The organism is Dyella sp. 01N36 (assembly GCF_056399745.1).
On the sequence record NZ_JBFTRY010000022.1, the window covers coordinates 1 to 40,872 of the forward strand.

General features: G+C 61.7%; 31 protein-coding genes and 1 pseudogene. 25 read left to right on the forward strand and 7 right to left on the reverse strand.

Annotation, left to right across the window (positions count from 1 at the left end; genetic code table 11):
* The first annotated feature begins 462 nt into the window (after positions 1-462).
* From AC1DMG_RS07260 to AC1DMG_RS07270, 3 genes are all read left to right on the forward strand, one after another.
* Positions 463-2,880, forward strand: a complete 2,418-nt coding sequence (locus AC1DMG_RS07260) for a GH92 family glycosyl hydrolase (RefSeq protein ID WP_477180351.1) — start codon at positions 463-465, stop codon at positions 2,878-2,880.
* A gap of 55 nt (positions 2,881-2,935) precedes the next feature.
* On the forward strand, positions 2,936-6,355 hold the full coding sequence (locus AC1DMG_RS07265; RefSeq protein WP_477180352.1) for a GH92 family glycosyl hydrolase: 3,420 nt from the start codon (positions 2,936-2,938) through the stop codon (positions 6,353-6,355).
* Between the two features lie 162 nt (positions 6,356-6,517).
* A complete protein-coding gene (locus AC1DMG_RS07270) occupies positions 6,518-9,340 on the forward strand; it encodes a TonB-dependent receptor domain-containing protein (protein WP_477180353.1) in 2,823 nt (940 codons plus the stop codon).
* A 46-nt stretch (positions 9,341-9,386) separates the two neighbouring features.
* Here the strand turns inward: AC1DMG_RS07270 and AC1DMG_RS07275 are convergent, their stop codons facing one another.
* A complete protein-coding gene (locus AC1DMG_RS07275) occupies positions 9,387-10,025 on the reverse strand; it encodes a response regulator (protein ID WP_441603332.1) in 639 nt (212 codons plus the stop codon).
* Positions 10,026-10,532: 507 nt separating this feature from the next.
* Between AC1DMG_RS07275 and AC1DMG_RS07280 the strand changes: the two genes are divergently transcribed.
* The 12 genes from AC1DMG_RS07280 to AC1DMG_RS07335 all read left to right on the forward strand — a co-directional run bounded on the left by AC1DMG_RS07280 (position 10,533) and on the right by AC1DMG_RS07335 (position 25,267).
* Positions 10,533-10,835, forward strand: coding sequence for a BON domain-containing protein (locus AC1DMG_RS07280; protein WP_477180354.1), 303 nt, complete (start codon positions 10,533-10,535; stop codon positions 10,833-10,835).
* An 88-nt stretch (positions 10,836-10,923) separates the two neighbouring features.
* A complete protein-coding gene (locus AC1DMG_RS07285) occupies positions 10,924-13,284 on the forward strand; it encodes a phosphoketolase family protein (RefSeq protein ID WP_477177831.1) in 2,361 nt (786 codons plus the stop codon).
* The gene (locus tag AC1DMG_RS07290) at positions 13,281-14,360 is read left to right on the forward strand and encodes an acetate/propionate family kinase (RefSeq protein ID WP_477177830.1); all 1,080 of its coding nucleotides are present in this window, start codon (positions 13,281-13,283) and stop codon (positions 14,358-14,360) included. The genes AC1DMG_RS07285 and AC1DMG_RS07290 overlap by 4 nt, the downstream gene beginning before the upstream one ends.
* Positions 14,361-14,480: 120 nt before the next feature.
* The gene (locus AC1DMG_RS07295; protein WP_477180355.1) at positions 14,481-15,881 is read left to right on the forward strand and encodes an FAD-containing oxidoreductase; all 1,401 of its coding nucleotides are present in this window, start codon (positions 14,481-14,483) and stop codon (positions 15,879-15,881) included.
* 115 nt (positions 15,882-15,996) lie between these two features.
* The gene (locus AC1DMG_RS07300) at positions 15,997-16,863 is read left to right on the forward strand and encodes a GAF domain-containing protein (RefSeq protein ID WP_477177828.1); all 867 of its coding nucleotides are present in this window, start codon (positions 15,997-15,999) and stop codon (positions 16,861-16,863) included.
* Positions 16,864-17,528: 665 nt separating this feature from the next.
* On the forward strand, positions 17,529-18,122 hold the full coding sequence (locus AC1DMG_RS07305) for a fimbrial protein (RefSeq protein ID WP_477177827.1): 594 nt from the start codon (positions 17,529-17,531) through the stop codon (positions 18,120-18,122).
* 95 nt (positions 18,123-18,217) lie between these two features.
* Entirely contained in the window at positions 18,218-18,955 is a 738-nt protein-coding gene (locus tag AC1DMG_RS07310; RefSeq protein ID WP_477177826.1) for a fimbrial biogenesis chaperone, read from the forward strand.
* Positions 18,956-19,340: 385 nt separating this feature from the next.
* The gene (locus tag AC1DMG_RS07315; protein ID WP_477177825.1) at positions 19,341-22,208 is read left to right on the forward strand and encodes a fimbria/pilus outer membrane usher protein; all 2,868 of its coding nucleotides are present in this window, start codon (positions 19,341-19,343) and stop codon (positions 22,206-22,208) included.
* Between the two features lie 26 nt (positions 22,209-22,234).
* The gene (locus AC1DMG_RS07320) at positions 22,235-23,278 is read left to right on the forward strand and encodes a fimbrial protein (RefSeq protein WP_477177824.1); all 1,044 of its coding nucleotides are present in this window, start codon (positions 22,235-22,237) and stop codon (positions 23,276-23,278) included.
* A gap of 302 nt (positions 23,279-23,580) precedes the next feature.
* Positions 23,581-23,871 carry a hypothetical protein gene (locus AC1DMG_RS07325; protein ID WP_477177823.1) on the forward strand — a complete coding sequence of 97 codons (291 nt, stop codon included), beginning with the start codon at positions 23,581-23,583 and terminating at the stop codon, positions 23,869-23,871.
* A 130-nt stretch (positions 23,872-24,001) separates the two neighbouring features.
* A complete protein-coding gene (locus AC1DMG_RS07330; protein ID WP_121879940.1) occupies positions 24,002-24,247 on the forward strand; it encodes a hypothetical protein in 246 nt (81 codons plus the stop codon).
* Positions 24,248-24,349: 102 nt separating this feature from the next.
* Complete coding sequence (locus AC1DMG_RS07335) at positions 24,350-25,267, forward strand: DUF5996 family protein (protein ID WP_477177822.1); 918 nt, start codon at positions 24,350-24,352, stop codon at positions 25,265-25,267.
* 70 nt (positions 25,268-25,337) lie between these two features.
* On the opposite strand, the gene AC1DMG_RS07340 is transcribed toward AC1DMG_RS07335, so the two are convergent.
* Positions 25,338-25,604 carry a metal/formaldehyde-sensitive transcriptional repressor gene (locus AC1DMG_RS07340; protein ID WP_441603346.1) on the reverse strand — a complete coding sequence of 89 codons (267 nt, stop codon included), beginning with the start codon at positions 25,602-25,604 and terminating at the stop codon, positions 25,338-25,340.
* 167 nt (positions 25,605-25,771) lie between these two features.
* Here AC1DMG_RS07340 and dmeF point away from each other — a divergent pair.
* From dmeF to AC1DMG_RS07375, 7 genes and pseudogenes are all read left to right on the forward strand, one after another.
* Positions 25,772-26,646: pseudogene (gene dmeF / locus AC1DMG_RS07345) on the forward strand (CDF family Co(II)/Ni(II) efflux transporter DmeF).
* A 361-nt stretch (positions 26,647-27,007) separates the two neighbouring features.
* On the forward strand, positions 27,008-29,266 hold the full coding sequence (gene speC / locus AC1DMG_RS07350) for an ornithine decarboxylase (RefSeq protein WP_477177821.1): 2,259 nt from the start codon (positions 27,008-27,010) through the stop codon (positions 29,264-29,266).
* A gap of 289 nt (positions 29,267-29,555) precedes the next feature.
* A complete protein-coding gene (locus AC1DMG_RS07355; RefSeq protein WP_477177820.1) occupies positions 29,556-29,900 on the forward strand; it encodes a hypothetical protein in 345 nt (114 codons plus the stop codon).
* A gap of 140 nt (positions 29,901-30,040) precedes the next feature.
* Positions 30,041-30,355, forward strand: coding sequence for a HigA family addiction module antitoxin (locus tag AC1DMG_RS07360; protein WP_441603350.1), 315 nt, complete (start codon positions 30,041-30,043; stop codon positions 30,353-30,355).
* A gap of 767 nt (positions 30,356-31,122) precedes the next feature.
* Positions 31,123-31,806 (forward strand): Type 1 glutamine amidotransferase-like domain-containing protein, encoded by a 684-nt coding sequence (locus tag AC1DMG_RS07365; RefSeq protein ID WP_477178563.1) that lies wholly within the window; start codon positions 31,123-31,125, stop codon positions 31,804-31,806.
* A gap of 83 nt (positions 31,807-31,889) precedes the next feature.
* Positions 31,890-32,246, forward strand: a complete 357-nt coding sequence (locus tag AC1DMG_RS07370; protein WP_477178564.1) for a DUF1428 domain-containing protein — start codon at positions 31,890-31,892, stop codon at positions 32,244-32,246.
* 1,172 nt (positions 32,247-33,418) lie between these two features.
* Positions 33,419-33,826 carry an MAPEG family protein gene (locus AC1DMG_RS07375; protein ID WP_477178565.1) on the forward strand — a complete coding sequence of 136 codons (408 nt, stop codon included), beginning with the start codon at positions 33,419-33,421 and terminating at the stop codon, positions 33,824-33,826.
* Here AC1DMG_RS07375 and AC1DMG_RS07380 read toward each other — a convergent pair whose 3' ends face one another.
* The 3 genes from AC1DMG_RS07380 to AC1DMG_RS07390 form a co-directional block, all read right to left on the reverse strand.
* Complete coding sequence (locus AC1DMG_RS07380) at positions 33,827-34,048, reverse strand: TonB-dependent receptor (RefSeq protein ID WP_441603354.1); 222 nt, start codon at positions 34,046-34,048, stop codon at positions 33,827-33,829.
* A 17-nt stretch (positions 34,049-34,065) separates the two neighbouring features.
* Positions 34,066-34,401 (reverse strand): hypothetical protein, encoded by a 336-nt coding sequence (locus AC1DMG_RS07385; RefSeq protein ID WP_477178566.1) that lies wholly within the window; start codon positions 34,399-34,401, stop codon positions 34,066-34,068.
* Between the two features lie 278 nt (positions 34,402-34,679).
* Complete coding sequence (locus AC1DMG_RS07390) at positions 34,680-36,023, reverse strand: glycoside hydrolase family 2 (protein ID WP_477180356.1); 1,344 nt, start codon at positions 36,021-36,023, stop codon at positions 34,680-34,682.
* Positions 36,024-36,220: 197 nt separating this feature from the next.
* Between AC1DMG_RS07390 and AC1DMG_RS07395 the strand changes: the two genes are divergently transcribed.
* Positions 36,221-36,832 carry a hypothetical protein gene (locus tag AC1DMG_RS07395; RefSeq protein WP_477180357.1) on the forward strand — a complete coding sequence of 204 codons (612 nt, stop codon included), beginning with the start codon at positions 36,221-36,223 and terminating at the stop codon, positions 36,830-36,832.
* An 83-nt stretch (positions 36,833-36,915) separates the two neighbouring features.
* The gene (locus AC1DMG_RS07400; RefSeq protein ID WP_477178569.1) at positions 36,916-37,587 is read left to right on the forward strand and encodes an ankyrin repeat domain-containing protein; all 672 of its coding nucleotides are present in this window, start codon (positions 36,916-36,918) and stop codon (positions 37,585-37,587) included.
* A 301-nt stretch (positions 37,588-37,888) separates the two neighbouring features.
* On the opposite strand, the gene AC1DMG_RS07405 is transcribed toward AC1DMG_RS07400, so the two are convergent.
* On the reverse strand, positions 37,889-38,455 hold the full coding sequence (locus AC1DMG_RS07405; protein WP_477178570.1) for a pilin: 567 nt from the start codon (positions 38,453-38,455) through the stop codon (positions 37,889-37,891).
* 1,682 nt (positions 38,456-40,137) lie between these two features.
* Between AC1DMG_RS07405 and AC1DMG_RS07410 the strand changes: the two genes are divergently transcribed.
* Positions 40,138-40,554: a hypothetical protein gene (locus tag AC1DMG_RS07410; RefSeq protein ID WP_477178571.1), complete on the forward strand. Its 417-nt coding sequence runs from the start codon at positions 40,138-40,140 to the stop codon at positions 40,552-40,554.
* Positions 40,555-40,665: 111 nt separating this feature from the next.
* On the opposite strand, the gene AC1DMG_RS07415 is transcribed toward AC1DMG_RS07410, so the two are convergent.
* Positions 40,666-40,872: IS3 family transposase (locus AC1DMG_RS07415; protein ID WP_477180358.1), on the reverse strand; the 207-nt coding region annotated here is incomplete at its 5' end.

Here is a 40,872-nt window from a genome sequence, read left to right on the forward strand (position 1 = left end):
CACCCTGTGCGCGACAGTGCGCGACAAACCTACGGAGCGGTACACCCCGGCGTGGCTGTCGCGCACAAGGTGCGCTCCCACAAGGGAGGACGCAGGTCCGGGGATGGTGGATCAACATTGCCGGTCGGCTTCTTTGTGGGAGCGCACCCTGTGCGCGACAAACCTACGAAGCGGTACACCCCGGCGTCGCTGTCGCGCACAGGGTGCGCTCCCACAGACAAGCGGGCGCGGCGATGGCTGAAGGGATAAAGCCAATGCGAATTGAGGCGATGGGTGCGACCCCTGGGCCTCTTTTGCATTGCAGCAAGCATCCCGGCTGCAAAGCAGGTTAGAGTTGGGGACAGGCACAAGTCGCTGTCATCCGGGAACCGGGTCCATCACTTCGTGGCCTTTTTTTAGATGCTCAATTTAGATCGATCTAAATATGTGAAGACGGCTAAACGTCCGTCGGGGAGAGGTGGCATGGGGCAGGGCTTGTCGGGTAGGCAGGGGCTTCGTCGCGCGTGGATCGCGGCGCTGGCGTGTGGCGTGTCGATGGCGGCCGCGTCGCCCTTGTTGGCGCAGGGTGCGAGTCAGCCGGCGGACGACGTCAATCCGCTGATTGGCAGCCGCCATGGCGGCAACACCTATCCGGGCGCGGTGGTTCCGTTCGGCATGTTGCAGTGGAGCCCGGAGAACACGCGCGGCAAGCACACCCGTACCGCCTCGCCCAGCGGCTATCTGTACGACGCGCCGCGCATCCGCGGTTTGAGCCTCACGCATATCTCCGGCGCCGGTTGTGCTGGCGCGAGCGGCGATGTGCCCTTCATGCCGGTGACCACCGCCGTGCAGGCCTCGCCTTCGGCTGATCTCACCGATGCCACCTACGCCAGCGACTACACCCACGCCAACGAGCAGGCCACGGCTGGCGCGTATCACGTGCGCCTGGCCAATGACGTGCAGGTGGAACTGGCGGCAGCAACGCGCAGCGGCATCGGCAGCTTTGCGTTTCCCGCCAACAAGCCGGCCAATCTGCTGATCCGCACGTCCGATTCCGAAGTGGGCAGCAGCGATGCGAACGTCAGCATCGATCGCGCCACGCACACGGTCACCGGTTCGGTCACCAGCGGCAATTTCTGCGGCTACCTGGCCAAGGCCGATCAGCGCAGCTACTACACGCTGTATTTCGTGGCGCAATTCGACCAGCCGTTCGCCTCCACCGGCGCCTGGCATGACGGCGACGTGCAGCCGGGTAAGACGGCGGCGCAGGGCGGCACGGGTTACGACGCAAAGGGCTTCCCCACCGCGGGCAAGGGCTCGGGCGTGTGGCTGGGTTTTGATCCGGCCAAGGGCGCCGTGAACGTTCGCGTGGGCATCTCGTATGTGAGCCTCGACAACGCCAAGGCCAACCTCGCGGCGGAGATTCCCGCGGGGCAGACGGTGGCGCAGGTACAGGCCAAGGCCCGCCAGGCATGGAACGATGCGCTCGGCAAGGTCACCGTCACCGGCGGCAGCGCCGATGAGCGCACCACCTTCTACACCGCGCTCTACCACTCGCTGCTGCACCCCAACGTATTCAGCGACGTCAACGGCGAATACCGCGGTTTCGACCAGCAGGTGCATCGCGTCGAAGGCAAGCAGCGCGTGCAGTACGCCAACTTCTCCGGCTGGGATATATACCGCTCGCAGTTGCAGCTGGTCACCTGGCTGTATCCGGACGTGGGCAGCGATATCGCGCAGTCGCTGTTCAACCAGGCCAATCAGAACCACGGTGAGTGGGATCGCTGGACGCACAACAACGGCGGCACCCACGTGATGAGCGGCGACCCGGCCGTGCCCGCGTTGGCTGCCATCGATGCCTTCGGCGGCCACGAGTTCGACCTGAAGGGCGCGTATGCCTCGCTGCTGACGGCGGCGACTGTGACGACTGCCAACGATCTCTCCGACGACGGCTGCAACGTGGAGTGCGTGGGCCAGCGTCCGTCGCTCGACCAGTGGCTGAAGTTGCATTACATCGCCACCACCTCGCACGCCTGGGGCGGCGCGGCGGAAACGCTGGAAGACGTGACGGCGGATTTTGCGCTCTCGCAGCTTGCTGCCCGCGTCGGCGACAAGAAGAACGAAGCGCTGTTCCTGACCCGCGCCGGCTACTGGCGCAACCTGTTCAACCCGAAGGCGGCGCCGGAAGGCGGCTATATCCAGAACCGCAATGCCGACGGCAGCTGGCCCGCGTTCAAGCCCGAGGCCGACGATGGCTTTGTCGAAGGCAGCGCGGCGGTCTATCTGTGGATGGTGCCGTTCGACGTGCGTGGCCTGTTCGATCAGATGGGCGGCATCGAGAAGGCATCGGCTCGTCTGGATCGCTTCTTCCACGACGACAAGGGCAAGTGGGCGCTGACCGAAGCGGGCCCGTTGCACGCCGAGCTCGACAATGAGCCCTCGGTGGGCACGCCCTGGTTGTATGCCTTTGTCGGCCAGCCGTCCAAGACACAGGAGGCCGTGCGCATCGTGGTGAACACGCTGTGGAAGAACACGCCCGAAGGCATTCCCGGCAATGACGACCTGGGCGAAATGTCGTCCTGGTACGTGTGGTCCGCGCTCGGCATGTATCCGGCCATTCCGGGCCGTGGCGAACTCGTCCTCGGCAGTCCGTTGTTCACCCATGCAGTGATTCATCGCACACAGGGTGATGTGGTGATTGCCGCGCCATCGGCTTCAGCGCAGACACCGTTCGTGCAGTCCCTGAGCGTAAACGGCAAGCCGCACGACAGTCCGTGGTTGCCGGCGAGTTTCGCCGAGCATGGCGGGAAGCTTGAATTTACCCTGGGTGCGCAGGCCAATAAGGCTTGGGGCAGCGATATCGCCAAGGCGCCCCCGTCGTTCYCGCCGACGAAAGCGTAAGCGGCGCGAGCGTGCATCACCCCATGTTGGGCGGACTGGATTGCGGAGAGCGTGGATGAATAAGCGGACGGCTATACATGGCATCACGTCAGTGCAGGGCATGCGCCGTCAGGTGATGAGTCTCGCTGTTGCACTGGGTCTTGCGTCGGCGGCGCATGCGGCGACCGCGCCGACCCAGGGCTTTGCCACCTCGTTCGAAACCGGCGACGCCCAACCCGATTCAGCCAGCGTCAAAGGCTGGCGCATGAGTGTGGTGTCCGGCCCCGGCAAGGAGGAATCCCTCACCTCCAAGCCGGGTGTCGGTTTCACTGGCACGCACAGTCTCCGCTACGACGCGGACGCGGTCAGCGACGCGCATGAGCGGCGCACGGTGCTGTTTCACGCCAAGCAGCCGCTGACGGCGAACTCGCATCTTTCCTATATGGTGCTTCCCGCCGATCCGAGCGGAGAGGCGCGCGGCCTGGCGCAGTACGTGGCCGTGGACCTGGTGTTCACCGACGGCACGCGGCTGTCGTCGCTGCATGCCCAAGACCAGCATCGTGTACCGGCGAACGCGTCCGCGCAGGGCGCTGCGCGCATGTTGCACGACAATCAGTGGAATGCGCTCGATATCGACGTGGGTGCGGTGGCGGCCGGCAAGACGGTGGCCGCGATCGAACTGGTGGAAGCGGCCCCCAAGGGCACGGACGCTTTCCACGGCTATATCGATGACCTGCGGCTGAGTGATGTCCCTGTGGCCGCAGATGCATCGCCCAACACCTATGTGGACACGCGTCGCGGCAGCAACGCCAACGCGCATTTCTCGCGCGGCAATAATTTTCCGGCCGTGGCACTCCCGCATGGTTTCAATTTCTGGACCCCGACGACGCAGGCCGGTTCGGACTGGATCTATCAGTACCAGGACCGCAACGGCCCGGATAACCATCCGCGCATCCAGGCGTTCGCGCTGAGCCACGAGCCCAGCCCGTGGATGGGCGATCGCCAGACCTTCCAGATCATGCCGGCCGCCGTGGCCAGCGGCGCGCCGCCGCTCGATCGCGATGCGCGCTCGCTGAGCTTCACCCACGATCACGAAACCGCACGCGCCGATCTGTATCAGGTCACTTTCGACAACGGCATCAGCGCCGCGATGACACCGACCAGTCACGCCGCCATGATGCGCTTCACCTTCAAGGGCGATCGCTCGCAGCTGGTGTTCGACAACCGCAATGACAAGGCGGGCATCGAGCTCGATCCGCAGCACGGCAGCATCAGCGGTTATTCCGATGTGGCCAGCCACCTGTCCACGGGCGCCACGCGCTTGTTCTTCTACGCCAGCTTCGACCGGCCCGTGACCGAGAGCGGACGACTGAGCGCGCAGGGACGCGATCACGTGGGCGCGTGGTTTGGCTTCGACACGGGGGCGGAGAAAACGGTGACGATGCGCATCGCCACCTCCTTGATCAGCCTGGAGCAGGCCAAGCGCAATCTGGCCCAGGAGATTGCCGACAACGACACTTTCGACAGCGTGCAGGCACGCGCGGCGTCGCGCTGGAATGAGATGCTCGGCCACATCGAGATTCCCGGAGCCGGCGCCTCCGACAAGGTGACGCTGTATTCCAACCTGTATCGCCTGTTCCTGTATCCGAACGAGGCGTACGAAAACGTCGGCACGGCAGCAAAGCCGGACTATCGCTACGCCAGCCCGTTCTCCGCAGCCACGGGCGCCAATACACCGACGCAGACAGGCGCGCGCATCGTTGCCGGCAAGCCGTACGTCAACAACGGCCTGTGGGACACCTATCGCACCGCATGGCCGGCCTATGCACTGCTGACGCCCACGCAGGCGGGCGAGATGATCGACGGCTTCGTGCAGCAGTATCGCGATGGCGGCTGGATCGCGCGCTGGTCGTCGCCCGGTTATGCCGACCTGATGGTGGGCACGAGCGCCGACGTCGCGTTTGCCGATGCCTGGAACAAGGGCATCCATAACTTCGATGTGCACTCGTTCTATCAAGCCGCGCTCAAGGATGCGACGGTCGTCAGCGAGATCCCTGGCGCCGGTCGAAAGGGCATCGAGCGTTCGGTGTTCAAGGGTTATATCGACAACAGCACCGACGAAGGGCTGTCGTGGTCGATGGCCGGCTATCTCAACGACTTCGGCATCGGCGAACTGGCGCAGACACTGGCCGCCGGGCATGAGGCGAGCGATCCCTATGCCGCGCACTATGCCGACGACGCCCGCTACTTCCACAGCCGCTCGCTGAACTTCGTGAACCTGTTCGACGCGGCGGTCGGCTTTTTCGTGGGCCGCAAGCCGGACGGTTCCTGGCGCGTCGATGCTGAGCATTTCGATCCGAAGGCCTGGGGTGGCGATTACACCGAAACCAATGCCTGGAACATGACGTTCGAAGGCGTGCAGGACGGGCAGGGCCTGGCCAATCTCTACGGCGGCATCGACGGCCTGGCCAGGAAGCTCGACGCGTTCTTCGGCGCCGGCACCGATTTCAACGTGGGCGAATACGGCGGCATCATCCACGAGATGCTCGAGGCGCGCGACGTGCGCATGGGCCAGTACGGCCACAGCAACCAGCCTTCGCACCACATCCTTTACATGTACGACCTGGTCGGCCAGCCGTGGAAGACGCAGGACAAAGTGCGCGATGCGCTGTCGCGGCTGTATATCGGCAGCGAGATCGGCCAGGGTTATCCGGGCGACGAAGACAACGGCGAGATGTCCGCGTGGTGGGTGTTCAGTGCGGCGGGTTTCTATCCGCTGCGCATGGGCACGCCCACCTATGCGATCGGCGCGCCGTATTTCCCGCACATGATCATCCATCTGGACAACGGCAAGACCATCGACATTCGTGCGCCGGACGTGAGCGATCGCAATCGCTATATCCAGAGCATGACGATCAACGGCAAGGCCTACGACCGTAGCTGGCTTGCGCATGCCGATCTGGTCAATGGCGCGGTGCTCGATTTCCGCATGGGCGCCGCACCGTCCCAGTGGGGTAGTGCGGACGGCGAAGCACGACTGCCGTCGCAGACGTCGGGCGCGAAGGCGCCGGCGCCGCTGGTCGATCTTGCCGACGGCAAGGGTGCGCACGTCGTGGTCGCAGGCGATGACGGCGCAGCCCGCGCATTGAGTGATAACACCTCCGATACCGAGGCGTCGCTCAAGGGTTCCTCGCCGACCGTGCAATTGGATCTCGACCAGCCGCGTGAGATTTCGATGTACACGCTCACCTCGTCGGCCAAGGCGGGTCGCGATCCCAAGAGTTGGAAGTTCGAAGGTTCAACCGATGGCGTTCACTGGGTCACCCTGGATGAGCGTCGCGGCGAAGCATTTCCATGGCGTCGGCAGACGCGCGCATTCGGTGTGGCGCACCAGGGGAATTACGCGCACTACCGGTGGCGTGCGGAACATGTCGATGCATCGCAAGGCGTTGCATTGTCAGAGGTGGAGTGGCTTGGGTTAGCGCCTACGCCCTGAGTTGATCCAGCAAGGAAAGGCCTGGACCGCAGAAGGCTGACTTCTGCGGCATAGGGGAGTTTTGCGTCTTCGTTTTGCCGTCGGCCAGAGACGGTGGCGAGGTTTGTCTTAGCAAGCCGTCTAAGAGGGGCGGTGAGCACATTCCGGGGAGAACCGCTGTTTATGAAAGCTCACGTAGTAAGTGCATTTGCAGTCAGTTTGCTGGCCTTGTCGATTGGACAGGCGCTGGCCGGGGACAACGACGTTGCAGCGCCAGCGCCCATCGCGCAGTCGAGCTCGGCGCAGGACAACAGCATGCCGCCCGTCGCGACGGCCACCGATGAAAAGAAGACCAAGAAGCTCGAAGCGGTGACGGTGACCGGCTCGCTGATTCCGCGCGCGCAGATCGAAGGGCCGTCGCCCATCACCACCATCACCGCCAAGGACATCGACCAGCAGGGCTTTACCGATACGTTCGATGCGCTGCGTTCGCTGCCGATTGCCAACGGTTCGGTGCAGGACCCGCAGTTCACCGGTGGCTATACGCCCGGCGCCAAGACCGTCAGCCTGTTCGGCCTCAATCCCAGTTTCACGCTCACCCTGCTCAACGGCCGGCCGATGGCGAGCTATCCGCTCGCGTACAACGGCAATAACAACATCACCGACATCGCCAATATTCCGGTGGGCCTGATTGACCATATCGACGTGCTGACCGGCGGCCAGTCGTCCATCTACGGTTCGGCGGCGATTGCCGGCGTAGTCAACATCGTGATGAAGGATCACATCGACGGCACGCACGTGAGCTTCCGCTACGGCGACTACAGCGATGGCGGCGGTGCGAGCAAGCGCCTGCAGGTGAGTTCGGGTCACCAGTGGGGTGATCTCGAACTGAGCGGCGGCTTGCAGCTGTCCAAGGAAGACCCGATCTGGGCTTATCAGCGCAGCTACATCGACTCCTACAACGACGACCCGACCGGCAAGCCCGGCGTACCCTCGCGCACCTTCCTGCGCCTGGCCGAAGGCGACAATCCGCACTACATCGATCCGGGCTCGGCCACCTGCGCGCCGCTGAGCTATCTGTACAACGGCACCACTGCGTACAGCTACCGCGCGGGCTCCAATCTCGGCTATTACTGCGGCAGTCCGAACAACGTGAGCTATGCCACGCTGGCCAACAAGAGCACCGAAGCCAACGGTTCATTGTTCGCGCGCTATCACCTCAACGACAGCACCGAGCTGTATGCGGACATGCTGTACAGCTACAGCAACCCAACCTACAACGGCGGCAGTCCGTTCTGGAACAACACGTTCTACAACAAGACCAGCGGCCAGTACGAGGAATGGCAGCGCATCTTTGCGCCCGAGGAAGTGGGCTCCGATGCGCAGGACCAGCACGTATTCACCCGCACCTACAACGTGAGCCTGGGTGTGCGCGGCAGCATCGGCAATTCGAGCTGGAACTACGACGGCTACTACAACCGTTCGCAGTCCAATGTGACGCGCAAGTCGACCGACTTCCTTGCCGCCAATGGCATCGACGATTACTACCTCGGGCCGCAGCTGGGCACCGACCCCAATGGCTACGCTATTTACGCGCCGAATTTAGATCGATTGTATCAACCGCTGACGCGTGCCCAGTACGATCAGTTCACTGCGCCCAACATCTCCCAGTCGATGGCCTGGACGCAGAACGAGACCCTCACCGCCAACACCACCTCGCTGTTCTCGCTGCCCGCGGGCGACGTGGGCTTTGCGGCCATCGTGCAGAACAGCAACGAGCGTTTCGACAACAGCTCGGCCAGCCCGGCAGCCGCCGAAGGCTACTATCGGGGCGTGACCGGCAGCACCACCGCATCAGGCAAGCGCAGCCAGTACGCCTTCGGCGGCGAGATGCGCATTCCGCTGTTTGAGACGTTGATCGCCAACGTGTCCTCGCGCTACGACAAATACAGCTACGCGGGCACCGGCAACGGCAAGGCCACGTACAAGCTCGGCCTGGAATACCGTCCGATCGACACGCTGCTGTTGCGCGGCAGCTACGCCACGGCGTTCCGCGCGCCGGACATGTTCTACCTGTTCTCCTCGCACAGCAGCGGCTATTCGCAGTCGACCGACTACTACAAGTGTCGCCAGGAGGGTTACAACTCGCAGAACTACGGCGACTGCGCGCAGTCGGGCACGTCGATGCTGGCGGTGTCGTCCGGCAACACCAACCTCAAGGACATCACGGCCAAGTCCTTCACCTACGGCTTCGTCTGGTCGACGGCGGACAACAACCTGAGCTGGTCGGTGGACTACAACGCCATCCGCATCTCCAACGAAGTGGTGACCTTGAGCAGCGACGAGATCCTGCAGCAGGAAGCCAACTGCCGCCTCGGCACCTCCGAGAACGGCCAGCAAGCGTTCGACATCAACTCGCCGACCTGTCGCGAAGTGCTGGGCGAAGTGAAGCGCCTGCCGTCCACCGATCCGGTCAATCCCGGCGGCATATCGGAAGTGGATACCTATCCGATCAACGTGGCCACGGAATACCAGACCGGCATCCAGTCCAGCCTGAACTACCACTTCAAGACGTCGTCGATCGGCAGCTTCCTGTTTAGCCTGGACTACTACGACGAGCTCAAGCACACCTATCAGGAAAAGGCCGGCGATCCGGTGACCAACTACCTGTGCTGCGCCAACTCCAACGAGTTCAAGAGCAGGGTCAGCGGCACGGCCACCTGGAATATCGGCAAGTGGAGCAGCACGCTGTACGGCATCCGCAATGGCACTTCCTGGAACTCCATCGGCACCGAGAAAAACATCGGCCCGTGGATCACCTTCAACGGCAGCGTGAACTATAAGATCATGCCGAAGACGACGATCTCGCTGGTGGTCAACAACATCGCCAACAAGCGTCCGCCCACCGACACCACCAACGGCAACTGGCCGTACTACGACGTGACCCTGTACAACGCGCTGGGTCGCTCGGTATATCTCGAAGTGGGGTATGACTTCGGCAAGTAAGCAAGCAGACCCGCCGAGCCTGGTGCTCGGCGGGTCACCACGTGGCTCAGCCGAGCCCGTGTTCGTGCGCGTAGTTGTACAGCTCGGGGTCGTTGCGGATGCCGAGCTTGTGCATCGCGCTCATCTTCTGATGGCTGATGGTCTTGACGCTGCGCTCGCGCTTGGCGGCGATCTCCGAGATCGTGGATCCGGACACAAACAGCCGCAGCACTTCGATTTCCTTCTCGGTCAGGGCGAGCAGGCCGTCCTCGCGCACGCTGCCGGCGGAAAGGCCTAGCAGGCGCACCACCGAGGCGCTCATATACGTTTCGCCCGCCTTGATGGCGCGAATCGCGCTGGCGATGTCGTCGAGCCGGTCCGATTTGCTAAGCAGGGCGGCAACGCCTTTGGAGCGGATCGCATTGAGCAGCCCGGCGTTCGACAACATGGTGAGCACGATCACCTGGATGTCCGGCCAGCGGCCGCGAATTTGCTCCAGCAGCTCCATGCCATCGTCGCCCGCAGGGCCTGGCATGCTGAAGTCGGTGATGACCAGGTCGCAAGGCGTGCGCTGCAGCGTCGCAAGCAGTTCCCGGGGCGAATGGGCTTCGGCGACGACGTCCACGCCGGCGATCTTTTGAGATTCCGCGATGACGCTGACCCGAACGATCGGATGGTCATCGGCAACGATGATACGGAGAGGCATGACGCAACTTCACAGTGATGATCTTGCGATCACTGTAGTTTGTGCAGCGCATGATTCGACGAAAGCTGGGCGTAAATCAGAGGACTCTCAGCAACGGTGTCAGTGGCTGATCATCACGACGCGTCGCCCGGCAACAGCAGGATCGGCGGTCATGAGGAGGCCGGGCRCATCGGGGGCCTGATCGAGAAGCGGCCCTGGYGTGCGGCGGACCCGTTCATCGCAGATCGGTATGTCAATCTCAGATTCATCCGATTTGCCTGTCAGCGAAATCCTGTGAATATGGCGCCCTGTCACTGGACGGACAGAAGAAACAAGGATGTCTGACAGCCCCTCACGTAGGGGCTGTCTCTTTTTATGCCCAGGCGGGCGCCTGTGGCCGTGTCGGCCCGCGCGGGCCAAAGGCAAAATGCACGCGCGTTTCACGGCGTTCGACGATTAATAAAGTCGCAGATCAGGCCCGATACGCGACGAGGCAAACGWATGAAAGCTCATGTCATGGGGTGGTTGGTGACGCTCGCTGCCGGCCCGGCAATGGCTTTTCAGGCAGTAACGCCGAAGGAAGCGGCATCGCAGGTGCACAGTTCCGCCGACGCGCAGCTTCAGGCAGCGGTGCGCAAGGCGCTGGCGAACGATACGTCACTCTCCGATGCCGGACACCGTGTGGAAGTGATTGTCTCCGATGGCGCCATCGTGCTTCGCGGCCCGGTCAAGAACGATACCGAGTCACTGCGGGTCGAGACCGTCGCGCGGCAGGTCAACGGCGTCAAAGAAGTCACCAACGAGCTCGATGTGATGCCCATGGTGCGCTGACCCGACGCCCTGGCGGCTGATGACGGCACCTGCACGCGGCGATTGGCACGATCCGGAGCCTTGAGCTCCGGACCTGAGGAAGCGCGCCATGCCGTCACTCGATCCCGTCCTGATGGACCGGATGCATCGCTACTGGAATGCAGCGAACTACCTCACCGTCGGGCAGATCTACCTGCGTGACAACCCGCTGCTTGAAGAGCCGTTGCGGCTGGAGCACGTCAAACAGCGCCTGCTCGGCCACTGGGGCACCACCTCCGGGCTCAACTTCATCTACGTGCATCTGAACCGGGTCATCCGGCAGCACGACCTGGACATGATTTACGTGATCGGGCCGGGGCATGGCGGTCCCGGGCTGGTTGCGAACAGCTATCTGGAAGGCTCCTATACCGAGGTCTATCCGCACGTCGGTCGCGATCGCGAAGGCATGCACCAGTTGTTCCGCCAGTTTTCCTGGCCGTACGGCGTGCCCAGTCATGTGGCGCCCGAGACGCCGGGCTCGATCCATGAGGGCGGCGAGCTGGGATATTCCTTGTCGCATGCGTATGGCGCGGCCTTCGACAACCCCGAGCTGATCGTCACCTGCATCATTGGCGATGGTGAGGCGGAGACCGGACCGCTCGCCACCAGCTGGCATTCCAATAAATTCCTGAACCCCGCGCGCGACGGCGCGGTGTTGCCGATCCTGCATTTGAACGGCTACAAGATCGCCAACCCGACGGTGCTGGCGCGCATTGGCGACCGTGAACTGAAATATCTGTTGCAGGGCTACGGCCACGATCCGATCTTTGTCGAGGGCAGCGATCCTGCGCTGATGCACGTCGCCTTTGCGGCGGCGATGGATGCCTGTCTCTCTCGCATCCAGCGCATCCAGCGTCGCGCCCGTCGCGCAGGTGCCGGCGCCGCCACGCGGCCGCGCTGGCCGATGATCGTGTTGCGTTCGCCCAAGGGCTGGACCGGCCCCGCGTTTGTCGATGGCTTGCCGGTCGAAGGCACCTGGCGAGCGCACCAGGTGCCGCTGTCGGACATGTCCAAGCCCGGGCATCTGCAGATCCTCGAACAGTGGATGCAAAGCTATCAACCGCAGGCATTGTTCGACCGCAATGGCACGCTGATCGACGAGCTGGGCGAATTGCCGCCCACCGGGCATCGACGCATGAGCGCCAATCCGCACGCCAATGGCGGCAGCTTGTTGAAGCCTTTGCGCATGCCTAATTTCCGTGATCATGCGCTGAGCTTCGAACGCCCCGGCGCACTCAAGGCCGAGGCCACGCGCAATCTCGGTCGCTGGCTGCGCGACGTGATGGCGCTCAATCGCGATACCGGCAACTTCCGTCTGTTTGGTCCGGACGAGACTGCATCCAATCGCCTGGAAGCGGTCTACGAAGTCTCGCCCAAGGTGTGGATGGCCGAGACCGTCGACACCGACATGAATCTGGCGCCCGATGGCCGCGTGATGGAGATGCTCAGCGAACACCAATGCCAGGGCTGGCTGGAAGGCTACCTGCTCACCGGCCGGCATGGCTTGTTCAATTGCTACGAGGCCTTCATCCACATCATCGATTCGATGTTCAACCAGCACGCCAAGTGGTTGAAGGTGACCCGCACCATGGCCTGGCGACCACCGATCGCGTCGCTCAATTACTTGCTCAGCTCGCATGTGTGGCACCAGGATCACAACGGCTTCTCGCACCAGGACCCGGGCTTCATTGATCATGTGGCGAACAAGAAAGCCGAGATCGTGCGCATCTACCTGCCACCGGACGCGAACTGCCTGCTGTCGGTAGCTGATCACTGCCTGCGCAGCCGTCACTATGTGAACTTGATCATCTCCGGCAAGCAGCCGGACTGGCAGTGGCTGGATATCGAATCGGCCATCGCGCATTGCACGGCAGGTGCCGGCATCTGGCACTGGGCCGGCCACGGCGATGACGACCCGGATGTGGTGCTGGCCTGCGCCGGAGACGCGCCTACCGTTGAAGCGTTGGCAGCCGTCATGCTGCTGCGCCAGCGCATCCCGGACTTGCGCATCCGCGTGGTCAACGTGGTCGACCTGCTGACCCTGCAGACCGCCGACGAACATCCGCACGGCATGGATGATGACCAGTTCGATCGCCTGTTCACGCGCGACAAGCCGGTGATTTTCGCCTTCCACGGCTATCCGGGCATCATCCACAAGCTCACCTATCGCCGGCACAACCACGACAACATCCACGTGCGCGGCTACAAGGAAGAGGGCACCACCACCACGCCCTTCGACATGATGGTGCTCAACAATCTCGACCGTTTTCAGCTCGCCCTGGATGTGGTCAATCGCGTGCCAAGGCTCGTGGCCATGCGCGCGGAGGCGAGACAGCGCTATTGGAGCGATATCGAGCGCCATCGTCTCTACGTGAGTGAGCACGGCGTGGATCTGCCGGACATCCTCAACTGGCAATGGCAGCCTGCATGAAGGTATTGACCCTGAATGTCGGCTCCTCGTCGCTGAAGTTCGGCATCTATCGGGTGGACTCGAACCGGCCACAAGCAGTGGCCGAAGGTGAGATCCAGACACGGGGTGAGCGCCGGCAGTTGCGCTATCACGACGGATCCCGCTCGGTGGAGCGGGAGCTTGCTGGTGAGGGCGATGAGGCAGCGCGGGATGCCTTGCGTAAGCTCGCGGGCATCACCACGATTGACGCGGTCGCTCACCGCATCGTGCATGGCGGTCCATGGCTGCGGGAACACTGCCTGATCGACGACGATGTGCTGCGCAAGATCGAAGCTGCCGCCAGCTTTGCGCCGCTGCATGTTCCCGCCGCCCTTGGATGGGTGAGGCATGCGATAAAAGCGCTGCCGCAGGCTTCGCAAATCGCCTGTTTCGACACCGCCTTTCATCGCGACCTTCCTGATACGGCGCGCATCCTGCCATTGCCGCACGCCTTGCTGGCAAAAGGCGTGCAGCGCTATGGCTTTCACGGCCTCTCGTGCGAGTCGATCCTCGCGCAGCTGGATCCGGTGCCGGTCCGGTTGATCATCGCCCACCTCGGCAGCGGTGCCAGCCTCACCGCCGTACGCGATGGCCAGTCCATCGACACCAGCATGGGCATGACCCCGACCGGCGGCATTCTGATGGGAACGCGCCCGGGCGATCTCGATCCCGGCGTGATGCTGTTTCTGCTCCGCGAGGGGCACGCCAGCCCGAGCGAGCTGAACGACTTGCTGGAACATCGCTCGGGTCTGCGTGGCATTTCTGATCTCAGCGCCGACGTACGCGAACTGCGCGCCGCCAAGCATCAACCGCTGGCCGCACTGGCGCTGGAGCAGTTCGCCTTGTCTGTGTCGCAGCAGGCCGCCGGCATGGCGGTGGTGCTGGGCGGCGTGGACCTGCTGGTCTTCACCGGCGGCATCGGCGAACACGACGAACCGACGCGCGCCAGCGTCGAGGCCCATCTCGCTCCGTGCTTTCCGTCGCTCCAGACACGCGTGCTGCCGGCGCAGGAGAACCGCATCATGGCGAGCCATGCCGCCCGCCTGGCGACGCACTGATTTTTTGCTCGTCATCCCTGCCTTCGCAGGGATGACGGTGGTTGAGATGGCGCGCCTTGACGCGGCCTTTCCTGTCACGGTGCCACGCTAACGTTTTTCGGATTCCCCCTGGCAGCCATCATGACCAAGCGATTCGATGCAGTAGTAATCGGAGCAGGGCAGGCCGGCCCATCGCTGGCCGGACGCCTGGGTGCCGCCGGCCGCAAGGTCGCCTTGATCGAGCGCAAGCTGATGGGCGGCACCTGCGTCAACACCGGCTGCATTCCCACCAAGGCCATGGTGGCCAGTGCGGAGGTGGCCCATATGGGACGTCGCGCCGCGGACTATGGCGTGGGCACCGGCGAGATCACGGTGGACATGGCCCAGGTGTGGAAGCGCACGCAAGGCATCTCCGGGCGTTCGCGCGAAAACGTCGAGAACTGGGTGGCGGGCATGGCCAACGTCACCTTGTTTCGCGGTCATGCGCAATTCGAATCGCCCCGGACACTGCGTGTCGGCGATGAGCTGATCGAGGCCGACCAGTTTTTCATCAACGTGGGCGGCCGTGCGGTCGAGCCGAATTTTCCCGGCGTAGGCACGGTGCCTTACCTCACCAACGTCGGCATCCTCGAACTGCAGGAGCTGCCCAGGCACCTGGTGATCGTGGGCGGCAGCTATATCGGCCTGGAATTCGGCCAGATGTTCCGCCGCTTCGGCGCCGAGGTCTCCATCGTGGAGCGCAGCCAGCGCCTGTTGCCGCGCGAAGATCCGGATGTCTCCGCCGCCGTCGTGGATATCCTCGAGCGCGAAGGCATCACCCTGCATCTTGGCGCGGAGTGCATCGAGCTGGAGGGCTCGGCGGGTGAGATCTGCGTGATCGCCGAATGCGCCGAGCCGCGCATGAAGGTGCACGGCACGCATCTGCTGCTGGCCGTGGGCCGGCGTCCGAACACGGACGACCTCGGCCTGGACAAGGCCGGCGTCAAGATGGACAAGAACGGCTACATCGTGGTCGACGATCAATGCCGCACCAATGTCGAGGGCATCTGGGCCATGGGCGATTGCAACGGTCGCGGCGCCTTCACCCACACCTCCTACAACGACTACGAGATCGTCGCCGCCAACGTGCTGGACAATGAGCCTCGCCGCATTTCCGATCGCATCCCCGCCTATGCGCTGTACATCGACCCGCCCCTTGGGCGCATCGGCCTGACCGAGACCGAAGCCCTGCAGAAGGGCCACGACGTGCGGGTCGGCGTGCGCCCGATGACCCGCGTCGGTCGCGCCATCGAGCGAGGCGAGACCCTGGGCTTCATGAAGGTCATCGTCGACGGTCAAAGCGAACGTCTGCTCGGCGCCGCCATCCTCGGCGCCAGCGGCGACGAGGCGATCCACTGCCTGCTCGATGTGATGTACGCCGATGCGCCGTACCGGACTGTAACGCACGCGGTACACATCCACCCGACCATCAGCGAGCTGCTGCCGACGACGTTGCAGGACCTGCATCCGGTGACCGCTCCCGCGCCGGCTGTCACCATTTAGGCCCTGGCGCCGCCCCCGCTTTTGAGTACCCCGGAATTACACCTAAGTAGGGCGTCACATCGCCATCACATGGCGCATACTGGCCCGGGGTGGCGATCGGGGAATCATCAACGTCATGGCAACACAGGACGCATCCGAATACGTCTGGCCGCCGACCGTGGCCGGATTCGACCTGCCGGCGCCGTGCGTCGATGGTGAGGGCAAGGCCGAGCCGCTGATGCTCGCCTTCCTGAGCGCCCGCCCCGATCACTACTGGATCGAAGCCTTCGTCGCCGAAGTCGACGAGTTCAAGGCACAGCATCAACTGCACGACGTGCGCATCGATGCCCGCCAGTTGGTGGTGACCGGCCCCGCCGCGCAGCTGCGCGCGGTGACCAGCGATCTGCGCGACTTCGTGCATCGCGTGTCGCGCCTGAGCCTGCAGCGTCGCATGCGCGAGCGCCTGGCGCCCGGGTCCACCTTGGCTACCGGTGAAAACGCAACAACCAGTCGCGATGTCGCCCTGATCGCACGCATGCCCGGCGTGGCATCGATACTGCAGGCCGTATCGCGCGAGACCGGCATGCGCTTCGTCACCGTGGCCAAGGTATCGGATACGCGATGGACCGCCTGCGCGGTGTACGACGCGATCCAGTTCGGCTTGCGGGCAGGGCAGGACCTGGTGCTGGAAACCACCATCTGCAACGACATCCGCCAGCATGGCCAGACGGTCACGTTCAACCATGCGAGCACGCACCCGATTTTTTCGAACCACCCCACGCCGGCGCTGTATGGGTTCGAGAGCTATATCGCCGTGCCGATCTACCGCGCCTACGGACAATTCTTCGGCACCTTGTGCGCGGTCGATCCGCAACCCAGGCAACTGGATCCAGCCACCATCCAGGCGGTGGAGAAATTCGCTCGCGACATCGGTACCGAGATCGACACGCAGTTGTTGCTCGCCGAGAGTCAGGTGGTGCAGGTCGTCGTTCGCAACGAGTGACGAGTGCCGTTCCGCCAATTCCTACCTATAAGCGTGTAGTACTTACACCGCCTGACGTCTTCTGCTTGCCTGAATTTCTATCAGGCATCCTTTCCTGGCACGCGCATTGAAGCGGATGAGGCTGCAGTTGTTGTTCGATGCGTCCGCCACACAACTGCGTTTTTTCGCTTCGCCGCCACGGACTCAACGCGCCCTGCGTTTTTTTCGACAGAGCCAGCCTAAGAAGCATCTCGTTGTAAATATCGAGTCGGCTGCGATCATGTGCGTTCGGTTGTCATCCGTGACACGGAATTCTGTGTCGACCCTGCATGTGCCTGTCGCGATAGGCGAGGGATGCAACGCAGCTATGGCTCCTGCATCGGCGAAAACACGCGTCGAACGATCCTGCCTCTGGAGATGGAATTGCGATGGATGGCTAAACGCATCCACGCAGCACATCGCTGCGCAATGGAAGGGATGTGACATAAAAGTTCCAAGCTTACAGAGCTTTTGAGAGTGCTCTGATGTATTCGCGAAGCTGACATCACGATCATACGCACGTCGAACACGGGGACTTCCTGTCGACGAGCTGCCTCACCCCCTAGTCAGGGGAGATCGGATCGCGAGGCTATCCACATCTTCCAGCTGATCCCTGGAAAGACGTCAATAAAACCAAGGAAATACTCATGAAGAAGACCCTTTTCTCGGCTGTCCTGGCTGCTGCGTTTGGCCTCGTTGCCCTGCAGGCTTCCGCTGCCGACGGCACCATCACCTTCAACGGCCAGATCACCGACACCACCTGCACCATCACTGGCGGCGGCGCCGCCACCGGCACGGGCAACATCACGGTGACCTTGCCGACGGTCAGCACCTCGGCCCTGTCGGCTGATGGCAAGACCGCTGGTGACACCAACTTCTCGCTGATCCTTGGCGGCGGCACCAACTGCGCCAACGGCAAGACGGCTGCTCTGTGGGTCGAGACGACCGCTACGCCGGCACTGGATACCGCCACGGGCGCGCTGAAGAACCAGGCCTCCGGCGGCGCTTCCAACGTGCAGGTTCGCATGGTGAATCCGGCCAACAACCAGCCGATCAAGCTGAACATTAACGCTGCTGTCGTCAACGGCGCCACGCTGATCGCCGCCAGCAACCAGCCGGCCGCCACCATCGCCAGCAACACCGCCACGCTGAACTATGTGGGTCAGTACCTCGCCAAGGGTGGCGCCGCTACCTCCGGTGCGGTCTCCACGTACCTGACGTACTCCATGCAGTACAACTGATTGCTCCAGGGCTTTCAGGAGCAAGACCGGTTCGCCGGTCTTGCTCAACCCGATCCGGGTAAGTGTGGTTCGTTTCCCGCCTAGAGAGCAGTGATATGCATGTCTTCAGCCGCGCCTTGTGCGCCGTGACCGTCATCGCCGCGAGCCTCGGCTCCGCTCATGCCGGCATCACCATCAACGGCACCCGCGTGGTGTACCCCGCCGATCAGCGCGAGGTCTCGTTGAGCATGGTCAATGACGGCAAGGAAGCACGGCTTATCCAGGCATGGATCGATACCGGCGACGCCAGCGAGCGCGCCGAAACCAGCAAGGCACCGTTTGTGATCACGCCGCCGATGTCGCGCGTCGATCCCAGCAAGGGCCAGACTCTGCGCATCATGTTCACGGGCGCCGGCGATCTGCCCCAGGATCGCGAAACGGTGTTCTGGCTCAACGTTCTCGAAATTCCACCCAAGCCCAAAGCGGGCACGGATGCATCAGACAACTTCATGCAGCTTGCGGTGCGTTCGCGCCTCAAGTTGTTCTACCGTCCCAAGGGCTTGCAGGGCTCGGTGGACGACGCGCCCGACCAGCTCCATTGGCGGCTGGTGTCCAGCGACAACCGCTACGACGTGGAGTGCACCAACGACACGCCGTACAACATTTCCTTCAGCGACGTTTCGTTCAAGGGCACGCCCGAGCAGCCGTCGGTAAGCAAAGGCGGCATGTGTCCGGCCAAGGGCAAGGGCACTTATCCGATTGCGGGCACGCCCGATGCCGAGGGCAAACTCGTGGTCACCGTCATCAACGATTTCGGTGGATTCAATCCACATGAAATGAGCTTCACGCGCTGACTCCTGGGTGTGAACGGMGCACTTCCCGCCACGGAGGAAGAGCACGGCAAGGGCGCGACCGCACCGTTCGACGATGTAAGCGAATGGCGGGCAGGGCGCGGCGCCGGTCAGTTCGTCTTGAGTCGAGACGATGCTGCAGGCTCTACGAAGAGGTGGCCTCTCAGGGCAGCTCTGATGTTATCGGTGCAGCCGTAGCGCGATCCCCATCAACGCAAAAGGATCTGGATCATTTCCCGCACAGGTTTGGCGCGGCGCTCCAACGGACCATCAAGAGCCACATCCAGCAAGCCGCCCGACAGGGCATGACCCATCAAGACTGTCTCCGGCGCCGCAACGGCGGCTCGCCCGGCGGGGAGTTTTTGTCTCAAGGAACGCGGTGACATCCATGAACGCGACGAGCATCCCATCCATGTATTCCCTGCACGCGACGGAAGCCGCTTCGCGTGTCATGCCGCGCCCAGGCTTTCTGAGCTGGTCGGTGATGTTGGCGTTGGGCCTGGCGCCGGCCGCTGTGCTTGCCGCTCCGGCAGCCGCCCCAGCGGCGGCGGCCCCGGCGCTGGAGCCTGCCGCCGATCCGGGTGGTGCCATCGAATTCAGCAGCGCCTTTACGGCCTCCAGTCAGTCGGTGGACGTGTCGCGTTTCGAAAAGGGCAATCCGGTGCTGCCGGGCAGCTACAACGTCGACGTGTTCGTCAATGACGGTCGCGTCGCACGCAAGGACATCCAGTTCCACGCGGTGGACAGCAGCCAGGTGGCGCAGCCGTGCTTCGACTACGCGACCTTGGTGCAGATGGGTGTGGACGTCAACGCACTCGATCCGCAGGTAGTCAACCCGCAGAACATGTGCGTGTCGATCCGCGATATCAGCGCGGACGCCACCGTGACCATGGACGTAGGCGAGCTGCGTCTGGATGCATCCATCCCGCAGGAATCACTCAAGCGCCAGGCGCGCGGCTATGTGAGTCCGGATCTGTGGGACCAGGGCGAAACCGCCTTGCTGGTCGGCTACAACTTCAACGCTTACTCGCTCAACCAGAGCTACTCAGGTCCGCGCCATCCGGGCTACGGCACCGCCGTGGCCGACGACGGCACGCCGCTGCAGGTGCAGGGCAGCCAGTATTACGTGCCGGGTCCTGGCGGTACGTATACGGCGGCTCCMTCAGGCAACTACATGCTCAATACCGCCGGCCAGTACGTGTCGGTGCAGCGCGGCACGTTTGCACCTGCGCAGGCCAGCGGCTACAGCTCCAACGATATCAACGCCTATCTCGGCCTCAACCTGGGGCTGAATGTGGCGGGCTGGCGCGTGCGCAGCCAGGAGAACGTGCAGTGGGACGAGCGCACCGGCAAAAAGCACTGGACCAACGTCAATACCACGGCCACCCACGACATTACCGCGTGGAAGGCCCAGCTCACCGTTGGCGATAGTTACACCCAGGGCATCGTGTTCGACACCACGCCGTTCCGCGGCCTTACCGTGTACAGCGATGACCGCATGCTGCCGGATTCGCAGCAGGGTTACGCGCCGACCGTGCGCGGCACCGCCAACACGCAGGCTCGCGTGGAGGTACGGCAGAACGGCAATCTGCTGTACCAGACGACGGTGGCTCCGGGTCCCTTCGTGGTCAACGATCTGTATGCCACCGGTTACGGCGGCGATCTGACGGTAAGCGTGTTTGAAGCCGACGGCAGCATGCACAGCTTCATCGTGCCGTATTCGGCCGTGCCGATGCTGCTGCGCCCGGGCGTGGGTCGATGGGCGATTACGGACGGACAGGTGCGCAACGATGCTCTGCGCAACGACAAGCCGTACTTCGTCGAAGGCACGTACCAGCGTGGCATCAATAACTGGCTGACGGTTTACGGTGGCGTGCAGTCCACCTATCGCGACCTGTACCACTCCTACCTGGGCGGTGCCGCGATCAACACGTCGATCGGCGCATTCGCGCTGGACGTGACCAACTCGCACACGACCTTCAAGGGTGCCGAGTCGCTGTCCGGCTACAGCTACCGTGCCTCCTATTCCAAGGTGTTTGCCACCTCGGGCACCACGTTCGCGCTGGCGTCCTACCGTTACTCGAACGGCAAATACCTGTCACTGAGCGATGCGGTACTCACGCAGGACATGATGACCTCGATGCGCACGTCCAGCATGGATGTGCTCAACACGATGCGCCAGAAGCAGCGCCTCAACGTCACCGTCAACCAGGATTTTGGCGGCAAGTACGGCCAGCTGTATTTCAACGGTTCGCGCAACACCTACTGGAATGGCATGACCAATGCCACCACCTACCAGATGGGTTACACCAACACGTATAAGCGCGTGAACTTCGGCGTCACCGCCAGCCGCACGTTTTCGGCGGGCCCGATGTACAACGGCTCGCACTACGACAACCAGTTCGGTGTCAATGTATCGATCCCGCTGGGTGGGCCGTCCTCGCGCAACGCACCGCAGTTGTCCTTCAGTGCCACCCATGACGACGTCATGGGAAGCAACGACCGCGTCGGCGTCATCGGCACGTTCGGCAGGAACAGCGAGTTCAACTACGGCGGCAACGCGACCTACAGCGATTACAACAACAGCAGCTCGCAGACATCCGCAAGCGGCACGCTGGGCTGGCAGGCGCCGTACGCCAACCTCAACGGCAGCTACTCGTACTCCAGCCATTACCAGCAGGCGTCGGCCAGTGCGGCCGGTGGTGTGGTGGTGCATGGCGGTGGCGTCACGTTGTCGCCGCAGCTGGATCTCAGCAGCCCCATCGGCATTATCCAGGCGCCGGATGCCAAGGGTGCCCGGATCAGCAGCAGCGGTCAGGCCACCGTGGACAGTCGCGGCTACGCGGTAGCCACCAACCTGATTCCGTATCGCATGAACGACGTCACGCTCGATCCGGCGGGCACCTCCAGCGATGTGGAATTGCAGACCACCCGCCTGCAGACGGCGCCGCGCGCGGGTGCGGTGATTCCGCTGAAGTTCGAAACCACCAGCGGCCGCGCTGTGCTGATCCATGCGAAGCAGCCCAATGGGGATGCGCTTCCCTTTGGCGCCGAAGTGCTCGATGCCCATGGGCAGAGCATCGGCGTGGTGGGTCAGGGTGGGCAGTTGTTTGTGCGTGGCGCGGAAGAGGGCGGGACGTTGCAGGTGCGTTGGGGTGATGACGAGGCCAAGCAGTGTCGCGTCAGTTATCAGTTGCCGGCGCGTGCCAGGAGCTCGCGTGCCGATATCGAAACGACCGACGCGATTTGTCGCTAACGTCCTGGTCCGCTGGAGCCAATCACATGAAAACAGATATCACATGGCGCACCGGCAGGCAGTTCATCTTGCTTGCCTGTTTGCTGATTCTCTTTACAGGCCGCGCGTTCGCAGCCTCATCATCGTGCACGGGCGGCAACCAGTCCTTTACGGTGACGCTGCCAAGCACGGTTTCGGTGCCGCGCGATGCGGCCGTCGGAACGCTGCTGACCAGCTGGTACTACAGCGTCAGCAATAGCGCGCTCTATCGCTGCACGGCTTCCGACGGCTACGTCGGCGGAAAAGGCCAGGTAATGTCTTTCACCTCGCCCACGGCTGTTTCAGTCGCTATTCCCTCGGGCTCAGGGACCGCCTCGGTCTATCAAACCAACGTGGCGGGCGTGGGCATTGCCGTGGTGGGATCGATTTACAACGGCTACGCCGGTTGGTCCGCTTGGAACGGATTCACCACGACCTATGACGGTCCCATATGGACACACCTCAACGGTACCATTACGGAAGGCGTGCAAACTGCCATTGCGCTGGTCAAGACAGCCACTGTCACGGGTGGCGTTGTACCCGGCGTCGTCGTCCTGAACTTTGCGCCCGTTACGAATGCAGGGACGCAGACGAGCCAGCTTGACACCTTTGCGGTCACGCCCGTCACCATCGTTTCGCTGGCGTGCACGACGCCCAATGTCACGGTGCCGCTCGGTACCCATTCGCCCAGTGAGATGGCCAGCGTTGGCGCCACGACCACTGCCGTGAGTTTCGATGTCAGCCTCAATAACTGTCCCGCTGGATTGAATGCCATTCAGTACCGCATCGACCCAGTGACCACCGTCGTGAACAGCGGTCAGTCGATTGTTGCTCTGGATGGCAGCTCGTCGGCTTCCGGCGTGGCCGTGCAGCTCTTGAATTCCGCCGGGACCGCCGCCTACCCCTTGAGTAGCTATCAGTCCTTCAGCGGGTACACCAAGAGCACGGGCGGCAGCTACACCATTCCGTTCAAGGCGCGCTACTACCGCACAGGGGCCATTACACCCGGTACGGCCAATACATCGATGACGTTCACCATGCAGTACTTGTAGTCATCCAGATCGCTGCGTGAAGACGAAGGGCCGGGATTCCGGCCCTTTTTTTTGGGACGTAAGCGTATCGGGCCCACTCCCGCCACCTCTCCCGGCAGAAAGTAGCAAGCATGAGATCGCATTTTCTATAGCGTCCATGGTGGCAGTGGACCTGCCTACACCATTTCTCGACACACAGCTCACGACGCAAGCTGACTGCGACCCGCTTTATCTGTGCGTGCGATTCATCCTGCCGCAAGGAAACGGAATGCACACTCCGGTAACAATGATTTCGGCCTCGTGCCTCGAACGGAGATAGACCCATGCGCAACGCTTCCTTGCTCCTGGCCGCTACCCTAGCGCTTGTCCTTAGCTCGCACGCCTTTGCTTCGGACCGACCCGATCCCGGCAAGCTGACCACCCGCTGCCTGGATGCGGCGGCGAAGAAGTTCGATGTGAAGAACGACTATATCCAGCTGCAGCCGGTGCAGGCTGCCGATGCTGGCTACACGATCACCGGCGTTGCCGACGCCGGCATGGATGGCAAGAAGAACTTCAGCTGCCAGTTCGACAAGAAGGGCAAGCTGGCCAATCTCGTGCCCGAAGGCAAGTAATCCGAGGGAGGGTGGCCGCGCGCAAGGCGCGGCCACCGATCAGGCGACGGCTCTTTGACGTTGCACGGCGTAGCGTGTGGCGGACTGCCGGGAGTTTCCGGTGCTCTGCGTTCCCTCCGGGAGATGACCTATGCCAACGCCTGCCAAGTTGAGTTTCGCCAGCGATATCCTGCCCATGTTCACGGGCATGGATGTCGCTCACATGATCAAGAGCATGGACCTTGGTGACCGCGACAGCGTGTTCCAGCATGCGGACGCCATCTACAAATCGGTATCCAGTGGTCACATGCCGCCGCCGTCGTGCGGCGAGCCTCGCTGGACCGAGGACATGTGCGCGAAGTTCAAGCAGTGGCAAGAGCAGGGCGGCGAGCCGTAACACGCCGTCGATGTCGATCGGGCAGGGCTCGGCGAGCCGCGCCCGCAATGGCTGCGGCGTCACGTTGCAGTCGACGTCTTTCCCTCCGATAAGGACGCTGCCATGCCTGCCACGAACGATAGCCATCGCGACCCATGGCCTGAACTTTCGTACCCGGACTTCGCCGGTACCCAGTACTTGCTGCACATGGGTCTGCAAGCCGTTGGCAAGTTGAAGCTCAAGGCACCGTTTCAGCCGCAGTGGTCCGCGATCGCGATGGCGATGAGCGCACGTGGATTGACCACGGGGCCGATCGACTATGCGGGTGGTGTGTATGAGGTCAACGTCGACCTGATGGCGCACGAGCTGATCTGTGTCACCAGCTGGGGCAGCTCGGGGAGCTTCGAGTTGGCGCCGATGTCGGTGGCTGAGTTTGTGGAACGGCTCTTCGACCTGCTGCGCAAGCTAGGTGTCGACGTATCCATCAACCTGATGCCACAAGAAGTGGCCAACCCCATTCCATTTGACCAGGACAAAGAGCCTCGCCCGTATGAGCCAACCCTGGCCCATCACTGGTGGCGCATCATGCTGAGCACACAGCGCGTGATGCAGGTTTTCCGCGGTGCCTTCGAGGGCAAGACGCAACCCATCGGCCTGATGTGGGGAACGCTCGATATCCGCGATGTGCTGTACAACGGCAAACCCGTCGCGCCCCCACCCAAGTCCGACTATATCCGCCGCAATGCGATGAACGCCGAGTTGATCGAGATGGGTTGGTGGGCTGGCAGCGCCGCGTATCCGAAGCCGGCGTTCTATTCATTTGCCTATCCGCAGCCCGCAGGCATCGAAGGCGCACCCATCAGCCCGGCAAGCGCTCGCTGGGATTCGGCCATGGGCGAGTTCATCCTGGATTACGACGGCCTGCGCCTATCGAAAGACCCGGATGGCGATCTGCTGGCGTTTTTTCGGACTGCCTACAACGCCGGGGCTCAGCATGCGGGTTGGGATCCGAAGCTGATGGGGAGCGGAAGGCCTGTTTAGCGACTGCTTTCCGTTTGGCAGGGCCCTGGTTTGTCCGCAAGTTGGGGCACAGGCTCCGATGGAAGCGGCATCAACGCAGGTAGCTACGCAGCACGGCCATCACGGGTTCCAATTCCCGTAACGCCTTTGGGTTGGCTGCGGCCACATGTTCCCTCAGGTGTTCCTCCAGCAGTTGGCTCATCAGTCCTTGGACCGCACCGCGTATCGAGGCGGCCTGTTGTAACACCGCATCGCAGTCGGCGTCCGCCTCCAGCGCCTTTTCCAATGACGCCACCTGGCCGCTGATGCGGCGCACCCGCGTGATCAAGGACTTTTTGTTCTGGATGGTGTGAGACATGGTGATCTCCTGATGATGCGCATAGTATAGGGGGGTATACCATGTATGAGATACCCGTCGTGACGATCCCTGACCCATCGCCCTTCAAGCACCCCCACCAGTTCAACGAAGGCAATCCGCTTGCCGAGAAGAACACCCTGCGGGCCGTCGTCATCACCGCGATCATGATGGTGGTAGAGATTGTTGGCGGGTACTGGCTCAATTCCATGGCCCTCCTGGCAGACGGCTGGCACATGAGTTCCCATGCATTGGCCTTGGGCGTCTCCGCGGGGGCTTATGTCCTGGCGCGGCGATTGGCCACAGACAGCCGCTTTGCCTTTGGCACCTGGAAGATCGAAGTGTTGGGTGGTTATAGCAGCGCGCTCTTACTGGGCGTGGTGGCTGTGCTGATGCTTGTGCAATCCATCGAGCACCTGGTGAACCCAGCCCCATTCACTACAACCAAGCCATTCCAATCGCGGTGGTGGGGCTCTTCGTCAACCTGCTTTGTGCTTGGCTATTGAAAGATGATCATCACCACGATCACGATCACGATCACGATCACGATCACGGCCATGGTCACGCGCACGATCACCACCATGACATCAACTTGCGCTCAGCCTATCTCCACGTGATTGCTGATGCGGCCACATCGGTGCTTGCCATCCTCGCTCTGCTGGGTGGCAAGTTTCTCAACATCTCTTGGCTGGATCCCGTCATGGGTGTCGTGGGTTCCGTCCTGGTCGCTCAGTGGGCCGTCAGCCTGCTCAAGCAGTCTGGTCGCATCTTGCTCGATGCGGATATGGATGCGCCCGTAGTGGAAGAAATCCGCGATGTCGTAACCGACAAGCTCCCAGGCACGTCCATTAGCGATCTCCATGTCTGGCGGGTGGGCAAAGGCCGCTACGCCTGCATCCTGGGCCTCGTCACCGACGCACCCCTGACGCCGGCCCTGGTGCGCGGGCATTTGTCCATCCATGAAGAATTGGCGCATGTCACCGTCGAGATTGCCCAGGCCGATGCGCCAACCATGCTGTACTTTCCCCGACCGCAGCAGGTCTGAAGGTCACCACGTGCAGGCTCAATGCTGAGGCTCGGTGATTCGTAACGGAGGTTTCCCGCCAACAGGATCCAACCCGCTTTCGCTTGATCACCATCGCGCCTACCTATGTAGTTTTGCGTGGTTTCCGCTCAGTAGTATTTCCTTTGGCATTCTGGCGTGCATGTTTCCGCAATGGCATCGACGCCGGTACCCATCGTACGCATGCGCGACTTGCGTCGTGATCGCTTCGCGACCGATTCACGTTATCTCGCCGACAATCGCTGGTGCAGCGCGGGTAGCACGCGCCCACTGCATTCTCAGGAAACTGCAATCACCGCAGACGCCGTTCGACCTTTATTGCCCTTTCCAGGGAGTGGTCGCCATGAGCATCCCCTTCACGCACTATTTCCGCATCCTCGTTGCAGGTGACCGCAGCGAGGAGGTCAGCAGCGTCATCGAGCAGGATCTGCATTTCCGCACGTCGGTAGTGTCGCCGCGGGATTTGGCAGAGGCGATTCGATCTGGCGCCGATGTGGGTGCCATCGTGGTGTCGCGGGAACTGGCGCCCGTCGCTATCGAAACCCGCGATGCGCGCGGCCTGCGCATGCCCATCTTCATGATGAGCGACCGCCACGACGAGACATTCCACGATCCGTTCCTGAAGTCGCTGGACGGCGTCGTTATCGCTGATCTTGAAAGCCGCGACTTCTACGAGAAGCGCCTGGCGGCCTCGGTGGAGCAATACGTGTCGAGCCTGCTCACGCCGTTCTTCGGCACGCTGATGCAATACGACTTTGACGCCAATCGCACCTGGGCCTGCCCGGGTCATCAGGGCGGGCAGATGTTCATGCGCCATCCGGCTGGCCGCTTGTTCTACGAGCACATGGGCGAGAACGTGTTCCGCGATGACATCTGCAACGCCATGGTGTCCCTGGGTGACTTGCTGATCCACGAAGGGCCCGCATTGGCTGCGCAACAGGCCGCGGCGCGTGTGTTCCTGGCCGACCGGACGTACTTCGTGCTCAACGGCACCTCGGCATCGAACAAGGTGGTCAACACGGCGCTGCTGACCAGTCGCGATATCGTTTTGTTCGACCGGAACAATCACAAGTCCAATCACCACGGTGCGCTGGTTTTCGCCGGGGCCATTCCCATTTATCTGCAAGCCGATCGCAATGGATTCGGCATGGTCGGCCCGATCGACTGGGCTGCTTTTGATGAAGAGTCGATACGCGACAAGATTAAGCATCATCCGCGCCTGAAGGACACCGATGCCTGGAAGCGCGAGCGGCCCATCCGCGTTGCCATCATCGAGCAATGCACCTATGACGGCACCGTGTACAACGCGAAGAAAGTGCTGGAGAAGATCGGCCATCTCTGCGAGTACATCCACTTCGACGAGGCGTGGGCCGGTTTTGGTGCCTTCCATCCGCTGATGAAGGATCACTTCGGCATGAGCCTGTCGCTGACCGACAAGGACCCGGGCATCATTGCCACCCAGTCGACGCACAAGCAGTTGGCGGGCTTTTCGCAGGCCTCGCAGATCCATGTGCGCGACGCGCATATCCGCGAACAGCCATTTCGCGTGAACCACAAGCGGTTCAACGAGATGTTCATGCTTCAGGCGTCGACGTCACCGTTCTATCCATTGTTCTCCAGCCTGGATGTCAATGCGCAGATGCATGCCGACAAGGCCGGTCGCGTGCTGTGGGAGGACATGGTGAAACTGGGGATCGAGGCCAGGAAGGCGATACGCAAGCGGTTCGCCGGCTTCCTCAATCCGTTCGTGCCGGACACCGTGAAATACCAGGGCGAACGCGTCAAGTGGGAGGACGTGCCCACCGATGTACTGGCTGTGGAACAGGAGTACTGGCAGCTTGACCCGCAGGAAACCTGGCATGGCTATCGGCATCTGGGAGCCGACGCCGCGATGGTGGACCCGACCAAACTCATGCTCACCACCCCCGGTATCGATCCAAGGACGGGCGCGTACGCCAGCAGCGGCATTCCCGCCACGGTGATCGCCAACTACCTGCGGGAGAACCATGTCATCCCGGAGAAGAATGACCTCAACAGCATTCTCTTCCTGATGACGCCCGCGGTAGGCGAGGGCAAGATGGCGATGCTGCTCGCTGCACTGGAGCGCTTCCGCGATCACTATGACGAAGACCATCCGCTCGATCAGGTGCTTCCCGCTCTGTCACGCAAGTACCAGGTGCGATATCGCGGCTATACCGTGCGTCAGGTCGCGCAGGAAATGCACGAGTTCTATGCGTCAAAGAACGTCAAGGAATTGCAGCGCCTGAGCTTCCGCTACGAATCGTTCCCGGAGCAGGCGATGTCGGCACGCGAAGCGAATGAAGCGCTGGTCAGCGGACGCGTGGATTTCGTGCCCATGGATCAGGTCAAGGGTCGCATTGCAGCCACTCTCGCGCTGATCTATCCACCGGGCATCGGCATCGTGATACCGGGCGAGCGCTACGACGATCGCGCGCAACCCATGATCGACTACTTCCTGGCGTTCGAGGAAAGCTGCAACCGGTTCCCGGGCTTTTCCTATGAGGTGCAAGGGGTGTATCAGGTGCCGGAGGACGGCCGAGTGCGCTTCTATACGTACGTGGTCAACGAAGGTAAAAGCTGACGGGGATTTCGAGCGGTAGCGATTATCGCGGCCGATATGTCCAGTGGCGACCATGCGCTGACATTTTGTCAGCCCCGAGCCCTCACGCTCGCCTGTGGCCACGCGGACATCCATCTCGCCCAACCCTGACAGACGCTACCAAGCTTGCTTGTTAGGGTCAGTCGGTCATTCGCGCTGCCGTGTTGCACGGCCTCGCGAATGACCATGGCCACCAGGTCATGAGGCGCGGGCCGTGAGTGCTTCAACACCCACGACCCGCTAACCATCAACAACTGAATGAGAGTTGATCATGGCTACCCGCGATCATACGGTACGCATTCGCTCGTCCGTTCCCCCTGACGACACCCTCACTGCTCAGTCTGTCGACTCGCCGCGCACGCGTGTCGCATGGCCCGAAACCCTGCGTCTTGTCACTCGCGGCGACATCGCCCTGGCGGTGCTGGCCCTCTCGCGCTTGCGTCTCGACAGCGAGCAGTGCCGCCATGCGCAGGCACGGGGATTCCCCGGCAGAGCGCTGCCATGGCCGCTTCCCGTGGCCGTCACGGCCAGCCTGGGCATGGCCATCCACTGCCTTCAGCAGTACGCCCGCCTGCTCGGTGACGAGCCTCGAGTGAACACCACACGCCTCCGATGATCGCCGTTTCAGCGCATCGGCCGGCACGGCGATGCGCTGCACTCGGGCGATCACCGACAAAGCTGCCAAGCATTCACTGACACGGAGCGCTGTAAGCGCCTGAGCCGCTGCGGAGCCGTGTCCGACAGGGAGGAACCACCATGGAACTGATCCAGCTCACCCCGCACTCGGAAGTAGACCCCTCGCAACCCCTGCGAGCCCCCGGCGACATCTTGCTGCACGCCTACCTGATCCCCAGCGCCCTCAACCCCGCCCAACTCGCCCGTCGCAGCGGCATACCCTCCGATCAGATCAAAGCCTTCATCGCCGACACTCACCCCATCACGCCCAAGGTCGCCATCCGCCTCTCCCTTGCCTTCGACACCACCGCCTTCTACTGGCTGGCACTTCAGGCGCGGTACGATCTGGAGAGGGCGAAGCCGGTGATCCGTGCCTATCGTCCCCTCGTTGATTAACGACAGACGCACGATAAATGGAGCGGAGGCGGTTGAGTCCAACCGCCATTGGTCGATTTAACTACCTCCGTCCCGTTTGCTCGAAAACTCCCTCTGCAAACTCGATCAAAAGCAAACACCTGTGCCATGAAAAATCTAACTGGAATTCTGGCCGCAATGTTCGCCGTCGCAGGAGCAGGTACGGCAATGGCGAAGGATGAATCAGTGCTTCGAGCCACGGTTCTTAAAGTCTCGGAACGCCCATCGCTTGTCGCGGGTTACATAGGCGCTTGGATCGAAATTTCCACAAGCGCCGACGGTGGCAGAACAACCTCCGACCTCTATCTTCTATATGGCTCTGAACAGCAGAGCGTCCCAGGCGCGGGACGGCTTTGTAGCTTTCGCTACCATCTCGGAATTGTCAGCGGCGCAATCGGAAGCCAGCCTGGGCGAAAAGAGGGTGTCAAAATCATCGACCACTTCGATTGTGAGCCTGCTCAAAGCGCTTCGCGTTAGCGTCTGCGCCACCGCCTGCCGCTGACCCCGTACGTGCGCGAAGCATTCTGGGGCGGTGCGGAGAAGCATTGCATCGACTTTGAACCCTATCCGCAGGCGATTGTTGCCTGACCAGCATCGCGCGAGCCTGCTGGTCCGCGGCAGCTGGCTCCTACACTTGTGCGAGTCAGCGACGCCGTGATTGACTCATCTGCTGAAGCCCCCAGCAGTGTTCAAACGCTCACACACTCCGCCGTGACCGTTCCCGGCTCTCGATGGACAAGGAAAGCGCGATGAAGCTTCTCCTCACCTCCGGCGGCGTCAGCAACCCGAGCATCCGCGACGCGCTCGTCGACATGCTCGGCAAACCCATCGCCGAATCGACCGCTCTGTGCATTCCCACCGCGATGTACGGCATGCTGCCCGGGACCGCGGTCATGACGTGGCGGCAGATCGCCGGACAGACGCCGACGCCCATGGTCGAGCTGGGATGGAAGTCCGTAGGCATGCTTGAACTGACCGCGCTGCCCAGCATCGACGAGGAGAACTGGATCCCCTTGGTCAGGCAAACCGATGCCTTGCTGGTGTGTGGCGGCGACGTCCTGTATCTGCACCACTGGATGCGTGAGTCCGGCCTGGCGGATCTGTTCTCGTCGCTCAGCGAGACGGTCTATGTGGGGCTGAGTGCCGGCAGCATGGTGATGGCTCCGTACGTGGGCGAGAGGTTCGTGGGCTGGAAGCCGACCGCCGGCGGTGATGGCGCGCTGGGCATGGTCGGCTTTTCGATCTTCCCGCATCTGGACAACGCCATGTGCCCGCAGAACACGATGGCCGACGCCGAGACGTGGGCCGCGCGGTTGCCGGTGCCAGGGTATGCGCTCGACGACGAGACAGCCATCAAGGTGGTGGGCGGTGCCGTCGAGGTGGTCTCCGAGGGGCACTGGAGGCTCTTCGAGCGTCAAATCGTGGGGCCGTAGCCCCGTGTCGATCCCGCAAGCACTCGTTCGTCGCATCCATGTAGGTGACCATGCCGGCCACCCCTTCCGCGAAGGAGATAGTCATGTCTTATATCGATGGTTTCGTGATCGCCGTACCCAATGCCAACCGCGAGAAATTCATCGAGCACGCCCGTACTTTCGACGCCATATTCGTGGAGTTCGGCGCTATCCGGGTGGTGGAGTGCTGGGGAGACGACGTGCCCGATGGCAAGCTCACCGATTTTCGCCGCGCCGTGCAGGCGACGCAGGATGAATCCGTGGTGTTTTCCTGGGTGGAATGGCCCGACAAGGCCGCCCGCGATGCCGGCATGGAGAAATTCATGAAAGATCCGCGCATGGACGCCGCCAGCGAGTGCCCCTTTGACGGCAAGCGCATGATCTTCGGCGGCTTCAAGGCAGTGGTGAGCCTGCCTAAGTAGAGCGGCCCTGTTTGATGCTGCGGAAAAGGGGCTCTGCCTGACGATTCGTCGTTGCGGCAGGCCTTCGGCTTAACTGGCCACTAACGGGAGGAAGCGCAGCTTGAGAGGTGCGGGAGCTTCGCCCGAACTCCTCGCTGGCCTTCTCACCTGGATCGCCATCTCGGCGCACGCAGGGTCCCCTTTAGGCGATAGCCGTGGCCGGCCACTTTCCCCTCGATACTCACCGTTCTGCGAGTGCTCTCGGCCAGCTCGCTATTCACCTGCGCGATGTGTGGGATCGCCTGTTGGGAGCGCCCGCATCGAAGCCACCTCCGATCCTGTCGCGAAGACAGCACCTCGCGGCGGTCGTGGATGCGGCCCGAAGGATCAACCGGGGCGGCGGACGATGATCGTCCGCGCCTTGGCGGGATGGGGGCATTGCTTCCGACCGTTCCGTCGCGGCGCTTATCGACACGCGCCGGCCATTGAAGCGCCGTCGTGCGGCAGGGTTACCGTGGCGAATAACAGACTCATGCAAGAGGTTTGTTCGATCTGTCTTGAAGCCTGGGGGCGATAGACTGCATGGCGCTTACTCGATCACAGCTGGCGGATGGACTCTTGTCCCTGGATGCAGAACTGCTCAGGCTCCAGAGCAATGGTGAGCCCGAGGAAACGATACAGTTGGCATTTGAGCACATGGTCTATACCTCGACACGCACCGTCGGGCCGCCAGATCGCCTGTGGTGGTGGAGTCAACTTTATTCGGCGATGGACCAATGGGCTGCTCGCGCAGAGCGGCCGGCGGGGCTGAGCCGTGACCACGAATCTTGACCCGACCCAAGAGGGCCTGTGTCGCTATCCCTCGACAGACGGTTTTTTTGATATCGCCTCGTTCTTCGTGATGCGCAGGGGGCAGACCCGGTTCGTGCCCTGTCGATGCAGGTCAAGCTGCAGTCGACCGTGTCTGGGTCGATGTGGTTGCCAGGCCTGCGCTTGGCGTTCTGCGGCTGAGGGGCCGGAGCACAAAAGCTATCCAGCGAAGTTTTGACAGGGGCGACGTGCGCCTCCGCCCCCTGGCGGACATTCATCGTGGCGGCACTGGGCTGAGGTCCGGTATCCATGAAGTCCCGGTAGCCGATACTCTTGGCCCGGCCGCCCCATTCGTCCGCCTCAGCACGCGGGAGGGTTGATCGATGAGCACATCAAGCCTGGTACTGACGCTCTTCATCGCATGGACACTCTTCTTGCTCGTGCTCATGGAGGGCATTCGCTCTTATCTGGTTGTCTCCGGGCGCGCCCGATCCAACGAGTTCAAGCCTGATAACGCGAACCTCTCGCCATTTTTGCAGCGGCTGGCGCGAGCGCATGCCAACTGCATCGAGAGTCTCCCTGTGGTTGGCGGTCTTCTTCTCGTGGCCATCGCGACCGGCCGCAGCGGTGTTACTGATGGGCTGGCCCCGTGGCTTCTGGTAGCCCGCATGGCCCAATCCATCACTCACCTGGTCTCCTTGAGTGTCTTGGCGGTCAACGTTCGCTTTTTCTTCTTCGCCGTGCAGCTGGCAATCGCCATCTACTGGACGTGCGCCTTGCTTGCAGGATAGTTACCGCGCCTGGACCCAAACAAACTCGATGTCGTCCTGGACGGCTTCGCTGATCTCTCCGGCGGGGACGCCCGTAAGTTCGCTGACGCGACCATGCCGCATGCCGAAGAAGACACCGCTGCGCCGAAAGATGGCAGTCCATGTGACGCGATCCGGATTTGCGTGTTCGTAGTCGCCTTCATACGTAAAGCCGTTGGTGGTCTTGCCCGAAATGCTGGTCATGAGGATTGCCTTTGTGCTTATTTGGTTGAGCGGGGCGTAAAGGGATCTGGCGACTGAACAAGGATTGAGCGCCCGTCGGCAATCTCGCCGGGCGCCGCTTGTATGGGTGCACCGTCGTCATCCATGCGGGCATCGTCCATTCCCTGGCGAATTTTGTCGCTGTTGCGCGAATCGCGCTCAGGAGCGCGCCCGGCTTGCGCTACCGGCGTTTTTGCCCACATGCTCGCGGCAGATGCTTTGTAGCTCGGAAACCAGCGATTACGCTGCTCACTGTCCGTCGCTTCCGGAACGGGAGAGAAGTGCAGCGTGTGCGGATAGAAGTAAAGCGAGTTCACTTGATTGGGGTTGTACATGGCGATGCCTCGAGTGTGGACCTGCGGCTGGCAAGTCAAGAGCAAGCGCTAGCCTGCGGCTCCGACATACGCGGAGAAAGCTCAGAGGACCTACAACAAAGCCATGCAAACAATCTGAGGCGCGAGGCGGGGCTAACCGTGCCTCGGCACACCCTCAACATGCGCCTTCTCCCGTTACGCGGCTGTAAGTGGAGAGCGCTCGATATCAGGTGAATAAAGGGCAAGGGGGTGACGCTTCCCGTGCTTCCACTCCCATGAGGTGGGGCTGAAAAGTGTACTCAGGCCCCGGCCCTTACTTTCTTCGCGTAGCCAACGGATCGCACAAGGATCAGCACAAACAACAGCGCGATGAAGATGGCGTAGGCATATTGGCTCCTCGACACCCCCGTTCCATACGGAAACCAGATTCCTGGCACTCCTACGGCGCTGAGCTCCGTCGCGAACAGGCCTATGCCCACAAGGATCGCTGCAAGGGCGGCCAGCCAGGTGGAGGGCTTGGCCGATCGCATCACGCCAAGGCCAATAGTCCAGAGGTAAAGCGCTGCAAATACCAGGCGCAGGCCTTCGATGATCATGCCGGCAAATGGCTTGAGGCCATGGGTTGCTTCGGGCGCAAACCAGGGGCGGCCGAGGCATGCAATGGCCACATAAGCCACCGTGAGTGCGCCGACGGCGCGCCCAAGCCATGAGTGCCGGTCCACGCCAAACCAGTCGCGCCATGCCAGCGTCCATGCGGCCAGCGTGAGGGGCCTCAGCAGTACGGTGACGGCAATGTCGTAGCCTCGCAAGCTGAGATAGGGCGTCCAGAAAAACAGCACCTGATTGAGGCGAAGAAGCGCCAGAAAGACCAGCGCGGCGACCAGCCATCGATAACGGTCGGTGCTCCTGCTCGCCATCAACCCCACGACCATGATCGCCAGCAGCACCAGGGCGAGCGGCTCGACCGCATCAACCACGTAACCCTTGAACGTCTGTAACCACTGCGTCTGATGGAGCTGGCCTATGGCATCTGCCGCGCCGATCACGGGAGCAACATGCATCCCGCCGCTCTCCGCACCCGCTTCAAGTGGATCCAGCCATACACGAAATGCAATGACGTAGGTCTGCGTTTGAGTCGATGGTGACGTGGGCAACACGAAGACAGTTGGTTTGGCGGCGAACACCGTGGGCGGCGTCTGCGAGAACCCGCCGGGGCCGCCGACCAGCTTTCCGTCGACATAGAGCTGATACGTTGAATCCACCAGCGTCGGGCCAGCCAAGGCAAGTGCGCTACCTTTATCGCTGTCGACTGCGACCTTCATTCGATACCAGGCATAGCCGGTGTAGTGGGCATGGCCGCGTTGACTCCAGCCGGTGACGTAACCCGGCAGGCCGACATCGCCATCATGCGCGCCGGCGGCAGGCGTGAGGTCAACGGTTTCCCATCCGCTGTCGTCGAAGTCCGGTGAGGACCAGCGATCATCGTCGCCAAGGTGAAATCGCCACGGGCCGTTCAGCGGTACAGTCGAATGCCCAAGGACGACACTGGCGTCGGGCGGAGGGCTGGCCACCGCATGTGCGCTTCCGATCGTGGAAGCCATGAGCAGGCAAAGCGAAACCAGGTAGCCAGACCATCGCATCACATCGAGCTCCGTGGCGATTCCTGGCGGCAGTCTAAGAGTCCTTTTGGGAAAACGCACGAACGTTGGTCGCCAGGGCAACGCCGTCCCGGGCCTTCGCCCACCTCGATCACCGCTAGCATGGGGCGGGCACCAACCAAGGTCACCTGCGGGCGACAACGTTCGCTTTCGATCCGAAACGGACTATCAGGAATGCCTGCTTGCAACCATTTCAAGTGGAAGCCATGGGAGGAGAAATGCTGAAACGACTCGTTGCAGCTTTTGCGTTTGTTGCATTGCCATGCCTGTCAGCACAGGCTGGCCCAAGTGCGCAAACATTAGAGCGAGAAGATGCGGCGGTCTTGCGAGCCGCCCTGAGTTCGCAGTGCCAGGCCGAGGATGGTTATGTCCTGCTCTCGTCTACGACTGTTGCCCCCAGGGGGAGCGACGATCTGGAGTCGATCGATGAGTCAGGTGCTTTTGCCGACCTGAAACGCAGAAGCGGCTCCGCAGCTTCGTTGCCGGAAAGCCTTGAATGCAAGGGGGTGCGGCTGCACCGTGAGCAGGAGATCCAACGGATTTTCGACGGTCAATCCATGGCGGCGGGCAAGGCATCGTTGGACGAGGCCTGGAAGAAGCTGTACGAATCTTATCCCGGAGCCACTGGCTGGACGTCCGTGAGTCTTCCGGGCTATTCCCCGGATGGAGAAATCGCGGTTGTCTACGTGGCTCATCACTGCGGTAGCCTTTGCGGACAGGGTTTGTATGTGTACATGCGTCGCGCCAAAGATCAGTGGAAGCCGCTCATTCGCTTTCCCGTCTGGGTTTCGTGAATAAGTGTGCTTTCGAGCAGAAGCGGACCGTCGAGACATGACCGGTCTTGGGCGAGGGGGATAGGGTGAGCCAGGGGGATTGCGTGCGCAGACTTCAATGCCTGTTTTTCATCTTGCTCGTCGCGTCATCAAGCACACTTGCCAAGGCGGCAGGTGACCCGGCCGTGCTTGTTGCCGCGCACGACGTGGCGATGGCAAACATGCGGGGTGACACCATCTGTGGAGGCGCGGCACCTGGCGCCTCGCGGCCTGATCGGAAAAGGCTCGCCGCCTTGGTGGCTGCGTTGCCCGATCCCAACAAGAGTTATCCGTTCGGCGACCTGGAGATAACGCCTCTCGGGTTAGCCGTGCTTGCCGACGACGTGCCGCTGCTGGACAGCCTTTTCGATCGGGGAGCGCAGTGGCGCAAAGACGCCGCCGACAGCATGGCGATGCATGAGGCTGCCCAACACGGTTCACCGGCGATGATCAAGGCGCTCTTGCGCCACGGCCTTCGCCCCGATCCAGGGCAGCCAGATGAATTTTCGCCGGTGATGGCGGCGGCCTGGGAGGACAGGGCGGAGAACGTCGCCGTATTACTTGAGGCCGGAGCCGACGCCAGTTTTGCGCTGCCCAACGGCAACAGCGCATTGCGCGGCGCCGTGACATGCAGGAACCAGCGCATTGTCGATGCCCTGGTGCACCGCGGCGCTCGCCCAGATGCCAGGACAAGGCGTCTGGCCGTGGAGCGGGGAATCAAATTTCCCGACTTTTGAAGGTTGCCCCCGTGCCATGCACGTGCCAGCCGTTGTGCGCGTGCCGCTGCACCGACGAATGCGGCTCCGAGGCATGCGTGCTTCAGTCCGGTGACGTTTGCGATGAAGCAGGCTTATGCGAGGTCACGCCAGGCAGTCCCGCGGGGCAGTCGGTAACAGGCCACCCGCGGGTTAACGGTGAAGTGGACGGCGGCCGCACCTGGGCGCGGGGCGAAAGCGCGAACGCCGTCCGAATGCCCGTCATGGGCCCATGCATTATCGGCTAGGCGAGCACGGCTCCAAACCGACTATTCAGCGTGCATCAGCGACAGGTCAAGGGCAGATATTGAAGAGGGATGCCATTGATGTTTCGGTCGGTACACACCCATTGGACCGAGCCATTGGTGATTACCGCGGCAAACCCCAGCTGAAGGCCGGCGATGGCGGCGTTGGCCTGTTGCCCGTCTGTGTTGTCGAAGTGCACCAGAACGTTACCGGGCCGCGAAAGTGCATCTACACGGCCCACGTACTTGCCGGCATAAGCATTGGCGCTCTGCAGCCCCGCCTCAGCTTCCGTGGTAGGGAACGTGCCCGTGTTGTAGTAGTACTCGGCGACTGCGAGCTTCGGGCCTTCGGCTAGCGAAAAGCCTTCCATCACCTGAGAACGAATCACGTAATTCTGATACGCAGGTATCGCAATGGCTGCCAGGATCGCGATGATGGCTACGACGATCATCAATTCGATCAACGTAAAGCCCGCCTGCCGGCGAGTGTTCCTATAAATTCTCATATGCCCCCTAGCACTCAAGAATTTGGCCCAGTAGAAGTGATGCGCATGCTTGGTTGCTAGTGCAACAAACCCGGAATACCGAAGGTGGCGCACCGTCACGATTCTCTGCGCGAAGGAAAGATCGACGGCAAGCTGCTATCGGCCAAAGAGCAAAGACCTTGAATGCGGGTCCTGCTTTGCACGAAACAATCCGTCCAAGGCACGCGAGCGCTCGAGATCCCATGGGTACCAACTACCACGCGCGGCGACGATAGCCAGCGCCATCACGGCGGACAACTCGGCCCAACGAGAAATGTGACGTCGTTACGCTTTTTAGGGACGATGCTTTTTTGGCCGTGATGCGGTCGTTGTTTGTAACAATTCCAGTTGTCTATCGAGACAGCTGAAACGGTTACTCGCCTGTTGGGCTTCCATCAACGGCTCCTTGTACAAACCGTGCGAACGCAACTTAGTCAAGATGGGCCTGTTTGCCATGGACGTTCGGCTTCTTGCTCCGGACGTCGCCACCTTGCTCGATGTCCCTGAGCTTGCGATGCTGCCCAGGTCAGCGTTGGACACTTCCGTAGGCGGAGGGAAAATGGCAGCAACCTATCGTGTCACCGTGTCCTGCGCAGGTATTTCCCCGGAGGAAGCTGCTGCCGGCATTCCTGCAATTCTTGAAGAGGACAAAGGGGTCAGAGCACTTTCGACCCGAAGCAGACACTGGCGATGCAAAGGATGGAGCGGTAAGAAATGGACGGATCGGTGAAGCAACTCCGTGAGCGCCTTCTGGATCAGGATTTTTGTGAGTGGTGCTTCATACTCTTCACTATGCTGCTTCACGCTTGCTTGATCGTTCTTTTTACGTGCTCGTATCAGATTGCATGGGTGTTTTCTGTCCAGCGAGACGTGACTCTAGGTGAGCCATTCACGGCCTGTGAACAGCCTTGGGGTAACAGGTGCACCACAGAGCATGAGGCCATATCTCCCGATCAGTCGCGCAAGGTGTTTGAGCCCTATATGTTCGAGTTCGAACCCGGCGTATTGCACTATGACCGAAAAATCCAGAAGTCGAAGTACAGTTTCACGTATCGCATCGATGGCTATGAAGAGATCTGGCCCTATTTGCCGGTATTGAGCCTCGGTTGGGTTCTTAGCTTCATTGGTCTCGTTGCGTGGGGACTTTTAGGAGGGCCGAGGCATCTAGGGCGATTCCTGCGGCGCGGAGAGGATTAGTCCGCTTTCGACTGCGACTTCAGCCGGTCGACGCAACACATTGTTGGAATCGTTCGGCCGGCGTGTCGAAATCCAAAGTAGACGGTGCGGGGATCTTCGAGGCGGAAATGGCCTATAGGGAAGGGGAAATGAGAGGGTCAACAGCTTCGGCTAGATGGATAGGGCAGTGGCTAGTGGGCTTGATGTCCATTGGCCCGTTCGCGATCGGATTCGATCTGGCCTTCCACATTTTCAGCTCGACGCCAGTCATACAGCGCATGAGAGGCGAGGCGCCCATTGCGCACGTTGGTTGGGTGGCATGTGGGTTCTTGGGCATTGCCACAATCATTTGCCTTAAGCGGCGCCCGTTTGTTGGTTTCTTTCTGTCGTTGGCCATGGCCATCTTGTACGTGATTTCGGGTTTGGCCCTATGGCATCAGCTGACGTTCTATTCGTTTCTCGCAGGGACTCTTCCTTTCATCGCTGGCTACGTCGCATTTGGGCCGCCTGAGGAAGGTGCAGAGGGCAGTTGATGTTGTTGCATGCTCCGTTTTCGACCCGCGGCGGATCGTCGCCAAGGAGGCAACATGGTGGGTTTTGTGCTCGTTATCATCGGCGCCTCCGTTGTCGGCGGACTGCTCTTGCACATATCGCACAAGGGCATGGAGCTCTATCGTGGGCGGAAATGTATGGGGAAGCTTTGGCGCAGTGAGTTCCCCGGCTCGCCGAAAGAAGACATCCGGCAGTTCCTTTGGTTGTTCGCCTCCGCGTTTGCCATTCCTCGGCGGCAGGCCCTCCTGCTTCGCCCGGATGACGAGTTATTGGCCATTTACCGGGCTCGCTATCCCGTGAGCGACTGGCCCGACGCGCTAGAGTTTGAGGTTCTCGCGAACGACCTGGATAGAGTCCATCACCTGTCGTTAGAGGAGATCTGGCACGACCGGCTCTCCATGGGTGAGCTTTTTGCGATCCTGGGTAAACAAGGGCGAAAGCGAGCCAAGTAGAAGGTCTGCTTTCGACCCGGAGCGGACATTTCGGAGGGAGACTTAAGTGACTGGAAAGTACATGTGTGGAGATCCAATTTCTGGACTGCGGCCGGTTCGGTGGACACCACCTTAAGCTAATTCCATCTGCTGCTCGAACTGTATCGGACTGAGGTAGCCGATGGTCGAGTGGCGTCGTTTACTGTTGTAGAACCGTTCGATGTAGTCGAAGACATCGGCTTTTGCCTCAGCCCTCGTGCGATACACCTTGTTGTCGGTGCGCTCGATCTTGAGCGATTTGAAGAAGCTTTCCATGGCCGAGTTGTCCCAGCAATTGCC

Coding starts and splice junctions, on each gene's coding strand:
- AC1DMG_RS07265 (WP_477180352.1), top strand. CDS start 2,936: ATGAATAAGCGGACGGCTATACATGGCATCACGTCAGTGCAGGGCATG.
- AC1DMG_RS07270 (WP_477180353.1), top strand. CDS start 6,518: ATGAAAGCTCACGTAGTAAGTGCATTTGCAGTCAGTTTGCTGGCCTTG.
- AC1DMG_RS07275 (WP_441603332.1), bottom strand. CDS start 10,025: ATGCCTCTCCGTATCATCGTTGCCGATGACCATCCGATCGTTCGGGTC.
- AC1DMG_RS07285 (WP_477177831.1), top strand. CDS start 10,924: ATGCCGTCACTCGATCCCGTCCTGATGGACCGGATGCATCGCTACTGG.
- AC1DMG_RS07290 (WP_477177830.1), top strand. CDS start 13,281: ATGAAGGTATTGACCCTGAATGTCGGCTCCTCGTCGCTGAAGTTCGGC.
- AC1DMG_RS07295 (WP_477180355.1), top strand. CDS start 14,481: ATGACCAAGCGATTCGATGCAGTAGTAATCGGAGCAGGGCAGGCCGGC.
- AC1DMG_RS07300 (WP_477177828.1), top strand. CDS start 15,997: ATGGCAACACAGGACGCATCCGAATACGTCTGGCCGCCGACCGTGGCC.
- AC1DMG_RS07305 (WP_477177827.1), top strand. CDS start 17,529: ATGAAGAAGACCCTTTTCTCGGCTGTCCTGGCTGCTGCGTTTGGCCTC.
- AC1DMG_RS07310 (WP_477177826.1), top strand. CDS start 18,218: ATGCATGTCTTCAGCCGCGCCTTGTGCGCCGTGACCGTCATCGCCGCG.
- AC1DMG_RS07320 (WP_477177824.1), top strand. CDS start 22,235: ATGAAAACAGATATCACATGGCGCACCGGCAGGCAGTTCATCTTGCTT.
- AC1DMG_RS07325 (WP_477177823.1), top strand. CDS start 23,581: ATGCGCAACGCTTCCTTGCTCCTGGCCGCTACCCTAGCGCTTGTCCTT.
- AC1DMG_RS07330 (WP_121879940.1), top strand. CDS start 24,002: ATGCCAACGCCTGCCAAGTTGAGTTTCGCCAGCGATATCCTGCCCATG.
- AC1DMG_RS07335 (WP_477177822.1), top strand. CDS start 24,350: ATGCCTGCCACGAACGATAGCCATCGCGACCCATGGCCTGAACTTTCG.
- AC1DMG_RS07340 (WP_441603346.1), bottom strand. CDS start 25,604: ATGTCTCACACCATCCAGAACAAAAAGTCCTTGATCACGCGGGTGCGC.
- speC (WP_477177821.1), top strand. CDS start 27,008: ATGAGCATCCCCTTCACGCACTATTTCCGCATCCTCGTTGCAGGTGAC.
- AC1DMG_RS07355 (WP_477177820.1), top strand. CDS start 29,556: ATGGCTACCCGCGATCATACGGTACGCATTCGCTCGTCCGTTCCCCCT.
- AC1DMG_RS07360 (WP_441603350.1), top strand. CDS start 30,041: ATGGAACTGATCCAGCTCACCCCGCACTCGGAAGTAGACCCCTCGCAA.
- AC1DMG_RS07365 (WP_477178563.1), top strand. CDS start 31,123: ATGAAGCTTCTCCTCACCTCCGGCGGCGTCAGCAACCCGAGCATCCGC.
- AC1DMG_RS07370 (WP_477178564.1), top strand. CDS start 31,890: ATGTCTTATATCGATGGTTTCGTGATCGCCGTACCCAATGCCAACCGC.
- AC1DMG_RS07375 (WP_477178565.1), top strand. CDS start 33,419: ATGAGCACATCAAGCCTGGTACTGACGCTCTTCATCGCATGGACACTC.
- AC1DMG_RS07380 (WP_441603354.1), bottom strand. CDS start 34,048: ATGACCAGCATTTCGGGCAAGACCACCAACGGCTTTACGTATGAAGGC.
- AC1DMG_RS07385 (WP_477178566.1), bottom strand. CDS start 34,401: ATGTACAACCCCAATCAAGTGAACTCGCTTTACTTCTATCCGCACACG.
- AC1DMG_RS07410 (WP_477178571.1), top strand. CDS start 40,138: ATGGTGGGTTTTGTGCTCGTTATCATCGGCGCCTCCGTTGTCGGCGGA.